This window comes from Streptomyces sp. NPDC090741, from assembly GCF_044769045.1.
GTDB lineage: Bacteria > Actinomycetota > Actinomycetes > Streptomycetales > Streptomycetaceae > Streptomyces.
On the sequence record NZ_JBIVXF010000020.1, the window covers coordinates 1 to 55,427 of the forward strand.

The window sequence follows — 55,427 nt, forward strand, 5'->3', positions numbered from 1 at the left end:
CCGAAGTGGACGGGGTATCAACTTTTGGCGTTGATTTTTGGCACGCTGTTGAGTTCTCAAGGAACGGACGCTTCCTTTGTACTCACCCGCAGTAATACTTACTGGGGCTTTCCTCCGGGCTTTTGTTCTTCGTTCTTGCGTTTCCGACTCTATCAGAGTCGGTTCCGCTTGCTTTCCGGGGTCTTCGCTTCCGCGTTTTCCCTTTCCGGCGATTCCGACTCTATCAGGGCTTTTCCGGCTCCCTGACCACTCACTCGATTTACCCGGAAGGCAATACGAAGAGCAGCACGGATCAAGACCAGCACTGAAGAGGAGGAGTCCCGTCCATCGGTTGTTCGCGAGAAGTTCACGCGGCACGTCCTGGCGGGAGTCACGACAGTACAGGGCCCGTGGTGCCCAAGCAAATCGATTCAGGCGTATGGTCTAGTCCACTACGTCGTCGCGGTCGCGCGTCGTGCCTCCCAGCAGGGGGTGCACATCGGGCAAACCGGGACGTGTCATGACATACCCTTCTGAAAGTACGCCGTCGCAGCACAGGTTGTGACGACGACACGTAGAAGCCCCACCCCTGGGAGGCCCCCCATGACCAGCGTGACGTCCCCACTTGCCGGGCGCGCCATCGGACTCGCGGCAGTGCCCGATCCGGTGTTCTCCGGCGCAATGGTGGGTCCGGGCACCGCTATTGACCCCGTGCGCGAGCCGTCGGAGGCGGTGGCCCCCGTCGAAGGTGTGGTCGTCTCCCTGCACCCGCACGCGTACGTCGTCGTCGACGGCGAAGGGCACGGCGTACTCACCCACCTCGGGATCGACACCGTTCAGCTCAACGGCGAGGGCTTCGAGCTGCTCGTCAACAAGGGCGACACCGTGACCCGTGGTCAGGCCGTGATCCGTTGGAACCCGCAGGCCGTCGAGGACGCCGGCAAGTCGCCGATCTGCCCCGTCGTGGCGCTGGAGGCGACCCCGGACTCCCTGTCCGCGGTCGTCGAGTCCGGAGACGTGAAGGCCGACGACGCCCTGTTCAGCTGGCAGTGACCTCGTCCGCCTGTGCAGGCGAGTCGGACATCCATCGCGGCGGCTGGGCCCGCCGCTCAATCGGAGACGGGTGAAATGGAGACAACGCTGCGAGGCGTCGGCGTGAGCCACGGTGTGGCGATCGGCGAGGTGCGGCACATGGGCACGGCGGTTCTGGAGCCGCCGGCCAAGCAGATCACCGCGGACGAGGCGGAGCGCGAACAGGGGCGCGCCCGCAAGGCCGTGGAGGCTGTGTCCGCCGACCTGATCGCGCGCGGCCAGCTGGCCGGCGGCGAGGCTCAGCACGTGCTGGAGGCCCAGGCGATGATCGCCACGGACCCCGAGCTGATGGCGGACGTCGACCGGCGCATCGCCGTCGGCAGCACGGCCGAGCGCGGCGTGTACGACGCGTTCGCCTCGTACCGCGACCTGCTCGCGGGGGCCGGGGAGTACATGGCCGGCCGAGTGGCCGACCTGGACGACGTACGGAACCGCATCGTGGCGCGGCTGCTGGGCGTGCCGATGCCGGGTGTGCCGGACAGCGACGAGCCGTACGTGCTGATCGCGCGGGACCTGGCCCCCGCCGACACCGCACTGCTCGACCCGGCGCTCGTCCTCGGCTTCGTCACCGAGGAGGGCGGCCCGACCAGCCACAGCGCGATCCTCGCGCGGGCGCTGGGCGTGCCGGCGATCGTGGCGCTGCCGGGTGCCGGTGAGATCGCCGAGGGTACGGTCATCGCCGTCGACGGCAGCACCGGTGACCTGTTCGTCGAGCCCACCGCCGAGAAGCGGGCCGAGCTGGAGGCCGCGGCCGCCGCGCGCAAGGCCGCTCTCGCGTCCTCGTCCGGTCCGGGTGCGACCTCCGACGGTCACAAGGTGCCGCTGCTGGCCAACGTCGGCGGTCCGGCGGACGTGCCTGCGGCCGTGGAGGCCGGGGCCGAGGGTGTGGGCCTGTTCCGCACCGAGTTCCTGTTCCTGGACGACAGCAGGAAGGCGCCGTCCGAGGAGAAGCAGATCGAGTCGTACCGCAAGGTGCTCGAGGCCTTCCCCGAGGGCCGCGTCGTCGTACGTGTCCTGGATGCCGGCGCCGACAAGCCGCTGGACTTCCTGACTCCGGCCGACGAGCCGAACCCGGCGCTGGGCGTGCGCGGTCTGCGGGCGCTGCTGGACCACCCGGACGTGCTGCGTACGCAGCTGACCGCGCTGGCCAAGGCGGCCGAGGGTCTGCCGGTCCACCTCGAGGTCATGGCTCCGATGGTGGCCGACCGGATCGACGCGAAGGCGTTCGCGGACGCGTGCCGCGAGGCCGGGCTGCAGGCGAAGTTCGGCGCGATGGTGGAGATCCCCTCCGCCGCGCTCCGGGCGCGCTCGATCCTCCAGGAGGTCGAGTTCCTGTCGCTGGGCACCAACGACCTGGCGCAGTACGCGTTCGCCGCAGACCGTCAGGTCGGTGCGGTGTCGCGGCTCCAGGACCCGTGGCAGCCGGCGCTGCTGGACCTGATCGCCATGTCGGCGGAGGCCGCCAGGGCGGAGGGCAAGAGCTGCGGTGTCTGTGGTGAGGCCGCTTCCGACCCGCTGCTGGCCTGTGTGCTGACGGGTCTGGGTGTCACCTCTCTCTCGATGGGTGCCGCTTCGATTCCCTACGTGCGGGCGACGCTCGCCAAGTACACGCTGGCCCAGTGCGAGCGTGCCGCGGCCGCGGCGCGTGCGGCGGACAGCGCCGAGGAGGCCCGCGTGGCCGCCCAGGCGGTGCTGTCCGGCGAGTAGCCGAGCAGGGTGGTGTCGATCGAGGGGCCTTCGCCGGTGGCGGGGGCCCCTCGGTCGTGTCCGGTCGCGTCCGGTCGTGTCCCCCTCGGGTCAGTGGTTCGGGGTGGGGTCGTCCACCTCGTAGCCGGGGCAGTATTCGACGCCGGGCTCGGGGGCCACGGGGTCCCCGGTGTCGGCGTCCGTGCAGTAGGCGTTGAACACGGCCGCCGCGGAGAGCGGGACCAGGCGGCCGCGGTCCAGGCGCCAGCCGTGGACCCGGTCCCCGAAGCCCTCGGTGGTGCTGCGCAGCACCAGGCCCCCGGGGCCGCCGAGGGCGAGGCCGGCGGCGAGGACGGTCACGAAGTCGAGTCCTTCGCGGCCCTCGATGCGCGGTGGGCCGTCCCGGTCCGGGGCGACCTCGGCGTGCAGGACGGCGACGAGCTGTTCGTCCTGGGTCGGGACGCTGCAGACGAGGTGGTGGTGTCCGGGCCCGGCGCCGTCGACGAGACGGGTGAGCGCCCCGCTCGCCCGGGTGAAGGAGGCGTGGCCGATGTCCTCGCCGCAGTCGGCGCAGCTGCCGACGCCGGCGAGCAGGGTGGTGGCGTACTCCCAGGTGGCCTGGCGGACGGCCTCGTCGACGAGGAGCGGGACGAGCTCGTCGATGGGCTGGCCGGTGTAGGGCAGTAGGGCCCCGGTGCCGGCCAGTTCGGCCGTGAAGCGCGTACGGGCCCCGGCGGTGTCCGGGTCGATGCCGTGTTCCCTGCAGAACTCGGCGTACTCGTCGGGGTCGAAGAGGGCGACGGTGGTGTGGATGCCTTGGGCCGCGAGGGACCGGAGCAGGCCGTCGACGTGGCGGAGGTAGTCGCTGTAATCGTCGTGGTGGTCGAAGGTGAAGCTGCGGTAGTCGCGCATGGCCGCGAAGTCCCCGGCGTCGGCCAGGAGGCCGACGGTGCTGGGGACTTCGCGGCGCAGCATGCGGCGCCGGGTGGTGCGGCCACCGGTCTGCGGGGCCTTTGCGGCCCTCCCGGTGGTCTGGCCGGTGTCGTGGCGTGTCCGTGGCATGGCTCCCCCTGAGTGGCGCATTCGATTGCTCACTCACGGTAACCGTGACCACTGACAGTGACCTCAGTCGCGCGTGCGGGTACGGGCGAGCTCCTCGTAGAAGTGCAGGAGTTCGAGGTTGTCGACCGAGCCCGGGTTGACCGCCTTCGCCATCGGCGTGCCCTGGAGGAGGCGCTTGACCGGGACCTCGATGCGCTTGCCCGTCAGGGTGTGCGGGATGGCCGGCACCTCGATGACCTCGTCGGGGACGTGGCGCGGGGAGAGCTCCTCGCGGATCGTCGCCTTGATCCGGCCGCGGAGGTCGTCGTCGAGGGTCGCTCCGGGTGCGAGGTGGACGAACAGCGGCATCCAGTAGCCCCCATTGGGCTCCTCCAGACCGATGACCAGGGACTCCTTGATCTCGGGGAGGCGTTCGACGGCCTCGTAGATGTCCGCGGAGCCCATCCGGACGCCCTGCCGGTTGAGGGTGGAGTCGGAGCGGCCGTGGATGACGACGGAGCCGTGGTCGGTGATCGTGATCCAGTCCCCGTGGCGCCAGACGCCGGGGAACATCTCGAAGTAGCTGTCGCGGTAGCGGCTGCCGTCCGGGTCGTTCCAGAAGCGGATCGGCATGGAGGGCATCGGGTTGGTGACGACCAGCTCGCCGACCTCCCCGATCAGCGGCTTGCCGGACGGGTCCCAGGACTGGAGGTCGGTGCCGAGGCAGGCGGCCTGGAGCTCGCCGATGTGGACGGGGAGGGTGGGGACGGCGCCGGCGAAGCAGCTGCAGACGTCGGTGCCGCCGCTGACGGAGGCGATCCAGAGGTCTTCCGCCACCTCGTCGTGCAGCCAGCGGAAGCCGTCGGGCGGCAGCGGGGAGCCCGTGGTCGCCACGCACTTCACGGCGGAGAGGTCGAAGTCCCGGCCGGGGTGGACCTCCGCCTTGCGGCAGGCCATGACGTACGCGGCGGAGGTCCCGTACAGGGTGGCCCCGGTCCGCTCGGCGATCCGCCACTGGGCCCCGGTGTCGGGATAGCCCGGGCTCCCGTCGTACAGGACGACCGTCGTCCCGGTGAGCAGGCCGGAGACGAGGAAGTTCCACATCATCCAGCCGGTGGAGGTGTACCAGAAGAAGCGGTCCTCGGGGCCGAGGTCGCAGTGCAGGCCGAGCTGCTTCAGGTGCTCCAGGAGGATGCCGCCCTGGGACTGCACGATCGCCTTCGGCAGGCCCGTCGTCCCGGAGGAGTAGAGCACCCAGAGCGGGTGGTCGAACGGGACCGGCTCGAAGACGGGCCCGGCGGCGCCGGAGATCAGGTCCGACCAGTCGACGGCGCCTTCGGGGGCCTGGGTGCCCAGCAGCGGGATGTGGACGACGGCACGCAGCGAGGGGAGCTCGGCGCGCAGTTCGGCGACGGTGTCGCGGCGGTCGTGCTCCTTGCCTCCGTAGCGGTAGCCGTCGACGGTGAACAGGACGACCGGCTCGACCTGCTGGAAGCGGTCGAGGACGCTGCGGGCGCCGAAGTCGGGGGCACAGGAGGTCCACACGGCGCCGACGGCGGCCGTGGCGAGGAGCGCGGTGACGGCCTCGGGGATGTTGGGGAGGTAGCCGCTCACCCGGTCGCCGGGGCGTACGCCGAGGGCGCGCAGCTCGGCGGCGAGTGCGCCGACCTGGCGGCGGAGCTCGGCCCAGGTGACGGGGGTGGCCTCGTGGGTCTCGTCCACGTACAGCAGCGCGGCGTCGTCCGCGCGCGCCGGGTCCTCGGCGGCGCGCAGGGCGTGCTCGGCGTAGTTGAGGGTGGCGCCCGGGAACCAGTGCGCGCCCGGCATGGAGCGGTCCGCGAGGACGGACTCGTACGGGGTGGTGAACCGGACGTCGAACCATTCGGCGACGGCCTGCCAGAAGGTGTCGAGCTCGTCGACGGACCAGCTGTGCAGTGCGGGGTAGCCGCCGTCCGCGGGGGCTCCGAACCGCTCTGCGGCCCAGGCCTGGAAGGCGGTGATGCGGGCCGCGGCGATCCGGTCGGGGCCCGGGGACCAGAGGGGTTCCGGCGGGGTGGCTGAGGTCATGGGTCGACTCCCGGTCAAGTCTGCGGCTCGCGCGTCGTGTGCGTGATGTGTGCGTGGCGTGCGTACGGCGCCCCCGCGCGGTGGGTGTGCGCGGCGGCTCACAGGGACCATGCCATGTGATCCACCTCCGCACCAGGGGCCTCTTGGACGAGTGAACGGAAGTTGAACACTGCCCGCTCGCCGGGCGGCCGGTGGCAGGGTGAGCAGCATGAACGGTCGTGATCTGGTGCGTGCGGTGAAGGAAATCGGTACGGCGCGCGGGCGGCGCGCGTGGCGCTCGGCCTTGCGCAACCGGCGCGCGGACGCGGTGGGGCTCCCGCGCCGGGGCGCGGAGCGGGCCCGCGTGCCCGGTCTGCTGACCGGTACGGAACCACGGCCGGGCGGCGGGGTGCTCAAGTTCACGCGCTCGGAGCTGCTGGTACGGGTCACGGCCGGCGGTGCGGTGTTCTGGGGCTGGGACGGGGCCGGGCCGACGCCCTCGTACGCGCTGGTCGGCAGCGGACCGGAGCCCGATCCGCGGGCCGTGCTGGAGCCGGACACCGGCGGCGGCTGGCGGGTGGTGTCGGAGCGGGTGACGGTGGCGGTGTCCCGGCACGGGGCGATCGAGGTCCGCACGCCCGGCGGGACGGTGCTGCGCCGGGAGCTGCCGCCGCGCTGGTGGGAGCCGGCGCAGCCGGTCGCCGGGGAGCCGGTCGAGTCGCGGTGGCTCCAGCGGGCGGAGGTGCCGGCGGACGCGCGGTTCTTCGGGCTGGGCGGGCGGGCCGGCGGTCCGCGGCTGCGCGACGGGGTGTACCGGCTGTGGAACACGGACCCCAAGGGCGGCTTCGGGCCCGGTGACGATCCGCTGTACATCACGATGCCGGTGCAGATGGTGGTCGCGGACGCGGGTACCCACCTGATGTTCCACGACAACTCCTGGGACGGCCGGGTGGCGCTGCGCGAGGGCGAGGAGGGCGCCGGCTCGGGGGCGGACCGGCCGGGGGCGAGCGAGCTGCGCATGGAGGGCGGGCCGCTGCGCTGCTGGGTGCTGGTGGGGACGCCGGCGCGGGTGCTGCAGGGCTGGTCGGGGCTGACCGGCGGGGCCGCCGTACCGCCCGAATGGGCGCTCGGGTACCAGCACGCACGGTGGGGGTTCGGGAGCGCGCAGGAGGTGCGGCGGGTGGTGTCGGGCTACACCGCGCGCGGGCTCCCGCTGTCGGCCGTGCACCTGGACATCGACCACTACGACGAGCACCGTGTCTTCACGGTGGACACGGAGCGGTTCCCCGATCTGCCGGGGCTGGCGCGGGAGCTGGCGGAGCAGGGCGTACGGCTCGTGTCGATCGTCGACCCGGCGGTGAAGGCGGGCGACGCCGTCCACGAGGCGGGCCGTGCGGTGGGGGCGGGCGGGGCCTTCGTACGGGACGCCCGGGGGCAGGAGGTGCGGGGCGAGGTCTGGCCCGGCGAGTGCGCGTACCCGGACTTCACGGATCCGGCGGTGCGCACCTGGTGGGGCGGGCTGTACGCGGAGCGGCTGCAGCAGGGGTTCGCCGGGGTGTGGCACGACATGAACGAGCCGGTGTCCTTCGCCCCCTTCGGGGACATGACGCTGCCCCGTTCGGCGCGGCACGCGATGGACGGCGCGGGCGGGGACCACCGGGCCGCGCACAACGTGTACGCGCTGGGGATGGCGCGGGCGGGCTGGGAGGGGCTGGTCCGGCTGCGGCCCGCGGAGCGGCCGTTCCTGTTCTCCCGGTCGGGGTGGGCGGGGATGCAGAGGTACGGGGGCACCTGGTCCGGGGACGTGGAGACCGGCTGGGAGGGGCTGCGGGCCTCGCTGGCGCTGGTGCTGGGGCTCGGCCTGTGCGGGGTGCCGTACTCGGGCCCGGACGTGGGCGGTTTCGGGGGCTCGCCCTCGCCTGAGCTGTATCTGCGGTGGCTCCAGCTGGGGTCGTACCTGCCGCTGTTCCGGACCCACTCGGCGATCTGGGCCGGGCGGCGGGAGCCCTGGGAGTTCGGGCCGGAGGTGGAGGAGGCGGCGCGGGCCGTGCTGGCGGAGCGGGAGCGGCTGCGGCCGTACTTCCTGACGCTGGCCCAGCTGGCGCGCCGGACGGGGGCCCCGTACGTGCGGCCGCTGTGGTGGGGGGCGCCGGAGGACCGGGCGCTGCGGGACTGCGAGGACGCGTTCCTGCTCGGCGACGCGCTGCTGGTGGCGCCGGTGCTGGAGTGCGGGGCGGACCGGCGGGCGGTCCGGCTGCCGCGGGGGCGCTGGTACGACACCGCGACGGGGACGGCGTACGAGGGCCCCGGGCAGGTCCTGCTGGACGCCCCGCAGGGGCGGATCCCTGTGCTGGTTCGCGCGGGCGCGGTGCTGCCGGTCCGCCGGGCCGGTGACGGCGGGGTGGCGTTGGAGGCGTGGGCTCCGGCCCGGGGGCGCACGGGCGGCGGGGTGGTGATCCGGGACCCGGGGCCGGGGTTCGAGGCGGGCGGGGTCGAGCGGTACGCGGTGCGGTGGGTGGGGGACGCGGTGGTGGTGGAGAACGAGGCCGGCGAGCCGGTGGAGGGGGTGGAGGTACGGGGGCTCGGTCTCGGGCTCGGCGCCGCGCAGGGCGTTCCGGGGCGGCTCTAGGGTCGTTCCAGTGGCGGTGGTGGCCGTGGCGGACTTCGTCCTGCCATCGGGGGCGTGAGCCGCGGTCGCGCGAGCCGCATGGGCGTGAGTGCGGGTGCGAGCCGGCCCGCCCGGCGTCAGCCGGTGTAGCGGCCCGCGAACCAGGCTGCCGTGGCGCGGGTGTGGAGGGGGAAGGCCAGCTCCGTCGGGGTGCGCAGGACGTGCCAGCCCGAGGTCTCGTCCGTCGGGGCCGACGGCGGGAGGGCTGCCGTCGGGCGCGTCGGCAGCAGCCCGAAGAGCAGCAGGTGGCCCGCCGGGGAGCTCATCGCGTCGGCCAGGACGACCTCCGAGGCCGGGGCGTGGATTCCCGTCTCCTCGCGCAGCTCGCGGACGACCGCGTCGCGCCAGTCCTCGCCGAAGTCCATGAAACCGCCGGGCAGGGCGATGCCCCCGAGGGCCGGCTCGATGGTGCGGGTGATCACGACCAGCCCGGTGCCCGTCTCGTCCTCGACCGGGAGCAGCGTGACGGCCACCGGGAGCGGGTTGCGGTACGTGACGGCACCGCACGAGGGGCACGTACGGGGCCAGGCGGTCGTGTCGAACGGCGATCCGCAGGTGGAGCAGTGCGAGTCCCTCTGCTGTGCCGGCATGCGGCGATCGTATGCCAAGGGGTATGGGGGCGCCCGCGGTTGTGCGAGTTCGGCTTCCCGGTCCCTGTCGCCCCGATCCGGCCGTGAGTACCGTGCCCGCATGACTTTCGCTTCGTACGAGGAGTTCTGGCCCTACTACGTCGCCCAGCACTCCCGCGCCGCCACCCGCTGGATCCACCTCACCGGCACGCTGACCGGGCTCGCCCTCACCGCGTACGGCCTGGCGCGGGGCCGGAAGCGGTTTCTCGCCGCGCTGCCCCTGATCGGGTACGGGACGGCCTGGCCGGCCCATTTCCTGATCGAGGGGAACAACCCGGCCACCTTCGGACATCCGGCGTGGTCGTTGCGCGGGGACGCGCAGATGATCCGGATGATGCTGGCCGGCCGCGACGCGGAGCTGGCGGTGATCGCGCAGAAGTGGCTTGCCGAGAACCCGTGCCAGGACTGCCCGCCCGTGACAGACTTCTGACGATCCGTCAGATTGCTGTGACCGGCTGGGGAGGGGTTCCCTTGGGACGTACACGTACACCCGTCGTGAGCGGGTGGTTCACCGAGGACGGACCGGAGGAGGGCGGCGGCTTCCGGCTGCTCGGCACCCGGTGTTCCGCCTGCGCCGCGGTGTTCTTCCCGCGCGAGGACGCGTACTGCCGCAATCCGCACTGCCCCGGCGACGGCCTGCTCGCCGAGGTGCCGCTGTCCCGGCGGGGCCGGGTGTGGTCCTACACCGACGGGCGGTACCGGCCGCCCGCGCCGTACGCGTCCGACCCGGACGCGCCCTGGGAGCCGTACACCCTGGTCGCGGTGGAGCTGGAGGCCGAGGGGATGGTCGTGCTCGGGCAGACGGTCCCCGGGGTCACCGTCGCCGATCTGGCGGTCGGGATGGAGGTCGAGGTGGTCGGCGGCGTGCTGAACGAGGACGCGGACACCGGGACCGTCTGGACCACCTGGCGGTTCAGGCCGGCGGGAGGCGCCGCGTGAGCGCCGACATCGCCGTCCTCGGGGCCGGTATGCACCCCTGGGGCAAGTGGGGCCGCAGCTTCGTCGAGTACGGACGGGCCGCGGCCCGGACCGCGCTCGCCGACGCCGGGCTGGAGTGGGCCGACGTCCAGTCGATCGTCGGCGCCGACACCGTGCGCTCCGGGTACCCCGGCTACGTGGCCGGCGCGACCTTCGCCCAGGCCCTCGGCTGGCAGGGCGCGCGGGTGACCAGCGTGTACGCGGCCTGCGCCTCCGGGGCCCAGGCCATCGGGGCGGCACGGGCGCAGATCCTGGCCGGGCTGGCCGACGTCGTCCTGGTCGTCGGCGCGGACGCGGCGCCCAAGGGGTTCTTCGCCCCGGCCGGCGGGGACCGGCCGGACGATCCGGACTGGCTGCGGTTCCGCGTCCTGGGCGCCACGAACCCGGCGTACTTCGCCCTCTACGCGCGCCGCCGGATGGCCGTGTACGGGGACACGCTCGACGATTTCGCGCAGGTGAAGGTGAAGAACGCCGCGGCCGGCGCCCTGAACCCGCTCGCCCGGTACCGGGGGCCCGTCACGGCCGACGAGGTCGCGGACTCGGCGGTCGTCGCCGATCCGCTGCGGCTGCTCGACATCTGCGCCACCTCGGACGGGGGCGCGGCCCTGGTCCTGAGCAGCATGGACTTCGCGCGCTCGCGCGGGGTCGCCGATCCGGTGCGGATCCGGGCGGTGTCGACGGTGACGCCGACGTACCCCCGTACGGTCCTCGACCTCCCGGACATCGCCACGGACTCGGTGACCGCCGTACGGCCGGCGCCGGGCTCGTTCCGGGCGTCGATCGCGCGGGCCGCGTACGAGGAGGCCGGGCTCGGGCCGGGGGACCTCTCGCTCGCCGAGGTGTACGACCTCTCCACCGCCCTGGAGCTGGAGTGGTACGAGGACATCGGCCTGTGCGCCGAGGGCGAGGGGGCCAAGCTCGTACGGGAGGGCGCGACGGCGCTCGGCGGGCGGGTGCCGGTGAACACCAGCGGCGGACTGGCCTCCTTCGGGGAGGCGGTGCCGGCCCAGGCCATCGCCCAGGTGTGCGAGCTGACCTGGCAGCTGCGCGGCACGGCCGGGGAGCGGCAGGTGCCGGGGGCCCGGGCGGGGATCACCGCGAACCAGGGGCTGTTCGGGCACGGATCGGCCGTCGTCGCGGTGCGGTGAGGGCCCGTGACCGGGGCGGCGACGGAGGCGGCTGCGTGACGCCGGCGGCTACGCCGGGGTGACGGCGGCCGGCCGGGTGCGGACCCTGAACAGGGGCTGTTGTCCGAACGCTTGACGGCCCCCGGAGGCAGGTTCACACTCGCTCCACAGCCTCCCGCCGCGTACGACGCCGCGGCCGAGGCCCCCGTCCCCCCATGAGAGCCGCGGCCCGTACCCCAGTCGGCGGGGGTACGGGCCGCCTCCTGTGCGCCGGGGCCTCAGAGGGCGTCTCGCCCCCTAGCTCCCCGCGGTCAGGCTCCGGCGGCGGGCCCGCGCCAGCGACATCGCGTGTTCCACCACCCCCACCAGCACGTCCTTGACGGACTCCCGGTCCCGGGCGTCGCACAGCAGGACCGGCACCTCGGGATCGAGGTCGAGCGCCTCCCGTACGGTCACCACCGGGTGGCGTTCGGCCCCGTCGAAGCAGTTGACGGCGACGGTGAACGGGATCCCCCGCCGCTCGAAGTAGTCGACGGCGGCGAAGCAGTCGGCGAGGCGGCGGGTGTCGGCGAGGACCACGGCGCCGAGCGCGCCCTGGGCCAGCTCGTCCCACAGGAACCAGAACCGGTCCTGTCCGGGCGTGCCGAACAGGTACAGCACCAGGTCCTCGCGCAGCGTGATGCGACCGAAGTCCATCGCCACGGTGGTGGTGTTCTTGCCCTCCACTCCCCCGGTGTCGTCGATGCCGACGCCCGGCTCGGACAGCAGTTCCTCGGTCCGCAGCGGTCTGATCTCGCTCACCGCACTGACCAGGGTGGTCTTGCCCACCCCGAAGCCGCCCGCGACCAGGATCTTCAGGGTCAGCGGCTCGACCGGTGACACGGCATGCATGGCACCGGTGCGGCTAGAGCGCCCGAAGGCCATCGATCACCTCACGCAGAATGGATTCATCGGGCAGTTCGGCCGGGGGTACCGGCCGGTTCACATGGACCAGTTCCTCATCGGCCAGGTCGCCGATCAGGACGCGTACGACCCCGACCGCGAGGTCGAGTTCGGCCGCGAGTTCGGCGACCGACTGCGGCCGCTCCCGGCACAGTCCGAGGATGTGGGAGTGCTCCGGGGACAGGGTCTGGTCCCAGACCGGATCGTCGGCCGCCGGTTCGGCGACGACGAGCGCGATCAGATCGAGCCGGTGCTGGCCGGCGTGGCTGGTCCGGCCGCGGGTCATGGCGTACGGGCGCACGACGGGGCCGGCCTCGTCGTCGAACCAGTGCGGGTGGGCGGGGTCGTGCGGCCGGCCTGGATCGTTCTCGGCCGGATGGTTCTGGCCTGGATCGCTCATGCCGTCCGCCTCACCCTCCGGCTGGCAGCCCGGAGCGGGGAGCGGTCGCCAGGTGGTCGCCTACCCGCTTGACCATGAGGGTCATCTCGTACGCGACCTGCCCGACGTCGGAGTCGGCGTCGGAGAGCACGGCCAGGCAGCTGCCGTCGCCGGCGGCCATGACGAAGAGGAAGGCCTCGTCCAGCTCGACCACGGTCTGGCGGACGCTGCCGGACTCGAAGTGGCGGCCGACGCCCTTGGCCAGGCTGTGGAAGCCGGAGGCCACGGCGGCCAGGTGCTCGCTGTCCTCGCGGGTCAGGTCCTTCGAGCTGCCCGTGGGCAGGCCGTCGCCGGAGAGGACCACGGCCTTGCGGATGCTGGCGACCCGGTCGACGAGCTCGTCGAGGAGCCAGTTGAGCGGACCGGAGCCGCGGCCCCGGGTGTCGTTGCCGGTCTGCGGTGCGGTCATCGACCGTCCCCCTCGTTCTCGTTTCCGGGACCTGTGGCGGCGGAAGTGCCTGCCCCGGTTCCGGACTGCTGCTGTGCCTGCTGGGTGCGGCCCGCCGTCCAGCCGCGCTGGAGTGCGGACATGCGCGTGCGTACCTCTTCCGCGTCGCGGTGGACCACCTGGTCCGCGGCGGCTTCGGCGGGTGCGGAGGCCTGGGCGTTCCTCAGCTGGGGCGCCAGGTTGGCCTGGCGGACGCGCTTGGGCAGCCCGCCGGGGCCCGGAGCGGCCGGCTCCGGCTGCGCCGAGGTCTTCGGGACCGCGGTGACCGGGCGGGGCTCCACTCGGCGGCCGTGCTCGGCGACCAGCGTCGGCGTGGGCCTGCGGCGCGGCAGCGGCACGGCGCCGGGGGACCGGGTCCCGTCGGGGCGGGCGCCGCGGACCGGATCGGCGCGGTGGCTGTCCAGCCGGACCGGGCCGGTGGGGGCCAGCGGCTCCCGCTCGCGCTCCTGGCCGCCCTTGCGGTCGGTGTGCGCCCGGTCCGCCGGGCGGAGCCCCAGCAGGGCGCTGCGCGGGGTGCCGTTCGGCGGGGTCTCGTCGTCGAGGGTGGCCATGGCGGGGCGGCCGCCGACGCCGGTGAGCCCGGAGATCCCGGTGGTGATCTCGTCCAGGGCGGCCGGGTCGTCGAGGCCGTCCAGTCCGAGCACGCCGAGCGGGGCCTCCAGTTCGACCGGGCCGCGCAGTTCTGGGGCGGCGAGGGAGCGGCCGGCCGGGGCGCGTTCCATGGCGGCCGGGACGGGCCGGGCGGAGCCCTGGCCGTTCTTGGCGCCGAGGCCGGCCCGGCCGCCCTTGCCGTCTCCGAGGCGCAGGCCGGTGCCGTTGGTCTCGGGGGCCTCGGTGAGCAGGGCCGCCGGGAGGAACACCACGGCGGTGGTGCCGCCGTACGGGCTGGGCTGGAGGACGACCTTGACGCCGTGGCGCTGGGCGAGGCGGCTGACGACGAACAGGCCGAGGCGGTCGGTGTCGGAGAGCTCGAACTCGGGGGTCTCGGCGAGGCGGAGGTTCGCGTCGAGCAGCGCTTCCGGGTTCATGCCGAGGCCGCGGTCGTGGATTTCGAGGGTGAAGCCGTTGGCCACGCGTTCGCCGTGTACCTGTACGGCGGTGTGCGGCGGGGAGAACACGGTGGCGTTCTCCAGGAGTTCGGCGACGAGGTGGGTGACGTCGGCGACCGCGGGGCCGGCTATGCCGAGCCGCGGCAGCCTCCGTACCTCGATGCGCTCGTAGTCCTCGACCTCGGCGACGGCGGCCCGTACGACGTCCATGAGCTGGACGGGCTTGCGCCACTGGCGGGAGGGGGCCGCGCCGGAGAGGATCACGAGGCCCTCGGCGTGGCGGCGCATGCGCGTGGTCATGTGGTCGAGGCGGAAGAGGTCGGCGAGCTCCTCGGTGTCCTCGGTGCGCCGCTCCATGGTGTCGAGCAGGGTCAGCTGGCGGTGGAGCAGGACCTGGTTGCGGCGGGCGAGGTTGACGAACACCTCGGAGACGCCCCGGCGGAGCTCGGCCTGCTTGACGGCGGCCTCGACGGCGGCGCGCTGGAGGGTGTTGAGGGCTTGGCCGACCTGGCCGACCTCGTCCTTCTCGTACTCCAGGCGCGGGGCCTCGGTCTCGATGTCCACGTGTTCGCCGGCGGCGAGGCGGCGCATGACGGCGGGCAGCCGGACGCCGGAGACCTCGTGGGCCTCCTTGCGGAGCCGGGACAGGTCGCGGACCAGGTCGCGGCCGATGCGCACGGAGAGGACGACGGAGAAGACGAGGGCGATGAAGCCGAGGACGCCGGCGATGGCCGCCTGGACGAGGACGTCCATGGCGACGGGTTCGACGCGCTTCTGGTAGCGGTCGCCGGCGGCGGTGCCCATGACGGCGAGGTCGTCGAGGACCTTGTTCGCGGCCTCGTCCCACTGGGCGGCGGTGATGCGCGGGTTCTTGCCGGCGCCGCCGGTGATGAACCGCTCCTCGGCGTCGCGCAGCGCTTTGCTCTCGGGGCCGCCCCAGTACTGCTCGAACTGCTCGCGGTCGTCGGCCGGGAGGATCGCGAGGTTGAACTCGTAGAGCAGGGCGCGGTTGGCGGCGAAGTCGGAGACGTGCCGGACGTCCGCGGGGGTGACGTTGCGGGCGGCGAGGGCGGCCGCGACGACGGCGTCCTCGCGGGAGAGCGTCTCGCGGGCGCGGGTGACGCCGACCAGGGCGCGGCCCTGCTTGTCCATCTCCACGTTCTCGAGGGCGTGGAGGTTGAGGAGGAAGTCGTAGCAGGGATCGACGAGGCGGCTGTAGAGCTCCAGCGCCTGGTTCGGGTCCAGGGTGTTCTGGTCGACGGAGCGGCGCAGTGCGCCGATGCCGTGGAAGGCGTCGAGGATGGAGTCGAGGCGCTGGGTGGCCTCCGGGGCGAGCTCGTCGGAGACTTCGGGGTCCTTGGCGTTCTTGCTGATGCGGTCGACGAGTTCGTCGGTGGCGGCGCGGCGCTTGGCGAGTTCGGCGGTGGCGGTGGAGGCGCGGGGGTCGCCGAGGACGACGAGGGTCTGGCGGCGTTCCTTCTGGATGACGCGGACGACGTCCTCGACGGGGTATCCGACCTTGTCGATGACGTAGGCCACGTCGAGGAGTTCGAGGGCCTGGCGGCCGGTGAGCACGGTCGCGAAGCCCCAGAGGGCGGTGAGGGAGACGAGCGGCACAAGGAGCAACGCCACGATCTTCCGGCGGATGGACTTCCCGCGAAAGCGCATGGCCTCCCCAGCCTCCCCCAGCTCAACCCCGTTGTCGGGGGTCGGTGTTCCGTCATTTAAACGGCGTGAGCCTACTACTGCCGGGGAGCGGCTTCGAAGGCGTGTCCGGACGTTTTCGGCCGGGCCTCAAGGCGTAGATCACCAGTTGTCCGACACATCCGGTCAAGAGCGGCCCGTTATGTGGCAGATGACACTTGGTGGGGTGTCAGTTCCCGCAACCGAATGGATGGCTGGAATTCTTCGTTCCGGGATGGGCAGGTGCTGGGGAGAAGTCCGGTGGATACGGGAATCTCTCGGCGGTGTCGAACGTCTAGCTGGTTGAGGGGACGGGGCGGGGGGAGCGTGCGATGGGGATGTACGAGGACGACGGAGCCATGGCGGGCGCGCGGGGGCGGTCGCTGTGGGAGGAGGAGCCGGCCCGGCGGCGCCGGATGCCGGATCCGGTGCGGGATTCGGCGGTGCGGGCGGTGCTGATCGTGGCCGTCACGCTGACCGGGGCGACGGTCGCCTTCTTCCTGATGGTGACCGGCTCCTGGCTGGCCCTCCCGATGGCGCTCTGCGCCATAGCAGGGACGGTCGTGGCCACCTGGGGCGTACTGGACGTGCTGATCACCCGGCAGATGTGGAACCAGCGGTACGGGGTGGTGTCCGAGCCGAGCAGCACGGCCCGGGACCGTCGGCGCGAGCGGCGCCGGGCCCGCCGGGAGGCCCGCCCGGAGGCCCGCCGGGAGGCCCGCCCGGAGCGGGGCGCCGGGACGGGCCGAATACCGCGGGGCGGCGGCGAGGCCCCGGGCCCCCGGCCGGCCGCGTGGCCGCCGCCGGGTGCGGACCGGCGCTACCGGGCGAGCTGAGGCCGGGACCGACGCCCGTGCGGGCCCGCCGGGAGCGCCGGAGCTGTGGTCAGGAAACGGTCGCGGAGCGGCGGAACATGCGGGTCGCCGTGATCTCTCCGTGGATGGTCTCCTCCCCCGGGGACTGCTGGGGCAGGCCCGGGCGCAGGTGCTCCTCGACGCTGATGTACTTCAGGCCCGCCCGCAGGTCCGCGTCGTTGCGCAGCCGGATGACCAGCGGGAACTCGGCGAGGGCGGTGGTGTCGAACAGGCCGGTCGTGTAAAGGAGTTGGACGCCGAGCGCGTCCGAGACGGCCCGCTGGAGTTCCAGCAGGTACGTGGCGTTCGCGCGCCCGATCGGGTTGTCGAGGAAGAGCGTGCCCGCGTGGCGGTGCTTGTCGCGGCCGCGGTCGTTGCTGCGCAGCGCCGCCATCGTGCAGTACAGCGCGATCGCGGCGGTCAGCAGCTGGCCGCCGGAGAACACATCGCCCATCTGGCCCACCGGCACGCGCTCGGCGCGCAGCACCGCGTCCGGCTTCAGGATCTCGACCGAGATGCCCTTGGGCTCCAGGGCCGCCTGCACTCCGCGGAGCAGCAGGGACATGCCGTCGCGGCGGCCCTCGCCGAAGGATGCGCTGCTGTTCTTCTTCACGGCAGTGCGGGTCGCCTCGTCGATGACCTCGCCGAGGCGCTCCGTGAGGGTGGCCTGGTCCGGCTCCTCGAAGCGGATGCGCAGGAACTCCTGGCCCGACCACTCCCCCAGGCCCTCGGGGAGCTGGGAGAGCCGCTGGGCGGAGCGCAGGGTGGCCAGGGCGGACTCCACCAGTCCGCGCAGCCGGTCGACGATGCTGTCGCGGTTGCGTTCCAGCTGGGCCAGCTCGTCGGTGAGGACGCGCAGCCGGGGCGCGAAGGCCGCCGCCCAGGCAGCGGCGTGCTCGGGCAGGGCGGAGGCGGGCAGTTCGCGGATCTGCTGGCGCGCGGGGGTGCGTACCTGCTCGTAGCGGTTGGCGTTGGCGTGGCGGACCAGGATGTCGCTCGCCTCGCGCACCGCCGAGTCGGCGGCCGAGAGGTCGGCCGCGCAGCCGCGCAGGGAGCGGCGGGCCTCGGCGGCGGACTGCCGGGCCTCCTCCAGCGTGCCCGGGTGGGCGGCCGGCTCCTGCTCGTCCTCCTGGTGGGTGTGGTCGCGCAGCAGGTCCCGCAGCATCGCCGCGGTCTCGTCGAAGCCCCCGGCGCCGTCCTCGGCGGTGCGGTGGGCCCGCAGCAGGTCGGCGTGGGCGGCCCGGGCGGTCTCGACGGCCGCGGTGTGCGCGGCGAGCTGGGCGGTGGCGGTGCGCAGGAGGGCCTGGGCCTGCTCGACGTCGCCGGGGATCAGGTCCTCGGGCAGGTCGGTGTGGGCCTCGCCCTCGGTGGGGGCGTGCCGTTCGGCCTCGCCGCGGAGCCGGCCGAGCTGCTCGCTGGCGACCTGCGCGCGGGTCTCCAGCATCTGTACGAGGGACTCGGCGCGGGCGGCGGCGGCCTGTCGGGAGGGCCCGTCGGCGCCGTCGGTGCCTTCGAGGAGCTGGGCGGCACGGGTGCGGACCTTGTTGGTGAGCCGGTCGAGTTCGGCGAGGGCGGCGCTCTCGTCGCTCTCGGCGCGGGCCTGTTCGGCGCGCAGGTCGGCGCCGACGCCGACCTTCTCGTACAGCCGGGAGGCGGCCCGGTAGGCCTCGCGCAGGTCGGGCAGGGGCGCCTTGGCGGTCCCGTCGTCCTCGGGCAGGGCCTCGGGGGCGCCGGCGATCTCGGTGCGCTCGGCGCGCAGCGCGCGGGCGGTGCGGCGGGCGTCGTCGGCGGCGCGCTGGGCGGCTCGGCGGTCCTCGTCCGCGGCTCGGGCCCGGTCCAGGCAGACCTCGGCGCGGGCCTCGGATTCGGCGGCGTCGTCGGCGAGTTCACGGACCTTGGCCTGCCAGCCGGCGCGTTCGCGCAGCCGGAAGGCGAGCCCGGCCAGCGCGTCGGCGGCGCGGCGGGCCCGCTGGGCGGCGTCCTGGCGCTCGTCGCGGACGCGGGCGGCGTCGGCGGCGGCCTCGTCGGCCTCGGCGCGTACGGTACGGGCCTCTGCGAGCTCGGCGTCGGCCTCCTCGGCGAACGCCCGGGCGGCCTCGGCCTGCTGCGCGAGCTCGGCGAGACGGCCGGGCGGGCAGCCGGTGCGCCAGGAGGCGAGGCGGGCGGCGAGTTCGCGGTCCCCGGCGAGGCGGGCGGCCAGGTCGCGGATCTCGCTGTCGCGGGCGGTGGCCCGGGTGCGCAGGGCCTGGCGCTCCTCGTCGGCGGCGTGCTCGTCGTGCATGGCCGGGTTCGGCGGTACGAGGAACACACCGGCGGCCGTGTCCTCGCCGCCGGCGACCGGCGGCACGGGGGCCAGCAGGGCTGCGGCCGTACCGACGGCGACGGTGGAGCGGGGCAGCAGGGCCGCGCCGGAGAGGACCTCGCGGGCCCGGGCGTGGGTGTCGGGGTCGGTGATGACGACGCCGTCGACGAGCTCGGGGCGGGCCGCGAGGACGGCGGCGTGGTCGGCCGGGTCCACGGACTGGGCGAGGTAGCGCCAGCCGGGCAGGGCCGGGATGCCGTGTTCGCCGAGGTACTCGACGGTGGCGAGGACGTCGGGGCCGGGCGGCAGCAGTCCGCCGTCGCCGAGCGCGCCGAGGATGCGGGCGTCGTCGGCGGCGGCGGTGCGCAGCTCGAACAGCTGCCGCTCGGCCGTCCCGACTCCGCGGATGAGCATCTCGCGCAGCTCGTCGGCGTTCCGGTCGAGGTCCGCGGCCGTGAGCCCACCGCCCGCGTCGGCCGCCGCGGCGGAGCCGGGGATGCCGGATCCGGTGGCCGGGCCGGGTGCGGGGTGGCCGGCCGGGGCGCCGGAGCCGGCGGTTCCCGTCGGGCCGGTCGGCGTGCCGGATGCGGCGGGGGTGCCCGTGCGCGGGTGCGGGAGGAAGGTTTCGGGGATCGGCGGGAGGCCCAGGAGCTCCGCGAGGCGGGGGGAGGCGGCCAGGGAGGCGGCCGCCCGGTGCTCGGCGTCGTGCGCGGCCTCGGCCGCGTCGGCGGCGTCCGCCGCACGGGCGGCGGTGAGTTCGGCGCGGGACTCCGCGGCGGCGGCCTCACGGGCGGCGTCGGCGGTGGTGCGGGCGGCCTCGCGGGACTCGTCCCAGGCGGCGACGGCGGTCTTCTCCGCGTCGGAGGCGGCCAGGGCCGCCCGCGCCGGGTCCGCGTCGGGCGCCGAGTCGTCGAGCCAGCCGGCCCGTACGGCCTCGGCCGTCTCCTGCTGGACCTCGGCGAGCCGGGCCCGCAGGTGTTCGGCCTCGCTGCGGGCCCGCTGGGCCGCCGTGGCGGCGGCGGTGGCATCGCGGTGGGCCGCCTCGCCCGCCTCCTGGAGGCCGGCGGACCGCTCCTCCTCCTCGTTGGCGACCCGCTCCCCGTCCTCGGCGGCCGTGTGCAGGGCCCGTACGAGCGCGGCGGCGGCCGTGGCGCGGGCGGCGAGCGCCGGGGCGGCGTCCCGCTCGGCCTCCAGGATCACGGCGGCGACCCGGGTGGAGCGGTCGGCGGCGGCGCGGTGGCGCAGCACGATCTCGGCGGCCTGCCACGCGGAGTGCAGGGTGCGGGCTTCGAGGAGCTCGCGGCGCTGGGCGGCGGCGGCCTTGTCGGCGACGGTCAGCGCCAGCGAGGCGTGCCGGTAGGCGAGTTCGGCGGAGACGGCGGCGCTGCGGGAGCGCGCGGACTCGGCGGAGGTGACCCCGTGGGCCGCTGCGGTGACCCGCTGTGCGAGGTCGGCGGCGCGGCCGCGCTCCTCGGCGGCGCGGGCCGACAGCCGCCGGGCGAGGGTGCGCGTACGGCGCTCGGCGCCCGCGTGGACGTCGCGGAGCCGGGAGCGGGTCTCGGCTCCCTCGACGATCTTGGTCAGGAGGTCCACCGAGCCGGCCGTGAACTCCCGTTCGGCCATCAGCTCGGCGCGGCGGCCGAGCTTGTTGCCGAAGCCGTGGACCAGGTCGGCGAGGCCCTCGGTGTCGCGGGTGTCGGTGACGGCGCGCAGCAGCAGGTCGGTGAAGTCGGAGTCCTTCTTGACCGCGAAGAGGCCGGCGGCCTCGCCCTCGTCGGCGTTCATCTCGCGCTGGTAGCGGAAGAGTTCGGGGTCGAGGCCGAGCTCGGTGAGGTGCTCGTTCCAGCGGTCGTGGATCTCCTCGAAGTACACCTCCAGGTGCGGGTACGCCTTGCCGGCCTCGGTGAGGGCGTCGCGGAAGCCCTTCATCGTGCGGCGCCGGCCCCGGGCGCCGGAGGCGCCTTCGACGGGCGGGCGGACGGCGGTGGCCTCGGCGACGGGGAGGTTGTCCAGGCTCAGGCCCGGGCCGGGGCGGAAGGAGTACCAGGCCTCGGCGAACTTGCGCGGGTCGTTGGAGACCTGGCGGCCGCGCCATTCGCTGACCTTGCCGACGACCACGCACTCGCCGGTCTGGGTGTGCTGCCACTCCAGGGCCACGTGGCCGCAGTCGTCGGCGAGCAGGAACTTGCGCAGGACGCCGGAGCTGGCGCCGCCGAGGGTGTTGCGGTGGCCGGGGAGCATCACCGAGAAGATCAGCTTGAGCAGGACGGACTTGCCGCCGCCGTTCTCCAGGAAGAGCACGCCGGCGGGCGCCGGGCGGCGCGGCGGGCCGGTGGGCTCGTCCGCGAAGAACTCCGCCTGTGCGGGCGCCGGATGGGGCACCGGCTCACCGACTCCCCGCAGGTCGAGCACGGTGTCGGCGTAGCGCGCACCGGCGGGCCCGATGGAGTAGAGGCGGATCCGGGACAGCTCGTACATGGCGGCGGACTCTCGTGAATTCTCGGTACGGAGGGCAGGTCGGGCGGCGGTGCTCGGCGGCGGGACTCAGGCGTGGAAGGGCAGGCCGGCGTCGGCGGCGAGCTCCAGGTCGTCGCCCTCGGGCGGCGGCAGGAGGCTGGCGGAGCCGTCGCTGACGGGGACCACGCCGAGTTCCAGGAGCTCGGCCATGGCCGCGCTGCCCGCCATGTCGCGGACCTGGAGCTGGTAGCGGGGGGTGGTGCGGTACGTACCGCCGGCGTCGTCCCCGGTGCGCTGCAGGAACCCGGAGTCGGTGAGGAACGCGGCGGCCTTGCCGACGATGCCGGTGGTGGAGCCGGCCAGGCGGCGGGCGTCCTTGGTGGCGCCGGTCGCACTGCGGCGGGCGTAGACGCGCCAGGCGGCTTCGAGGCCGGGGGCGTCGGTGGCCGGGTCGGTGTTCTCGCCGAGCTCCTCGGCGCGCTCCTCCAGGCGGCGGCAGGTCTGCCGGACGAAGGCGTCGACCCCGTTGACGGTGACGCGGCCGATGTAGCCGTCGTCGGCGAGGTCCTCGGGGCGGGGGAAGGCCAGGGCCGCGACGGCGAGGTGGGCGAGGCCGTGCAGGAACCGGTCGGCGGAGTCGGCGGTGGCACGGCGGGCGTAGTCGCCCATCCGGACGGCGAAGACGGAGTCCTCGCCGGCGGCGACGGCCATGCCGGCGCGCGGGGACACCTCCAGGACGACGAGGCCGAGGCCGGTGGCGACGGCGTCGGCGAGGCGGCCGAAGGCCGGGTCCTCGCGGTAGCGGCGCAGCAGTTCGGCGTACTCGGCGTCGCGGGCCGGGAGCAGCTTGGGCTGGAGCCCGAAGGCGACGAGCCGGGCCGCGTCCGCGGCGTCGGCCGGGGTGACGGCCGCCGGCGCGGCGGGCCCTCCGAGGGCGGGCGCGACGGGGGCCGACGGCGCGTCGGCCTCGCTCCACGCGGGGTTCTCGGCGTGGTGGTCGCTCACGGGTACTGCCTCTCGTGGTGTGCGGTGGTTACGGCGGCGGGCCGGTTCTCTTCCCAGCCCGCCGCCTTCCCGCTGTGCTGGATCATGCTGTGCGTGGCGGGGGCGGGCCCCCGCGCCCCGGCGCCGGTCCGCGGGCGCGGGCGGACCCGTCGGGCGGGGGTCATGCCGCCTCCGTGCGGTCCGCGGCCATCGCGGCCGCGTCCAGGAGGGCCGTGCCGACGATCAGGTCCGCGCCGCCGAACTCCGGGTCGTCGAGCTGCGTGCCGTCGTCCACGGCGAAGACCAGTCGCTCCTCGCCCTGGCGGTACGCCGTGCCGACGGCCGGGCTCGCCGCGTGGACGGCCAGCAGGGCCACCAGGTACGGCAGGTCCGGGTCGCTGCGCCGGGCCTGCGCCAGCAGCCCCGACAGCCGGCGCGGGGCGTCGTGCGGCAGGTCCAGGAGCTCCATCGCGGCGGCGAGCTGCTCCTCGCTGAACCGGCTGTCGTCCGGCGTCGCGATGAGGTCCGGCTCCGGCATCTCCACGCCGAGGTGTTCGCGCTCCACCGGCGGCGTCAGCAGTATCTCGACCAGGTCGGCGACGCGCACCGAGACCGGGGTCCGCAGCCCGACCGCCGACGCGAAGAAGGCGTCGGTGACCCGGGAGGCCTGCGCCAGCGGCAGCGGCAGCACGGGCGCCACGAGCTGCCCGTACAGGTCGATCCCGGAGCGCGGCGCCGGGGCCGCGAAGGCCTGCCGGTCCTGCTCGGCGCGGAACAGCGGGCCCGCGTCCAGGAGCCTCGACTGGAGCTGGGTGTGGCGGCGGATGCAGTCCTTGACGATGTCGACGAGCTCGGCGGCGCGCCGCTTGTTCTCGGCCGTCTTTGAATCAAACACAGCCTCGGCCTCGTCGCGCGCCCGGCGGATGTTCGTCAGGATCGCGTTCTCGTGCCGGTAGCGGTCGGCGACGTGGTCGAGTGCCTCCTCGATCATGTCCGGCACCGACTGCAGCCAGTCCACCGCCCGCACGTTGCGCCGGGTCGCGTCCAGCGTGCGGCGCAGGGTCTCCGCGTACTGCACCGTGCGGTACCGGGCCTGCTCGGCGGCGAGCTGGGCGTCGGCCAGCCGGCCCCGGCTGATCAGGACCTCCAGCTTCACCTCGGCGGCGATCTGCGCGCTCGTGACGTCCGTGTCGAGGGCGCCGACCAGCACGTTGACGGCCTCGTCCGTCGTACGGAGGTAGACCGCCCCGCCGTAGCCGGGGACCTCTTCGATCAGCTTGAAGTCGTAGTCCCGGCGGACGTACACCCCGTCCGGGCCGAACGTGCCGTAGATCGCGCGGAAGCCCCGGTCGACGCTGCCGACGTTGATCAGGTTCTCCAGCACCCAGCGGGCGACCCGCTCGTGCTCGGCAGCCGGGCGGTGCGGTGCCTGCGCGGCGACGCGCGGCAGCAGCCGAGCCACTATCTGCTCGTGGTCCGCGCCGGTGTCGAAGTCCATGTTGAGCGTGACCAGGTCGATCGCGGAGAGCGCGACCTCGGCCATCGCGTAGATCCCGTATTCGCCGGCGAGATTGGCCTTGCGTACGTCGAGGTCGTGCAGCGGGGCGGTGCAGGCGAGCGCGCGCAGCCGCCGGGCCAGGCCCTCGTCGGCAGCCGGGCCCGGCGCCGGGGACGGAAGGGTCTTCGCCGGGGCAGGGAGAGTCACGGACAAAGACTAGGCGCTGACACGGACAACATCCCAAACGGCATGGTTCGGCCGGATCGGTCCCACGTGCCGAGGAGCGCGCCGCCGTGCGGGCGCTGTTCTACGCTCACCGCATGGCTTCCATGATCACACCTCTGATCGACCTCAACGCCGATCTCGGCGAGGGCTTCGGGCGCTGGACGCTGACCGACGACGAGGCCCTGCTGTCCGTGGTCACCAGCGCCAACGTGGCGTGCGGCTTCCACGCCGGGGACCCGTCCATCATGCGCCGCGTCTGCGAGCTGGCCGCGGAGCGGGGCGTACGGATCGGCGCGCAGGTCTCGTACCGGGACCTGGCGGGCTTCGGGCGGCGCTCGATGGACGTGCCGGCGGGCGAGCTGGCCGACGAGGTGGCGTACCAGATCGGGGCGCTGGAGGTCTTCGCGCGGGCGGCCGGCTCCAAGGTGTCGTACGTGAAACCTCACGGTGCGCTCTACAACCGCACGGTCCACGACGCCGACCAGGCGGGCGCGGTCGTCGCCGGGGTCCGGACCGCGGCCGGGGCGGGTGACCTGCCCGTACTGGGCCTGCCGGGTTCGCTGCTGCTGGCCGCCGCCGAGACGGCGGGGCTCACGGCCGTACCGGAGGCCTTCGCCGACCGGGCCTACACGCCGGCCGGGACGCTGGTGCCGCGCGGCGAGCCGGGGGCGGTGCTGCACGACCCGGACGCCGTGGTCGCCCGGTCGGTCGCGATGGCGACCGAGGGCGCGGTGACGGCCTCCGACGGCTCCCGGGTGGCGCTGGAGGCGCGCTCGCTGTGCCTGCACGGGGACACCCCGGGGGCGGCCGGGCTCGCGCTGCGGGTCCGCGAGGCGCTGGCCGCCGCGGGCGTACGGGTCGAGGCCTTCGCGTGAGGCCCCTGGTGGTGGGCGGCGAGGCGCTGCTGATCGAGCTGGACTCGGCGGCGGAGGTGGCGGCGCTCCACGCGGAGCTGCTCCGGCGGCGGGACGCGGGCGAGCTGGGCGGCGTACGGGACCTCGTACCGGCCGCGCGGACCGTGCTGCTGGACGGTGTCCGCGAGCCGGGCGCGCTGGCGGAGCGGATCGCGCGCTGGAAGGTGCCGCCGCTCGCGGAGACCGAGGGGCCGCTGGTCACCGTCCCGGTGCGGTACGACGGGCCGGACCTGGCGGAGGTGGCCCGGCTGTGGGGGGTCGCGGACGGGGAGGTGGCCGGGGTCGTCGGCGAAACCGTCTTCCGGGTGGCCTTCTGCGGATTCGCGCCCGGCTTCGGCTACCTGACCGGGCTGCCTGAGCGCTTCCACCTGCCCCGGCGGGACACGCCCCGTACGGCCGTCCCGGCGGGCTCGCTGGCCCTCGCCGGCGAATACGCGGGGGTGTACCCGCGCTCCTCCCCCGGCGGCTGGCAGCTGATCGGGACGACGGACGCGGTGCTGTGGGATCCGCAGCGCGAGCCCGCTGCGCTGTTCGCGCCGGGGGTACGGGTGCGGTTCGAGGAGGTGGCGGGGTGAGGGGGGCTGCGCTGGAGGTGCTCCGGGCGGGGGCGCTGACCACGGTCCAGGACCTGGGACGGCCCGGCCACGCGCACCTGGGGGTGCCGAGGTCGGGCGCGCTGGACGCGGGGGCGCACGGTCTGGCCAACCGGCTGCTGGGCAACCCGCCGGACGCGGCCGCCCTGGAGACCACCCTGGACGGGGTCGGCCTGCGGGCGCTGGCCCCCGTGACGGTGGCGGTCACGGGGGCGCCGTGTGCCGTACGGGTGTCAGGTCGCGCGGTGGCCTGGGGAGCACCGGTATGGCTCCGGGCCGGGGCGGAGCTGGAGGTGGGCCGGGCGGAGTCGGGGGTCCGCAGCTACGTCGCGGTGCGGGGAGGGTTCGCCGTACCGCCGGTCCTGGGCAGTCGCTCGACGGACCTGCTGTCGGGGCTGGGGCCGCCCGTCCTGTCGGCCGGGACGCTGCTGCCGGTGGGACCGGCCGGTCCGGATCCGGTCCGCGGGGCGGATGCGCCGGCGGCGCCGGGGATGCCGGCCGAACTGGTGCTGCCGTTGCGGCCGGGACCGCGGGCGGACTGGTTCGAGCCGGCTTCGGTCGCGGCCCTGTGGCGTGCGCGGTTCCGTGTCTCGCCGGCGTCCAACCGCATCGGCCTGCGCACCGAGGCCGGGGCCCGGCTGATCCGGGGCCGCGGCGGTGAACTCCCGAGCGAGGGCATGGTCCTGGGCGCGGTCCAGGTGCCCCCGGACGGCCTGCCGGTGGTCTTCCTGGCCGACCACCCTGTGACGGGCGGCTACCCGGTGGTGGGCGTGGTCCCCGCGGGCCCGGCCCTGGACGCGGCGGCCCAGGCCCGGCCGGGGGTGCCGGTGCGGTTCGTGAGGGCCCGGTGAATCGGTCGAGGGGCTCCGGCCAAGGACCGGGCGGGACCGTCCCCGAGGGTCACACCCCCGTCATCGCACGCCCCCGCGGGGCCCGTGCTGCGCGGCGACGGCGGCCCGGCCCCCTGACGAGGGGGCCGGGCCGAGGCGTCACGGCCCCCTCGTCAGGGGGCCGGGCCGGGGTCTGTCCAAGTGGGGGCGGGCCGGGGCTACACGGCCGACTCCGGAGTGATCCGGCTGCGCACCGCCGACTGGACGTCCTCTTCCTCGGCGGGGTCGGCCGCCAGGCGGCGCAGGCGGGGCGCGACCCGGGCGTCCGCCGTCTCCGCGTGGCGGGCCGCCACCTCGCGGGTGGTCTCCTCGCAGTCCCAGAGGCATTCCACGGCGAAGCCGGCCGCGAAGGACGGGTCCGTGCTGGCCAGGGCGCGCGCCGCGCGCCCGCGCAGGTGGGACGAGGCCGTCTCGCGGTAGATGTGGCGCAGCACCGGTGCCGCGCAGCCGATGGACAGCCGGCCTGCCCCGTCGACCAGGGCGAACAGTCGCTCGGCGTCCGGTCCGGAGCCGCGGACCGTCGAGCGCAGGGCGCCCAGTACGAGTCCGGTGTCCTCCACTCCGCCCCGGGCCGCCAGCAGCGCGGCCGCGGCCGCGCCCAGTGCGTCGGGGCGGTGGATCCACTGCCGGGCCCGGTCGACGGCGGCGGGGCCGCACATGCGCTCGTAGGCGGCCACGGCGGGCTCGTCCCCGGCGGCTTCGATGAGGTCCAGTACGGCCGGGTTCTCCGGCTCGGCCAGGACCAGGTGGTGCAGGGCGGTGGCCCGGGCGGCCTCGCCGCCCGCGCCGGCGGCGGCCGCGAGGATCGCGGAGCGGTCCTCGGGCGCCGCGACGGCGGCGAGGCAGCGGGCGGCGGGTACGTGCAGCGGGGTGCCGCGGCGCAAGCCGTCGGCGGCCCAGTCGAAGACGGCCTGGACGCCCCAGCCGGGCCGGGGCCCGTTCGGGGTGAGCTGGCGCTGCCAGCGGTCGAAGGAGCCCTGCTGCCGGGCCGCGCGCAGGCGGTCGCCGTACTCGGGTGACTCTTCCCACAGACACCAGGGCCGGGGCTCGTAGGCGTCGCGGACGGCGGCGGCCAGCCGCGCCTCGCCCTCGGCGTCGGCCGGGAATCTGGCGAGCACGGGCGCGGCGAGGCCGCGCAGCCCCTCGTCGTCGTCGCGCAGGGCGAGCTCGTCGAGGGCCCAGGCCCAGTTGGCGCCCGAGGCGGCGTAGCGGCGCAGCAGCATGAGCGCGTCGTCGCGGCCGTACGAGGCCAGGTGGCCCAGGACGGACAGGGCGAGGCCCGTCCGGTGGTCCGCGTCGTCGACGAGGTCGTCGGCGCTGAAGAGGTGGCTCTCGATCGCGCCGAGGGGGCCGTCGAGATCCAGGTACAGGCGCGCGTAGTACAGCGAGCGGTTCTCGACCTGCCAGTCCTGGCGCGGGTCGCTGACCACGCACTGGTTGAGGGCCGCGAGGGCCTCCGCCCGGGGCGCCGCGAGGGCGTGCAGCGTACCGTCGCCGCGGCCCCGCTGGAGGAGCCCGAGCAGCGTGCCGCTTGGCGCTATGACTGGTTCGAACATGGGAATGGCCTCAAATCAAGCTGGGGACGCAACCGGGAATCGGGATTCACAGGGCCGCGTAACAGCATGTGAGGACGTCCGCCGTCATGTTCCGCTCGATGTAGACCATTGCCTTCTCACTCTCGTCGGTGCTCCGCGACCACGTCGGCCGGGTTTGCGCAGGGGATGGGCCCGGACACCCTTCGTGTCCTGCCCGCTCCTGCCCGTCCGCCGCGTTCGCGAATCGAATCCGTCGCCATGATGACCCAGCCGGTTTGTGCGCCGCGACCACATTTACGGCCGCCGTGACCATTCCGTGAGGTGGCGGACCGGTCAGACCCTGCCAGGTCACGGGCAAAAACGGACTACTCGGCTCCGAAGAGTTCCAGCAGGTCGGCCTTGGCGAACATGCGGGCGGTGTCCACGGCGGAGGGAGTTCCGGCCGTCGGGTCGGCGCCTCCGGCGAGCAGCGCGCGGATGACGGTCTCCTCACCCTTGAAGACGGCGCCGGCGAGCGGGGTCTGGCCGCGGTCGTTGGCGCGGTCGGCCTCGGCGCCGCGGGCGAGCAGGGCCGTGACGGCGGCGGCGTGGCCGTGGTAGGCGGCCAGCATGACGAGGGTGTCGCCGCGGTCATTGGTGAGGTTGGCCGGGACTCCGGCGTCCAGGTACGCGGTGAGCGTCTCGGTCTCGCCCTGCCGGGCGAGGTCGAAGATCTTGGTGGCCAGCTCGATGACGTCCTCGTCGGGAGCGCCCTGGGAGCCGCCCTGGGTGGGCTCGTGCTCGCTCATCTGTCGTACCGCCTTCCACTCGCTGTTGACGTGAGATTCCCCGCGCCGGACGGGCAGGGGGCCGTACGGCACTGCGACCGTACGGGTGAATCGCCAGAGTAGCGCCCGGACCTGCACATACGGGGCCCCGGCCGAGGCAAGGATCCCCCTCGCGGCGGACGCGCCAGCCGGACTGCGCCGGGCAAGTGAAAAAAGACGGGATTCACCCGTATGCACCTTTTATCGCATTGATACTTCCTGTGAGCCTGGAACAGCTGATGGTGACCGTCCCCTCCCACCAGGAGAACCTCTCATGATCCTGTCCATCTCAGGCGTCGTCCTGCTCGGCATCATCGCCTTCCTCTTCTTCAAGAAGGACGGGATGAAGCTGTCGCACGCGTTCGTCTGCGCGCTGTTCGGCTTCTTCCTCGCCGGTTCCGCCATCGCCCCGAGCATCACGGCGAGCACGGCGAGCCTCGCGAGCCTCCTCGGCGGGATCAAGCTCTAGGGGGTGTCCGGCGGATCAGGGCCGGGCCAGGCCATGATCCGCCGGACACCCCATGGCCCCCCACCGCACCGTCCCGCACCGCACCCGACTCCAGGAGACGACCGTGGCCCGGCGCCCACTCCCCCGCATCCTCAGCAACGGCACCACGTCGCTGGCACGGGGCCGCGACCTTGCTCGCACGGCCGCCGACTGCGTCACGGACGTCCTCCATCCGCTCCTCGTCATCGGGCGCGGCCTGCGCGCCCTGGCCGCGGCCGGGCGGCGCAAGTGGGCCCAGACCCCCAAGGACAAGCGTGGTCCCGCGCTGTTCCTGGGCGCCGCCTGCGTCCTCGTGGTCGCGCTCGTCCCGTACGGCCCGCCGCTCGGCCTGATCACCCTGATGGCGGCCGCGGCCTGGCAGGGGCGCGGCCGGACCCCGGTGAAGACCGGTCCCAGCGAGGCCGAGACCGAACGGCTCGGCTCCCTCTACGAGGCGCTCGTGCCGTACTTCTCCATTCCCGAGGACCCGAACCCGCTCTTCGCCCACGGCGGGGAGTGGGACAAGGCCTTCAGCGGCTACGCCTTCGACGGGGCGGGCCGCGTCACCCGGCTCCGGATCCGCTACCCCGCCTACTTCACCGACGGCGAGGCCGCCTCGCGGGCCCGGATCGAGACCCTGCTGCACGCCAAGTCCGGGCGCGGCCGGGAGTACCTCTTCGACTGGGACGAGGAGGGCAATCAGGTCGACCTGACCGTGCTCGCGCCGCTGCCGACGGGCATCGCCGCGCAGCCGTTCGTCACCTCGCCCGGCGAGACCGTCCTCGGCTTCACCGACGCCACCGCCGTGCAGCGCACCCTTCCGGTCCTGGAGGACGACGAGCCGCGCGACGTGCCGCCGGTGATCTGGCGCACCGGCCCCCGCTCCACCGAGCCGCACCTGCTGGCCGTCGGCCGGCCGGGCAGCGGCACCTCCTCCCTGCTGCGCTCGATCGCCCTCCAGGCCCTCCACCACGGGGGCGACGTGCTGATCGTGGAGGGCGGCGGCAGCGGGGAATTCTCCTGCCTGTCCGGCCGTACGGGCGTCCTGGCCGTGGAATGCGGTCCGGCCGGGGCGCTGGCCACGCTGGAATGGGCCGCGCGCGAGACCGAGCGGCGGCTCATCGCCACGCACCGGGCCCGCGAGGCCGGCCGGCCTGCGCCCGAGGACACCCGGCGGCCGCTGTGGATCCTGCTGGACCGGCCCAGCGTGCTCGCGCACCTCGCGACCGCCGAGGGGAGCCCCGACCCGCTCTCCCGGCTCCAGGTACCGCTGCGGCACGGGCGCGCCGCACACGTCACGGTCGTGGTGGCCGAGCAGTTCGACCACCTGGAGCTGCTGAACGACGCCGTCTGGCAGCACACCCGGGCCCGGATCGTGCTCGGCCCGGCCGCGACCCAGCAGATCACCGACGTACTGGGGCTGCCGCCGCACACCACGCCGACGGCGCAGGTGCCGCCGGGGCGCGGGTACGCGCGGCTCGGCTCGGGTCCCGTGCACCGGTTGCAGGTGCCCGCCACGCCGGACCCGTACGACGACGCCACGCACCCGGGACACCGCCAGGCGGTGCTGGAGCTGCTGCCGGGGCGCCAGCTGCCGGGCCCGGGCGGGCCGGGTCGGGTGACACTGGCGAAGCCGCTGCACATCGTCCAGCCGCCGGCCCGGGCGCAGGGCCCGTCGATCGACGCGGCGGAGGCCGGGGAGGTCCCGGCCGAGGCCCCGCCGGCCCGCGGCCCCTGGCCGGTGGGCCCCTGACCCTCTTGGGCGACCGACCCTCGTTCCGACCGACCCTCCTACCCGACCGCCCCTCCTACCCGACCGCCCCTCTTACGCGACGAACGTGCGCGGGGGTTCCGCGCTGCTGCCCGCCGCGCCCGTGCCGACCAGGCGGGCGGCCGCCGCGAGGCGGACCGCGGCCTCCTCGGCCACCGGCCCGCCGACGGTGAACGGCAGCCGGACGTAGCCCTCGAAGGCCCCGTCGACGCCGAACCGCGGCCCCGAGGGGACCCGTACGCCGACCCGCTCCCCCACCTCGGCCAGCCGGGAGCCGGACAGCCCGCCCGCGCGGGCCCACAGGGTCAGCCCGCCCCGCGGCACCTCGAACTCCCAGTCCGGCAGCTCCCGGCGCACCGCGGCGACCAGCGCGTCCCGGTTGTCCCGGGCCTGGTCGCGGCGGATCTGCACGGCCTGCGCCCAGCCGCCGGTCCGCATCAGCCAGTTCACCGCGAGCTGCTCCAGCACGGGCGTTCCGAGGTCGGCGTACGCGCGGGCCGCGACGAGGCTGCGGATCACATCGGGCGCCGCGCGGACCCAGCCGATCCGCATGCCGGCCCAGAAGGCCTTGCTGGCCGAGCCGACGGTGATCACGGAGGAGCCGGCCGGGTCGAAGGAGCAGACCGGACGCGGCATCTCCAGCGCCGGGTCGAGCTGGAGCTCGGCCATGGTCTCGTCGACGACGAGTACGGTGCCGGCCGAGCGGGCCGCCTCCACCATGGCGCGCCGCTGCTCGTCCGAGGCCAGCGCCCCGGTCGGATTGTGGAAGTCGGCGACGACGTACGCGAGGCGCGGCGCGGCGTCGCGCAGCACCTGCCGCCACACCGTCATGTCCCAGCCGGCCAGCCCGTCGGCCATCGCGACGGGTACGAGCCGCACCCCGGCAGCGCGCATGAGCTGGAGGATGTTGGCGTAGGAGGGGGATTCGACGGCGATCCGCTCCCCGCGCCCGGCGAAGAGGCTGCAGATGGCGTCGATGGCTCCCATCGCCCCCGTGGTGACCATGATCTGCTCGGGCATGGTGGGGATGCCGCGCTCGGTGTAGCGGTCGGCGAGCATCCGCCGCAGCGCGGGCAGCCCGGCGGGGTAGTCCCCGTGGGTGTGCGCGTACGGCGGGAGCTCCTCCAGCGCGCCCTGTACGGCCTTGGTGAGCCAGGGCTCGGGGGCCGGGAGCGCGGCGCAGCCGAGGTCGATCATCGAGCCGAGGGATTCGGGCGGCAGCGGCTCCAGGCCGCGGGCGGGCAGCGGGTTCCCGGCCGGTACGGAGGTCCAGCTGCCGGCGCCGCGGCGGGACTCCAGGAAGCCCTCCCCGCGCAGGGCCTCGTAGGCGGCGGCGACGGTGGTGCGGGAGAGGGAGAGGGAGACGGCCAGCTCGCGCTCGGCGGGCAGCCGGGCGGCGACCGGGACGCGGCCTTCGAGGACGAGCAGCCGGATGCCGTCGGCCAGGGTCCGGTACGCGGGGAGCTTGCGCGCGCCGGGGACACCGGGGCGCGCCTGCTGGGAGGTGATGAGACGGGCGAGCTGTGCGGCACCCACCGCCGAAGTCCACTCTGCCATGCTGTCCGGTCCACCTTCGTTGAATTGGCCCCACCCGGGCCCCGGGCGCGGCCGGTATTGGATTGCTTCCGCCCCCACAGCCTGTCATGCCTGGGTCCACCGGGACCAGGGCGCCGCGGCGTTCACCCTGTGGCCACCGTGCGGCCATCCGGCCGCTCACTCCCGACGGGGCACACGGTGCATACTGCGACGGGTGACGCACGTACGCCTTCGCCATCCGTATCTGGACCACCCGGCTCCGATCCCCTTCGCGCACCGGGGAGGTGCCGCGGACGGGCTGGAGAACACCGCCGCCGCCTTCCGGCGGGCCGCCGACGCGGGATACCGGTACTTCGAGACCGATGTGCACGCCACCGCCGACGGGAAGCTCGTCGCCTTCCACGACTCCACCCTCGACCGGGTCACCGACGGGCAGGGCCGGATCGCGGAGCTGACCTGGAGCAAGGTCCGCCAGGCGCGGGTGGCGGGCACCGAGCCGCTGCCGCTGTTCGAGGAGCTCCTCGAAGAGTTCCCCGAGGCCCGCTGGAACGTCGACATCAAGTCCGAGTCGGCCCTGCACCCGCTGGTCAACCTGATCGCACGGGCGGGCGTCTGGGACCGGGTGTGCGTGGGCTCGTTCTCGGAGAGCCGGGTGGCCCGCGCCCAGAAGATCGCCGGCCCTCGGCTGGCGACCTCGTACGGGGTGCGCGGGGTGATCGGCCTGCGGCTGCGCTCGTACGCGATCCCGGCGGCGCTGCGGGTCGGGGCGGTGGCGGCACAGGTTCCGGAGGTCCAGGCGGGCATCCGCGTGGTCGACCGACGGTTCGTACGCACCGCGCACGAGCGGGGACTCCAGGTGCACGTGTGGACCGTGAACGAACCGGAACGCATGGAGGCGCTGCTCGACCTGGGAGTCGATGGCATCATGACCGACCAGATCGACATCTTGCGCACGGTGCTGGACCGGCGCGGGGCCTGGGCCTGAGCGCCCGTACGGCCACCGTGCCCGGTGGGGCGGCCGCAGCGGTACGGGGACCAGCGAGGGGGCACTCATGAGTGCGCAGGCCACAGAGGAAGCGGAACCGGGCGCGGAGGACGGCAGAGCCGCCGTCGCCACTGCGGCGGCCCGCAAGCGCGAGCAGCACGGCTGGTACTTCTACGACTTCGCCTGCTCGGTCTACTCGTCGACCGTGCTGACGGTGTTCATAGGCCCGTACCTCACGACGATGGCCGAGGCCGCCCAGGACGCGCAGGGATACGTCCACCCCCTGGGGATCCCGGTCCGGTCGGGCTCGTTCTTCGCGTACGCCGTCTCGATGTCGGTGATCGTCGCAGTGCTGGCCATGCCGCTGGTGGGCGCGGCCGCGGACCGTACGGGCCGCAAGAAGCCGCTGCTCGCGGCAGCGGCGTACACCGGCGCGGCGGCGACCACCGCGATGTTCCTGCTGGGCGGCGACCGCTACCTGCTGGGCGGTGTCCTGCTGATCGTGGCGAACGCCGCGATGTCGGTGTCGATGGTGCTCTACAACTCCTACCTGCCGCAGATCGCGGAGCCGGCGGAGCGGGACACCGTCTCCTCGCGCGGCTGGGCGTTCGGCTACACGGCGGGTGCGTTCGTCCTCATCCTGAACCTGGTCCTGTTCCAGTCGCACGAGTCCTTCGGGATCTCCAAGGACGCGGCGGTACGCATCTGCCTGGCCTCGGCGGGCCTGTGGTGGGGCGCGTTCGCGATCATCCCGCTGCGCCGGCTGCGAGACCGGGCGGTGGTCCGGCCCGCCGGCCACGCGGCCGCCGGGTCGGGGTGGAAGCAGCTCGTCGCCACGCTGAAGGACATGCGGCGGCACCCGCTGACGCTGTCGTTCCTGCTGGCGTACCTGGTCTACAACGACGGGATCCAGACCGTGATCTCGCAGGCGTCCGTCTACGGCAAGCAGGAGCTGAGGCTGGAGGACTCGACGCTGATCACGGCCGTGCTGCTGGTGCAGATCCTCGCGGTGGCCGGCGCGATGGCGATGGGCCGGCTGGCCGTGTCGTACGGCGCGAAGAGGACCATCCTCGGGTCACTGGTGGCCTGGACCGTGACCCTGGCCGCCGGTTACTTCCTGCCGGCGGGTGCGCCGGTGTGGTTCTTCGCACTGGCGTCGATGATCGGACTGGTGCTGGGCGGCAGCCAGGCACTGTCGCGCTCGCTCTTCTCGCACCTGGTGCCGGCGGGCAAGGAGGCCGAATACTTCTCGGCGTACGAGATGAGCGACCGCGGGGTGAGCTGGATCGGGCCGCTGGTGTTCGGCCTGACGTACCAGGTCACCGGCAGCTACCGGGACGCGATCATCTCGTTGGTGGTCTTCTTCGCACTGGGTTTCGTGCTGCTGGCGCGAGTGCCGGTGCGGCGCGCGGTGGAGGCGGCGGGGAATCCTGTTCCCGAGCGGATCTGAGTGGACACGACCCGGATCTTCATACGAATTCCGAACGGATTTCGACGTTGAAGCGAAGGGCCGGTAGTGTACGCCTTTGCCCTGCCAGCCGGACCGTTACTGCGCGCTAAAGAACTGAAGACGTTGGGTGACATCTGCTGCCAGATGTGACAAAACGGGCACTGGTGGGTACAACAAGGGGCGGCACGACGGGCGACGCATCACCCGGAGCGGGAATCTATACCGCCGACCGGACGTTGACCGGATGACGACGACAGCGACACCTGTCCTGTGGGCGACAAGCCCGGGAGGCACGATTCATGAGTGAGCGAGCTCTCCGCGGTACGCGGCTCGTGGTTACCAGCTACGAGACGGACCGCGGCATCGATCTGGCCCCGCGCCAGGCGGTGGAGTACGCATGCCAGAACGGACATCGATTTGAGATGCCGTTCTCGGTTGAGGCAGAGATTCCGCCGGAGTGGGAGTGCAAGGCGTGCGGCGCCATGGCACTCCTGGTTGACGGGGACGGGCCCGAAGAGAAGAAGGGCAAGCCTGCGCGAACGCACTGGGACATGCTCATGGAGCGGCGCACCCGCGAGGAACTGGAGGAAGTGCTGGCCGAGAGGCTGGCGGTCCTGCGTTCCGGCGCCATGAACATTGCCGTGCATCCGCGGGACAGCCGCAAGTCCGCCTGACAGCCGGACGTGTAGCAGAACGAAGCCGAGGGCCCCCGCCACGAACTGTGGCGGGGGCCCTCGGCTTCGTTGCGTCCCCGCTCGCTCAGGGCGCCAGCGGCGGCCGGTACCCGGCGTCGGGCCCCGGCCGCTGCGGCTGCTGCTGCCCGTCCTCGCGGATGACCTCGCCCTGGACGACCTTGCCGTCGGGGTAGTGGATGCGGGCCTGCTGGAAGGCGTCACCGAAGCTGCCCGCCGGGGCCGCGGCCATCTGGCGCTCCAGGGAGCCGGCCACGCGACGGCCGATCCAGGCCCGGACGGGCGGGACCAGGAGCAGCAGGCCGGCCACGTCGGACAGCAGGCCCGGCAGGATCAGGAGCAGGCCGGCCAGCATCGTGAGGCCGTTGCCGCTGCCCCTGCCCGGCTGCTGTTTCGTCGCCTGGGGCGGGGGCTGCTGCCCCTGCTGGGCCTGCTGGAAGGTGTTAGCCAGGTTCTTGAAGGCCCGCCGCCCGGCCCGCTTGATGACCACGACACCGAGAACGATCCCGCCCGCGAGCAGCGCGGCGACGGTCAGCCCGCCGGCCGCGCCGGCGACCAGGCTCAGCAGCCAGATCTCCAGGATCAGCCAGGCGGCGACCGCAAGCGGAAGGAAGGTGCGGGCACGCGAGCGCCGCCGGGGGGCCGTCGAGAGGGGAACGCCGGTCGTCATGCCACCCAGTGTGCCTGGGCCGGCGTAAAAGCGGCCTCAGCCGGAGGTACCGGACATCCCCTAAGGGGCGTCCGGGCCCTTGGTCGGGCCCTTGGTCAGGCCTTTGGGCTTGTCCTGGCCGGTCAGCTTCGCCGCGTGGCCCTTGAGCCCCCACTGGGTGACCCGCCACAGGGCCTCCACCACGATGTCCTTGCTCATCTTGCTGTCGCCGAACTCACGCTCGACGAAGGTGATGGGCACTTCGACGACACGGAATCCCTGGTGGACGGCGCGGCGGGCCAGGTCGACCTGGAAGCAGTAGCCCGCGGAGGCCACCTCCTCCAGGCCCAGCCCCTCCAGGGTCTCGCGGCGGAACGCGCGGTAGCCGCCCGTCACGTCGCGGATCGGGACGTCCAGCATCAGCCGGGAGTACACCGAGCCGCCGCGCGAGAGGATCTCGCGGCTCTTGGGCCAGTTGACCACCCGGCCGCCCGGCACCCAGCGCGAACCCAGGACCAGGTCGGCCCCGGCCAGCGCGGTGAGCAGCCTGGGCAGCTCCTCCGGCTGGTGGGAGCCGTCGGCGTCCATCTCGACGAGCACGCCGTAGTCGCGCTCCAGGCCCCAGGCGAAGCCCGCCAGGTAGGCGGCGCCGAGGCCTTCCTTGCCCTTGCGGTGCAGGACGTGCACGTGGTCGTCGGCGGCCGCCAGCTCGTCGGCGAGCTTGCCGGTGCCGTCGGGGCTGTTGTCGTCCGCGACCAGGATGTGCGCCTCGGGCACCGCTGCGCGCACACGGCCGACGATCGGCCCGATGTTCTCCGCCTCGTTGAAGGTCGGAATGATCACCAAGGCCGTGCCGAGCGGTCCGTGCCCTCGCTGTCCGCCGTCGCTCACTGAGTCCGCCTTCGTGTTCTTGTCCGTCCTGTCACAGAGGATGACTTTAGAACAGTGGTCGGGGCCCGCGGTCCTTCGGGCCGGTCCGGCTCCCGCTGGCTGCGGGTCGCCGTGACCGTTGTCTACTGGACCGCGGGCCCCGACCGGGGCCACCTTCCCCCGAGCTCTTGGGGAGCAGGGGGGACCCCCTTCCCGGCGAAACCTTCCCTCGCCCCCGAGGCGCGGGCGCGCTGAGCAGACGGATCCGCCCGGTACGGACGTCCGGTGGTGGACCCGGCCGAACCTATCCGGGTCCGAGCGCCCGTACCGAACCGAGGCCGACCGGATCACCCCTGTGGCCGTACGAATACCTCCCGCCCGCCGACGACGGTGGCGAGGCACACCGGCAGAGCGCCGCCGGGGGTGAGGTCGGGCAGCCCGGGGGTCCCCGAACGGGGGTCCGTGGACCAGCGCGCGACCCGGTCGTCGGGGGCTTGGACCACCAGTTCGGCGGTCTCCCACAGCGCGTAGTCGGCGGGGGCGCCGGGCACGAGCACACCGGCTCCGTCGCGGCCGAGGGCCCGCCAGCCGCCCCGGGTGTGGGCGGTGAAGGCGGCCCGTACGGAGATCCGGTGCTCGGGGGTCCGGTGGAAGGCGGCCGCCCGGACGGTGCCCCAGGGGTCGAACGGGGTCACGGGCGCGTCGGAGCCGAAGGCGAGCGGCACACCGGCCTTGAGCAGGGCGGCGAAGGGGTTGAGCGTACGGGCGCGCTCCGCGCCCAGCCGGTCGGCGTACATGCCGTCCTCACCGCCCCAGGCCGCGTCGAAGGCGGGCTGTACGGAGGCGGTGAGGCCGAGGTCCGCGAAGGCGGCGATGGTCTCGGGGGTCATCATCTCGGCGTGCTCGACGCGGTGCCGCGCGGCGCGGACACGGGCGAGGCCGACCTTCTCTGCGGCGGCGCGCATACCCTCGACGACCGCGGTGAGGGCGGCGTCGCCGATGGCGTGGAAGCCGGCCTGGAGCCCCGCCTCGGTGCACGCGGCGACGTGCTCGGCGACTTCGGCGGCGTCGAGGTAGCCGGTGCCGGTGTGGCCCGCGTCGGCGTACGGGGCGTGCAGGCAGGCGGTGTGGGAGCCGAGGGCGCCGTCCACGAAGAGGTCGCCCGCGGCGCCGATGGCGCCGAGCGCCTTGGCCTGTTCGAGGTCCCGGTCCGCCCAGTAGCCGAAGACGCGGGGTCCGGGCCGTTCGCGGGCGAGGTTGAGGAGGTCCGCGAAGTCCTCGGCGGAGGAGATGTCGGGGCCGCCGCACTCGTGGACGGAGCCGATGCCGAGGGAGGCGGCCCGGTCGAGGGCGGCCCGCTGGGCCTCGGCGCGCTGGGCGGGGGTGACGGCGGCGAGCGCGGCCCGGCGGACGGCGTGGTGGTCGTCGCGGGTCAGCGGCTCGTCACCGCGGCCGGAGACGGCCGGTACGAGATCCAGCAGGGCGGTGGTGACGACGGCGGAGTGCACGTCGATGCGGCTGAGGTAGAGCGGGCGTCCGCCGGCGGCCTCGTCGAGCTCCGCGCGGTGGGGCGCGCGGCGCTCGGGCCACCGGGAGGCGTCCCAGCCGTGGCCGAGGAGCACCCGGTCGGCGGGGCGGCGCTCGGCGTACGCGCGGACGAGGCGCAGGGCGTCGGCGAGGGAGGCGGCGCCGGTGAGGTCCAGTCCGGTGAGGGCGAGGCCGGCGGAGGTGGTGTGGACGTGCGCGTCGGTGAAGGCGGGTGTGACGAGCGCCCCGCCGAGGTCGACGACCTCGTCGACGCCTTGCGCGAAGGCGTCGGCGGCGCCTTCGGAGCCCACCCAGGCGATGTGTCCCCGCTCGACGACCATCGCGGTGGCGAAGGGGTCGGCGGGGCTGTGTACCTCGCCCCCGCGGAGGAGGACGGTCCGTTCGGATGCGGGGGCTCCGGCGGCGTCGGCGGAACTGGCGGTGCGGTCGGTCATGACCTTAGTTTCGCGGGTCCGCGGCCCCGCCTCGACCGCGCCCCCGGGGGCGCGGCGGAAAAGGCGTCACACCCGGGGCGGGCGGGCCTCGTACGGGGTGGAGAGGACCACCGTGGTGCGGGTCGAGACATGGGCCAGGGCGCGCAGGCGGCCCAGGAGGTCCTCCAGCTCCAGCGGGGTCGCGACCCGGACCTTGAGGATGTAGTTCTCGTCGCCGGCGACGCTGTGGCAGGCCTCGATCTCCGGTACTCCGGCCAGCCGGTCGGCGATGTCGTCCGGGGCGCTCGGGTCGAAGGGCTTCACCGAGATGAAGGCCGTCAGGGGCAGGCCCACGGCTTCGGGGTCGACGACGGCCGCGTATCCGCGGATCACTCCGCGCTGTTCCAGACGGCGTACTCGCTGGTGGACCGCCGACGTGGACAGTCCCGTGGCCTTGCCCAGATCCGTGTAGCTCATCCGCCCGTCCCGCACGAGCAGATCAACGATCTGGCGGTCCAGCTCCTCCATTGCGCTCATAGCCGCTCAACCTAAGGCCCAAGGGCGCTCCAGGCACAGTGCTGTCCGGCCACAAGTGGCACCTGCGGCGGGCATGTGACCAAGGCCACAAGGGTATGCAGGCGTACGCCGGGATGTTGTGGTTACTCGTGCCGCGCGGCGGGAAGTGCTTGCTGTGGCCGAGGCCGTAGATCCTGCCCGCCCGGCCCACCCAAGGGGGAGTACATCCATGCTGAACACCAAGCGCGCCGGTCGCACCGAACCGGAGCCCCTGGAATTCGTCGACGCCGAGGACGGTGAGTACCTCGAAGACGCCGACGGGTTCGACGGCTTCGAGATCCACCACGCGATCTGCCCGGACTGCGGCCAGTCGATCGCCCTCGTCGCGGACGAGGAGTACCTGCCGGAGCATGCGCTCTGCCCGAGCCCGTGGAACCCGTTCGGGCTCACGGTGTGCGCGGGCACGGGGCGCCCGGCCTCCGACGCGCTGCCGACGGTGGGCATGGGCCAGGGCGAGCCCCAGGAGCTGGAGGTCGTGCTGCTGGACCTGCCGCAGGGTCTGGACTGGCGGACGCAGCCGTTCTCGCACGTCGGCGGTCCCGGTTCGCGTCCCGTGCGGGTGCCGGCGCCGACGCCGCTGCCGCAGATGCGGCAGCACGCGCAGGCCGCCTGACGGCCTTCCGGGCCGCGTGCGCCGGATCGAGCCGTTCGAGCCGTTCGAGCCGTTCGAGCCGGACCCGGCCGGAGCTACCAGTACGTGCCCTGCACCATGGCCCGGAGGCTGGCGTGGTGCAGGATCAGGCCGTCCGGATCCGCGGGGATCTCGACCTCGCCGAAGTGCGCCTGCCGGTAGGCGATGCGCAGCATGACGATCCCGTGCCGCAGGGCCGCGTACAGGGTGTGGAACTCCATGTCCCGCGGATTGTGCCCGGTGAGTTCGGCGTACCGGCGCTCGATGTCCTCGCGGCGCAGGAAGTCCGGCAGGCCCCTCTGGCCGAAGCCGACGGTCAGGTCCTGGAAGAAGCGGTGGAGGTACACGGTCCAGCCGAGGTCGACCTCGCGCGGGGCGTACGCGGCCATCTCCCAGTCCAGGACGGCCACGGGCTCGAACCCGTCGGCCCGGTAGACGACGTTGCCGATGCGGGCGTCGCCCCAGTTGAGGACCGCGGGGCCCTCGTCCGCGGGCCACAGCTCCTCCAGGCGTTCGAAGGCCCGCTCCAGCAGCGGGGACGGCGCGAGTGCGTCGACCACCCAGGCGTAGTAGGCGCGTTGGGCGTCGACGTGTCGGCGCAGCGGGCTGCCGGCGCCCTCGGGGAGGAGGAACTCGGCCTCCTTGGCGGGGAACTGGTCGTGCAGCCTGGCCAGCAGCGAGATGCTCGCCTCCTGGAGTGCGGCGCGTTCGCGGTCGTCGGCGGCGTGCAGCCAGTTTCCCTCGTACGTGTAGGGCATGACGTCGGGCGGGACCCGGCCCTCGGCGCGGGCCATGACGAAGAAGGGCGCGCCGAGCGGCGCCGGGTCCTGTTCCAGCCACAGCACGCGCGGGACGGGCAGGTCGGTGTGGGCGGCGACCAGGCTCATCACGCGGTGCTGGCGGGGCATGTCGTACGTGGGGAACACCGTGTAGGCGGCCGGGTCGGCGGCGAGCCGCAGGGCACAGGCGCGGACCGGGGTGCCGGGGTGCTCTATGTCGAAGAGCAGGGTCTCGCTGGACATGCCGTTGGACGCGGGTACCGCGACGTTGGTGACCTCCGCGCCGGGGAGCCTGCCGTCCAGCCAGGCTGCGAGGCGCCGGCCGAGTTCCCCGGGCTCGCGGGTGGAGGTGCGCGGACGTGGTGCGGTGGCCATGTGAGCCCCTTCCCTACTGGGCGACGGAGGAGTAGTCGGCGAAGCCGCTCGGGTCGTGGCGGCCGAAGCTGCCGTGCTCGAAGATGCCGAAGCCGGTGCGCCCGTCGAGGGTGAAGCGGGCGGAGTGGTCGGTGACGCCGAAGGCGGCCATGGGGTGGGCGGTGGGGTCGGAGAGGTCGTAGACGCGGCGGTCGGTCCAGCCGCGGCCCTGCCAGGTGCCGTGCTGCCAGTCGGCGGCGGGCGGGTAGCCGGCGCCCACGGCGAGCGGGGAGGAGTTCAGGATCTCGACGCCGAGTTCGAGGGGTTTGCGGGCCGGGTCGGCGAGGTGGACGACGGCGCTCTCGGGGTGGCGGGTGCCGGGGCGGTAGCGGATCTCGGTCTGGGGCCAGCCGAGTTGCACGTCGTGGCGGCCGCTGTCCTCGGGGAAGACCTGGACGGCCTCGTTGAGGGTGCGGTGGCCGTCGGCGTCCTCCTGGGCGATGACCATGAGGAAGCGGTCCTCGAAGCGGACGGGGATCCAGAGCCAGTGGAAGCCCTCGGGCCGGTGCTCCTCGGCGGCGCGTCCGCCGTCCTCGCCGGGGATGGGGCGCACGCCCCAGCTGCGGTCGCGGGTGCCGGTCCACTCGCCGGGCGTGAGGGCGTACTCCTCGCCCTTGGCCCGGATGGTGCCGGTTACCTGGCCGGCCTGGACGAAGCGGCGGCCTTCGAGCATGAGGCGGTCGCCGCGCCGCTGGACGTGGTGGGGCTCCCAGACGGCGGGGAACTCGGCGGTCCAGGTGATGTCGTACGAGAGCCCGTCGGGGTCGGCGGGGTCGGCCTCGCACCGGAGGGTGATCCGCTTCAGGGGTTCGTCGACGGTGATCCGCAGCGGGCCGACGGAGAGGTTCATGCGGTCGTCGGAGAGGGCGTCGGAGGCGCGTACGGCGAGGAGTTCGCCGCCGGTGCGGAGGGTGGCGTAGGCGTCGATGACCCCGGCGTTGGGGTAGACGCCGAGGCCGAGGATGAGGACGGCGCGGCCGGCGTGGTCGAAGACGTGGAAGATGCAGCGGTCGTAGGCGTTCCGGTCGCCGGTGACGAGGTGCTTCATCGACAACGGGGCCTGGTGGACGGGGTATTCGTCGAGCGGTACGGGTCGGTCCGCGGGCATGGCAAGCCTCCTGGGGCAGCGGGCTCAGGCGGATATGACGGTACGTCAGATACGGGGTTCGGGGCCAGAGTTCTGTCACTCCCTGACAGCCCGGCACGTCTGGCCACTCGGAAGGGGGCCGGGGCACCTCGGAACGCGGGGCGGGGGGTGGGGGCGGGACGGGGACGGGGACGGGAACATCTCGAACGGATACCCGGAGGGCGGGGGCGGTTACCCGCGCGCCGGGTGGCGCGTTGGCCGGGCATGACCACGCTCGAAGCCCCTGAGGCAAGAACGGGACGGCGGCGGCGTCCGGCGCCGCCCGGCTACGAAGAATCGGTTCCGCGCCATGAAGAATCGGTTCAGCAACGGCAGCCGGACCCGCCGATCTACGATGCGCTGCTGGCCCGCTGGGCCGCCGACGGACGCACCCTGCCGGGCCGCCGCGATCCGGAGTGGTCCCGGGTCGCCACTTCCCCGATCTGGCCGTCCGGCCCGGCCTGATCCGAAGGGCACGGCCTGCGGCGGCGGCCGGCGGGGAGCGGCCGGGGGTGACCCGGCGCACTCCCTGTGCGCTCCCCGTGCTGCCTCGCCCGGGCGGGGGCCGGGCTGCACCCTGGGCCCATGACGGACCCGAAGCGGCTCCTGGCCGAATACCGGCGCGACGGCTTTGTCGTCGTACCCCCGATGACCCCGCACGAGATCTGGGGGCCCCTGACCGAGGAACTGCCCGCCGTACTCGCCGAGGAGGGACCGCAGCGGTTCTTCGAGGAGGACGGCACGACCGTGCGCGCCGTCTACGGGCTCCACCGCAGGGGCGGTCCCTGGCAGGCACTGGCCGAGGCGTCGCCGCTGACCGCGCTGGCCCGGCTGCTCCTCGGCGAGGACATGTACGTGTACCAGTGGAAGGTCAATCCGAAGGCGGCCCGGCGCGGCGACCGCTGGCAGTGGCACCGGGACTTCGACTTCTGGCAGGCCGCCGACGGGATGCGGCGCCCGGTTGCGCTGACCGCCGCCGTGTTCCTCGACGAGGTCACCGGGGAGAACGGGCCGCTGCGCCTGATACCGGGCACGCACACCGACCGGCCGGGGGCGGCCGCGCCGGCCGGGAACACCGGGCCCGCGCAAGGCGGAGAGGTCGACTGGGCCTGGATCACGTCGAGCCGGAACGCCTACGCGCTCGCGGACCCCTCGACCGAGGAGCTCGCCCGCACCCGGGGTGTGCACGAGGCCACCGGCCCGGCCGGCACGGTGGTCCTCTTCCACGGCAACCTGGTGCACAGCTCGGGCCCGAACCGCTCCACGCGCGCCCGTACCCTCGCCCTGATCAGCTACAACGCGGTGTCCAACGCCCCGCCGGCCGACCACCCCGCCGCACGCCAGGACCTCTTCGTCAACCACGACGCGAAGCCACTGCCCGTCGGGGACGACCTGGACTAGTCCGACCACCGGCCCGACCACCGGCCCGACCGGTGGCCCGGCCGGGCCGGGGCCGGGCGTGCCCCGAGGGGCAGGTCGGCCATCAGCGGGACTCGGGGCCCGCCAGGTGGCGGGCGATGACCATGCGCTGGATCTGGTTGGTGCCCTCGACGATCTGGAGGACCTTCGCCTCGCGCATCAGGCGCTCCACCGGGAAGTCCGCGGTGTAGCCGTAGCCGCCGAGGACCTGGACCGCATCCGTCGTGACGGCCATGGCGGCGTCCGTGCAGAACAGCTTCGCCATCGCCGCCTGGCGGGAGAACGGCTTGCCCGCGTCGCGCAGCCGCGCCGCCGCCAGGTACAGCGCCCGGCCGGCCTCGATCTTGGTCGCCATGTCGGCGAGCATGAAGCGCAGGCCCTGGAAGTCCGCGATGGGGTGCCCGAACTGCTTGCGGTCCAGGGCGTACGTGAGGGCCTCGTCCAGGGCGGCCTGCGCGACGCCGATGGCGCAGGCGGCGATGCCCAGGCGGCCCGCGTCCAGGGCCGCCAGCGCGATGGTGAAGCCCTGGCCCTCCTCGCCGATGCGGCGGGTGTCGGGAACGCGGACCCCGTCGAAGTGCAGCTGGGCGGTGGGCGAGCCCTTCATGCCCATCTTCTTCTCGGGGACGGCGGCCGTCAGGCCCTCCGCGTCGCCGGGCACCAGGAAGGCGGTGATGCCCTTGGGGCCCTCGCCGCCTGTGCGGGCGAGGACGGTGTAGAAGTCGGCGACCCCGCCGTGTGTGATCCAGGCCTTGGTGCCGGTGATGACCCAGCCGTCGCCGTCGCGTACGGCCTTGGTGGTCAGCGAGGCGGCGTCGGATCCGGACGCGGGCTCGGAGAGGCAGTACGCGCCGAGCAGGCCGCCGCCGAGCATGGCGGGCAGATGGGCCTTCTGCTGCTCCTCGGTGCCGTATCCGGCCAGGCCGTGGCAGGACAGGGAGTGCACGCTGACGCCGAGCCCGACCGTCAGGCGGGCCGCGGCGAGCTCCTCCAGGACCTGGAGGTAGACCTCGTACGGCTGCTCGCCGCCGCCGTACTCACCGGCGTACGGGAGACCGAGCAGGCCGGCCTCGGACAGGAGGGTGAAGATCGCGCGCGGGAACTTCCCGGCGTCCTCCTCGTCGGCGGCCACGGGGCGGATCTCCCGCTGGGCGATCTCTCGCACGAGCGCGAGCAGATCCCGGGACTCCTCGGTGGGCAGCTGACGGTCCACCGGCTGCGGGGCGCGGTCTGTCATGGCGGCGCTCTCCTCCCTCGTCGGGCACGGCGGCGGCACGTGAGGTGTGGGACGGGCCGCCGGGTCTCGGTGCTTCTCACAGCCGATACTGCCCTCCCGGATCACGGAAGCGGCAGATCAGTGGCTGCGGGCGGCTTGAGTATGCCCGATCAGGGACTTCCCGTCACTGGGGCAAGATCACCGGTCGACTCGAACGCGTCTTCGGGCAGGGTCGGCGGCGGACACTCCGGGACGAACTCCCCGATCACCGTCAGCGTCGCGCGCAGCTGGCGGACGAGGAGGGCCCCGAGCCGGTCCCGGTCGGGCTGCCGTGGGCCGGATTCCGCATCGCCGTCCACCCCGGCGTCCGCCTCCGCGTCGGCATCGGCGTCCGAGGCCAGGGCGCCGATCCACTCCAACGTGGTCCCCTCGACCCCGGACAGCCAGCCCACCAGCGCGAGCCGGGCGAGCGGCGGGACGGCACGGCGCCCGTACGCGCCTTCGGCGATGGTGGCCACCAGCTCCTCGCGCACCGCGTCGCGGATCGCGAGCACCTCGGCGTCGGAGCCCACTCCCCCGGTGACGATGGTGCGGTAGGCCGCCTGGTGGTGCTCGGCGTAGTAGAGGTAGCCGTCGATGGTGCGGCGCACCCGCTCGGCGTTGGGCAGGTCCGGTTCGCCGGCGGCGCGGGCGACGAGCTCGGCCACCGAGTCCTCGACGATGGCGAGGTAGTAGCCGCGCTTGCTCTTGAAGTAGTAGTAGATCAGCCCCTTGGCGACACCCGCCTGTTTGGCGATGTCGTCCATGGAGAGTGCGTCGTACGAGGTATCGGCGAACAACTTGCGCCCGGTCGCTATGAGTTCGGCCCTGCGGACCTGCGAACGCTCACTCGCGCCCCGCTGTTGACTATTATTCAAATTCGGCCCTAGCCTCGAACTGCCACAGGATGCCCGCAGTATGGCAGACCTGTCTCATGCACTTCCCCTGCGCACCGGACGACGTACGGGAGGCACTTCCATGAGCACGAACAGAGGCGTGAACAGCGGCGCGGACCGCGACCCGGACGGCATCGGCGGGCGCGAAGGGCGGGTCCACTGGCGGAAGTCGGCCGCGGTCGCGGTGCCCGCGGTCCTCGCGGTCGGGGCGATGGCCGTGGTCATGGCCCAGGGCGCGCTCGCCGCGTCGTTCGCCGTCTCGGGAACCGCCTTCCAGGTCTCCTCCTCGAAGCTGAGCAGCAAGGGCCTGGCCTCGTACGTGCAGACGGACCGATCCGTCGACGGCAAGGGGCACCCGGTCGCGCTGCTCGGCATCGGCGAGGCCACGCTCACCGACATCTGCCAGTCCGCCGAGGTGGACACCCCGCTCGGCACGGTGGTCTTCAAGCTGACCGCGGGCGGTCCGGCCGGGGAGGTCACCGCGAGCGAACTCGTCATCGACGGCGAGGACCTCGACGGCGACGCGACCTTCGGCACGGCGCAGATCGGCCGGGACGCCTCGACCCTCGACCAGGTGGCGGGGGTCAAGGGGGAGCCGGGGAAGTTCGGCCTCCAGGCCGGGGACATCGAGGTCGTCGGGGTGAAATCGCACGCCTGGTCCGCGACCGGCGGGAACTTCCGTCTCAAGGGCATGCGGGTGAGCGTCGGCCTGGACGGCAAGAAGTGCTTCTGAGCCGCCTTCGGCTGACGCCCCCGTTGAGACGGCAGCGGCAGCGGCTGCGCGCCTGGCGCCGGACCCGGCCGTTCTGGGGCGGGCTGCTGGTCATCCTGGGCGGGGCCGAGCTGCTGCTGGTCCCGCTCTCCCCGCTGACCGTGCTGGTGAGCCTGGGCCTCGGCGGGATCGCGGCGATCGGGATCGGCGGCGCACTCGTCGTGGCGGGCCTGTTCCTGTGGTTCCTGCCGCGGGCCCGGGCGTACGCCTCCGTCCACGCCCTGCTGCTGTCGGTGCTGTCGTTCCTGGCGACCAACCTGGGCGGGTTCCTGGTCGGCATGCTGCTCGGGATCGCCGGGAGCGCGCTGGCCTTCGGGTGGACGCCGCTCCCGGGGGACACCGCGGACGAAGCCGCCGACGAGGAGGCGTCGTACGGGCGCAGGCCGGGCGGTCCCGGTCCGCGGGCGCTCGCCGCCGTACTGCCGGCGCTGCTGACGGCCGCGCTGGCGGCGGGGGCCCCGCCGGCCAGGGCGGCGGCCCCGCCCCACGGGCCGCCGACGGCCCCCCGGACGCCCCCGACGGTCACCACCTCGCTCTTCGCCCCGCAGGGCCTCGCCTTCGCGGGCGTCACCGAGGTCGCGACGGCCGACGGGCCGCTGAGGGTGCTGGTGCTGAAGATGCGCGCGGCCTCGCTGGCCGACTACCGGCTGCGCACCCGCGACGGCCGCGAGGAGTACGGGCTCGCCGCCGCGTCCCTTGAGCTGCGGGGCAACGTGACCTTGTACCTGACGAAGTTCAGCGGCTGCATCGAAGGGCTGCTGTGCGTCACGTTCAGCCCGGACGGACTGCCCGCTCCCCCGGTGATCCCGCCGTTCGTCTTCATGACCCGGGTCAGCGCGGAGCAGGCTCTGGTCACCTCGGACCTGATCGTCACGGACGGACTGCGGCTGGAGGCCTCGTAGGCCTCGTAGGCGCAGGCCCCGAACGTCAGAGCCAGCCGACCTGCGTGACGAACATGGCGATGACGACCACCAGCGTCCAGCCGAGCACGTGCTCCAGCCACTTGGAGTGGTCCTTGGGGCCACCGGTCCGGACGAGGTTCCGGGCGCGGGCGGTGAGGGAGGCGCTGTATGCGGTCATGCCGTCCAATGTGACAGCGTATGCGGCTTTCGCGGTAGAGACGATCGTCACGCGTGGCACCCGTCACGCCGCCCCGAACGCGTGCCACCGGGCCCCGGCCGGATCGCGGTCGGGGCCCGGTGCGTACCAGGTGCGTACCCGGTGCCTACGCGGGTCAGGTCGCGCGGTTGCGGCCCGCCATGCCCGCCATGGCCAGGGCGAGCAGCAGCGCGACGCCGCCAGTGATGACGTTGCTGACCACGGAGCGGGTCGTGCTGACGTCACCGGCGATGACCCAGGGAGCCACGATCGTCCAGGCTCCGATGGCGACCGCCGTCCAGGCCATCGCGTGGGTGCGTTCGTAAGCGGAGCCGAGTCCGCCCATGCACAGGCAGTACGCGACGCCGGCGATCAGGTTGTTGATCGCCAGCGAGCTGAGTCCGCTGAACCCGGCGATCCAGGGCGAGGCCGCCAGGTACAGGCCCGTGATGAGGGCCAGTGCCTCCACGGCCTGCGCGGCGGGGGTGCTGGTGACCCGCTCGAACCGGGAGCGCATCTCGGCGAGGTCGGGGTGGTGTTCGATGCTGTGGGTGGTCATGGCGGGCCGCCTCCTGTAGAAGCCTTACGTGCCCTTTACGCCTTTATGTTCCGCTTATCCGCGCTCGCGGTCAACGGGAACTTCCGGCACCCCGATCACAGCACTCCCGCCGCCCGGAGGGCGGCGATCTGGGTGAGGCTCGGGCGGGCCGGGGCGTACAGATAGCAGATGCCCCCGGAGCCGGACGCAACCTTTCCAGCGGAATTGTGGCGCTTCGTCCGCAGCCAGACGTTCTCCCACTCCCGGCGCCCGTACACCCGGCGGACGGCCGTGTTGTCGGGCGAGTTCGGGTCGTTGGCGACCACGTCCCCGGCGGCGGTGAAGCCGACGACGGTCATCAGGTGGCCCGCGGTGCCGTAGCCCGCGCCGGTGAGCTCCTCCGTACGGAAGGACTGCGAGGTGATCACCGGGATGCCCGCCCCGACCAGGGTCTCCAGCTCGGCGAGGGAGCGGAGCCGGGTGACGACCCCGGCGAGATCGGTGTACGTGGCGGCGTACGCGGCGTTGAAGGGCCAGTTGCCGCAGCCCTTGTACGCGCTGTCGTACGTGGACCGGGCCGCGTGGCAGACCTGCGGGTCGGGGTAGCGGGAATCGACCCAGGCCAGGTCCCCGGCGGCGGGCTTGCGGCCCCAGTACTCGATGATCATCTGGGAGGAGGTGGGGCTGCACCAGGCCTCGCCGCCGTTGTCGTACTGGGGGTAGTGGCCCTTGTGGACCTCCTGCGAATAGCGGGGGACCTTCAGCTCGTGGGCCTTGCCCGAGGAGGCCGAGGCGGGGACGGTGAACCGGTCCGGGACGTCGGAGACCATGGCCCCGGCCAGCCACACCGTCGGGCCCTGGGCGGCGCCGGGCCTGCGGTGGAGGGTCAGGCGCAGCTGCCAGTCCGCGATCCGTACGCCGCTCGCCCGCGCGGGGGCGTCGACGGCCACGGTGTCGGTCCACACGGTGGTGCTGCCGTCGGTCTGGCCGTCCACGGAGGTGCGGCGGATGTCGCCGTCGCCGGAGGCCCAGCGGCCCATCACGTACCAGGGGGTGGCGGCGCCGCTGCTGCCGTACGTGGCGCGCAGTTCCACCTGGATCCAGGTGCCCGCCGGGGTGTGGGCGTTCCAGGAGGCGATGGCCTCGGTGCCGGGCACGCCGGAGCGGTGCACCGGGGAGGTCCAGACCGCGTACTCCCAGGTGGCCTTCTTCGCGGTGTGCGGGTCCGTGTACCCGGTGCGGCCGGCCGGGGTGTCGATCACCAGGCCGGGGCGGGCGCCGGCGAGGGCGGTGGTGCCGTGGTGGGTGCCGGCCAGCCAGTGCGCGTACGAGTACCAGAACCGGTTGTCCACGGTCTTGGCCACGGCCGCGGCCGCCCCGTCCGCTCCCCCTTCCGCTTCCCCTTCCGCTTCCGCCTCGGCCAGGCCATTGCCGGCGCCCGTGCCGGCAGGGGGCGTCGGGCCGGCGGCCGAGGCCCGGCCGCCCGCGACGGTGGCCGCCGCGGCCGCGGCGAGCGCGACGGCCAGCAGGGCACGGCGTGGTGTGGGTGCGGTCATCGGCGTGGCCCCCAAGGGTCGGTGCGGCTGGGTCGGCTCCCCCACCCTTCCAGTTCCCGCCCGCCGGGCGGCGAAGCCACGGCCCCGTGTCGGGGTGACGCGGGACCGGGGCGGGGTAACGCGGGACCGGGGCGGGCCGGGGCCCTACGCTGGCCGGGTGGAGCCTCACCAGTCACTTCAGTCACTCGCGCGTGAACTCGTCGCCCTGCCCCCGTCGCTGGGCCCGGTCCGGCTGATCGCCGTCGACGGGCACGCCGGGTCCGGGAAGAGCACCTTCGCCGGGCGGCTCGCCGAGGCGCTGGGCGGGGCGCCGGTGCTGCACCTGGACGACGTGGCCACCCACGAGGAGCTGTTCGAGTGGCCGGAGCGGCTGCGGGCGCAGGTGCTGGAGCCGCTCGCGGCCGGCCGGCCGGCCCACTGGGCCCCGTACGACTGGGTGGAGCGCCGGTTCGGCCCCGAGCGGGTGCTGGAGCCGGTTCCGGTTCTGCTGATCGAGGGGGTCGGGGCCGGGCGGCGGGCGCTGCGACCGTATCTGGCGCGGCTGCTGTGGATGGAGACCCCGCGCGCGCAGTCCTGGGGGCGCGGGCGAAATCGGGACGGGCGTGAACTTTCCGACTTCTGGGACGGATGGGAGCGCGCGGAGCGCGCGCACTTCGCGGACGATCCTTCGCGCCCCTTCGCGGACACTCTGGTACGCCAGAGCGGTACGGGGTACGAGTGGACTTCCGAGGCGGATGCGACCGCCGGAAGGGCCTCTTCCATTACGGAAGGTGACGAATTCCCCCGGGCCTGAGCAGCTCGGGACAACCGCTCGAGCGGGCCTGCACCGACTTGCTTGACCTGGGCCCCGCACCGGCCTTACGTTCTGAATGCGCGGTCCTTCCAGGCCGCAGCGGACGCGAAGCCCCCGATCGTTCCCCCGTGATCGGGGGCTTCGTTCTGCCCCGGGCCGGCTTCCCACCGGCGCCGCGCGGGCCGGGTCTCCCCGAAATCTTCACCCTGAGTCACCTCGTGCGCCCCTGGTGCGTCTGCGACCGGTGCCCGCCGCACCCTACGTATGGTGCTTGGCCGCAGGTACGATGCATCCCTGATTTCATCGGCGCAGTGGACAACTCGCGGGCGCGACGCGGGGGTTGCTGTGCACCACGGGGGCAGGCTTGTGGGGGATGTGATGGATTTCGGCACGCCGGGCACGCACGCCCCGGCCGAACTCGCCTGGCTGCGCGGAGTGGACGCCTGCACCATGGGCGCCTATCCGCAGGCCGAGGAGGAGTTCCGGGCGGCCGTACGACTGGATCCCTCGATGGCCGACGCATGGCTCGGCCTGCACGCGCTCCGGGTGGACACCACGAACGCCTTATTGCGCATGTACGCCCACCGCGACCGCTTCGGCGAGCAGCGGGCCCGCCACCGGCGGACGATCAACTCCTGGTACTGGCTGGGCTGGTGGGTGCAGCCGGTGCTGGAGAGCCGGCGGGACCTCCTGCTGGCCCACGCCTCGCACTGGCTGGACGGCCGGCACGTCCCCGAGCTGGACCAGGCACTGGCCGCGCTGCCGCCGGTGGACACCGATACGCAGGTGCGGTTCCTGCACGCCTGCCGGTCCTACCTGGTCAAGGACTGGGAGCAGCTGGTGCGGCACACCGAGCCGCTGGTGGACGATCCGCTGCTGGGGATCGAGGCGGGCCTGTTCGGCGGGATGGCCCGGGTCCGCCTGGAGATGTACGGGCAGGCCGAGCCGATGCTGTCGGCGGCGCTGATGCGCTGCCGCAGCGAGCAGCCGCAGCGCAAGGAGCTGCGGTACTGGCTGGCGCGGGCGCACGAGGGGACCGGGCGCAGCGCGGCGGCGCTGCCGCTGTACCGGGCGGTGCACCGGGTGGACCCGGCGTTCATGGACACGGCGGCCCGGCTGACGGCGATCGAGGACAGCGACTACGTCGACGGGGCCGACGGATACGCCGGATACGCCGCGTCCGGCTACGAGGGGTACGCGGGCCACGATCTCTCGCCGGTCGGCGGGGACTTCGCGGCGGTGGCCCTCGGCGGCGGCCCCGTCCAGGACATCGCGGCGGACGGGCAGGCGGAGCCGGACCCGCTGATCGCGCCGGAGCCGGACCCGCGGTTCGGGGCTCCGGGCGGCCCGGGCACGGGCCGGGTGGAGGGCGTACGCCGCAAGGTGGCGGTCCCGCCGCAGGCCGAGCCCGGGGGGCTGCCGGCCGGACCGGCCGATCCGGCACTGCTCGCCGAGGCGCTGGCGGAGCTGGAGCGGATGGTGGGCCTGGAGCCGGTGAAGCGGCAGGTGAAGGCGCTCTCCGCGCAGCTGCACATGGCCCGGCTGCGGGCCGGGCAGGGGCTGCCGGTGCAGCCTCCGAAGCGGCATTTCGTCTTCTCCGGGCCTTCGGGCACGGGCAAGACGACGGTGGCGCGGATCCTGGGCCGGGTGTTCTACGCGCTCGGGCTGCTGGGCGGGGACCATCTGGTGGAGGCCCAGCGGGCGGACCTGGTGGGCGAGTTCCTCGGACAGACCGCCGTGAAGGCGAACGAGCTGATCGATTCCGCGATCGGCGGGGTGCTGTTCGTGGACGAGGCGTACAGCCTCTCCAACACCGGGTACAGCAAGGGCGACGCGTACGGGGACGAGGCGCTCCAGGTGCTGCTGAAGCGGGCGGAGGACAACCGGGACCACCTGGTGGTGATCCTGGCCGGCTATCCGGCCGGGATGGACCGGCTGCTGGCCGCCAACCCGGGGCTCTCCTCGCGGTTCACGACCCGGGTGGACTTCCCCAGCTACCGGCCGCTGGAACTGACCGCGATCGGCGGGGTGCTGGCGGACGCGAACGGGGACTGCTGGGACGAGGAGGCCCTGGAGGAGCTGCGCAGCATCAGCGGGCACGTGGTGGAGCAGGGCTGGATCGACGAGCTGGGCAACGGCCGCTTCCTGCGCACCCTGTACGAGAAGAGCTGCGCGTACCGGGACCTGCGGCTGGCGGGCTTCCCCGGCGAGCCCTCCCGGGAGGACCTGGCGACGCTGCGGCTGCCCGACCTGATGCAGGCGTACGGGGAGGTCCTGTCGGGGCGCGGCCCGCAGGACCGCGACCGGCCGGAGCCGCCGCCGCTGTAGCGGGGGCGGCTCGGCCCCCGCCACGGCAGCGGCGCCTCACACCGCGGTCTCTCACACCCCGGCGGCGCTGGTCTGCCGGGGGCCCGGGCGGCGGGCCGGGACGCGGTGCGCGGGGTCGCGTACCTCGCCGACCAGCATCTCCAGGACGTCCTCCAGGGCGACCAGCCCCAGCACCCGGCCGGCCGGGTCGGCGACCTGGGCCAGATGGGTGGCGTCCCGGCGCATGACGCTGAGCGCGTCGTCCAGCGGGAGGGTGGCGGACAGGGTGGTCATCCGCCGCCAGATCCGCTGGGGCACGGCCCGCTCCCGATCCTCCAGGTCCAGTACGTCCTTGACGTGGACGTAGCCCATGAAGGCGCCGTTCTCGGAGCGGACCGGGAAGCGGGAGTAGCCGGTGCGGACCGTCAGCTGCTCGATCTGCCGCGGGGTCGCCGAGGGGCCGACCGTGACGAGCCGGTCCCGGGCGAGCAGGACGTCGGTGACCGGGCGGCTGCCCAGTTCCAGGGCGTCCTCCAGGCGCTCCTGCTCGCCCGGCTCCAGGAGCCCGGCCTGCCGGGAGTCCTCGACGAGCCGGCCGAGCTGGGCGCTGGTGTAGACGGCTTCGACCTCGTCCTTGGGCTCCACCTTGAAGAGGCGCAGGACCAGGTGCGCGCAGGAGCCGAGCGCGGAGGTGACGGGGCCGCACAGCCGGGCGAAGGCCACCAGGCCCGGGCTGAACCAGAGGGCGGTCTTCTCCGGCGCGGCCATGGCGAGGTTCTTGGGCACCATCTCGCCGATGACCAGGTGCAGGAAGACGACGGCGGCGAGCGCCACCGCGTAGCCCAGCGGGTGGATCACGCCCTGCGGGACGTGCGCCGCGTGGAAGAGCGGCTCCAGCAGGCGGGCCATCGTCGGCTCGGCGACCGCGCCGAGGGTCAGGGAGCAGACGGTGATGCCGAACTGGGCCGCCGCCATCATCCGCGGCAGGTTCTCCAGCCCGTACAGCACCTGGCGGGCCCGCTTGGACTCCTTGGCCAGCGGCTCGATCTGGCTGCGCCGTACGGAGACGAGCGCGAACTCGGCGCCGACGAAGAAACCGTTGGCCAGGACCAGGAGCAGGGCGAAGAGCAGCTGGAGGGCGTTCATCGGCCGGCGCCTTCCAGCTGGGCCGACTGGGCCGGCTGCGGCGACCGCGCGTCCGGGGAGGCCTGCCGGCCGGGCCCGGTGCGTACGGAGCCGGCGTCGATCAGGACGGTGGCGCGGGCGGCCTCGGGGCCGGTCCCGTACCCGGCGGCGGGGACGGTGCCCAGCCGGACCAGCCTGACGCGTTCGGCGCGGTTGCGGCCGACCTGGCGGACGGACAGCTTCCAGCCGGGCAGTTCGGCGCGGTCCCCGGGGGCGGGGATCCGGCCCAGCAGGTCCGCGACGAGGCCGGCGACGGTCTCGTACGGGCCTTCGGGCACCTCCAGGCCTATCCGGCGCAGGGTCTGCACCCGGCAGCTGCCGTCGGCCTCCCAGGAGGGGCGGCCGTCCTCGGCGGGCACTGCGGCCAGTTCGGGGTTCTCGTCCTCGGCGAGGTCGTGCTCGTCGCGGACCTCGCCGACGAGCTCCTCCACGATGTCCTCCAGGGTGACCACCCCGGCGGTGCCGCCGTACTCGTCGACGACGACGGCCATCGGCTGCTCGCTGCGCAACCGTTCCAGCAGCGGCTGCACCGGCAGGGAGCCGGGCACCAGCAGCGGGGCGACACAGATCCGGCTCACGGTGGTGCGGGCGCGCTCGGACTCGGGCACGGCGAGGGCGTCCTTGAGGTGGACGACCCCGGTGACCTCGTCGATGCGCTCCCGGTAGACCGGGAACCGGGACAGCCCGGTGGCACGGGTCAGGTTCAGCACGTCGGCCGCGGTGGCCGTGTGCTGGAGGGCGCTGACCTTCACCCGGGGGGTCATGACGTGCTGGGCCGTGAGCTCGCCCAGCGAGAGGGTCCGTACGAAGAGGTCG

The 55,427-nt window shown here is 73.8% G+C and carries 50 protein-coding genes (1 of these 50 running past the window's edge); 23 read left to right on the plus strand and 27 right to left on the minus strand.

Annotation, left to right across the window (positions count from 1 at the left end; all coding sequences use genetic code 11):
- From ACIQU4_RS36685 to ptsP, 3 genes are all read left to right on the plus strand, one after another.
- Positions 1-246, plus strand: a 246-nt coding sequence (locus ACIQU4_RS36685; protein WP_403740443.1) for a hypothetical protein, incomplete at its 5' end; no start/stop codon positions are given.
- Positions 247-582: 336 nt separating this feature from the next.
- Positions 583-1,032 carry a PTS glucose transporter subunit IIA gene (locus ACIQU4_RS36690; protein ID WP_403740446.1) on the plus strand — a complete coding sequence of 150 codons (450 nt, stop codon included), beginning with the start codon at positions 583-585 and terminating at the stop codon, positions 1,030-1,032.
- Between the two features lie 75 nt (positions 1,033-1,107).
- Positions 1,108-2,778, plus strand: a complete 1,671-nt coding sequence (gene ptsP, locus ACIQU4_RS36695; protein ID WP_403740449.1) for a phosphoenolpyruvate--protein phosphotransferase — start codon at positions 1,108-1,110, stop codon at positions 2,776-2,778.
- A gap of 90 nt (positions 2,779-2,868) precedes the next feature.
- On the opposite strand, the gene ACIQU4_RS36700 is transcribed toward ptsP, so the two are convergent.
- Both ACIQU4_RS36700 and ACIQU4_RS36705 read right to left on the minus strand, forming a co-directional pair.
- A complete protein-coding gene (locus tag ACIQU4_RS36700; RefSeq protein ID WP_403740452.1) occupies positions 2,869-3,819 on the minus strand; it encodes a hypothetical protein in 951 nt (316 codons plus the stop codon).
- A gap of 63 nt (positions 3,820-3,882) precedes the next feature.
- Positions 3,883-5,865 (minus strand): acetoacetate--CoA ligase, encoded by a 1,983-nt coding sequence (locus ACIQU4_RS36705; protein WP_403740455.1) that lies wholly within the window; start codon positions 5,863-5,865, stop codon positions 3,883-3,885.
- Between the two features lie 208 nt (positions 5,866-6,073).
- Between ACIQU4_RS36705 and ACIQU4_RS36710 the strand changes: the two genes are divergently transcribed.
- The gene (locus ACIQU4_RS36710) at positions 6,074-8,473 is read left to right on the plus strand and encodes a glycoside hydrolase family 31 protein (RefSeq protein ID WP_403740458.1); all 2,400 of its coding nucleotides are present in this window, start codon (positions 6,074-6,076) and stop codon (positions 8,471-8,473) included.
- Between the two features lie 116 nt (positions 8,474-8,589).
- Here ACIQU4_RS36710 and ACIQU4_RS36715 read toward each other — a convergent pair whose 3' ends face one another.
- Positions 8,590-9,102 carry an NUDIX domain-containing protein gene (locus ACIQU4_RS36715; protein WP_403740461.1) on the minus strand — a complete coding sequence of 171 codons (513 nt, stop codon included), beginning with the start codon at positions 9,100-9,102 and terminating at the stop codon, positions 8,590-8,592.
- Positions 9,103-9,202: 100 nt separating this feature from the next.
- Here ACIQU4_RS36715 and ACIQU4_RS36720 point away from each other — a divergent pair, with 100 nt between their 5' ends.
- Genes ACIQU4_RS36720 through ACIQU4_RS36730 form a run of 3 tightly spaced genes read left to right on the plus strand, consistent with a single transcriptional unit; the run spans position 9,203 to position 11,267 of the window.
- The gene (locus ACIQU4_RS36720; protein ID WP_403740463.1) at positions 9,203-9,571 is read left to right on the plus strand and encodes an Mpo1-like protein; all 369 of its coding nucleotides are present in this window, start codon (positions 9,203-9,205) and stop codon (positions 9,569-9,571) included.
- Positions 9,572-9,612: 41 nt separating this feature from the next.
- On the plus strand, positions 9,613-10,080 hold the full coding sequence (locus ACIQU4_RS36725; protein WP_403740466.1) for a Zn-ribbon domain-containing OB-fold protein: 468 nt from the start codon (positions 9,613-9,615) through the stop codon (positions 10,078-10,080).
- Positions 10,077-11,267: a lipid-transfer protein gene (locus ACIQU4_RS36730; RefSeq protein WP_403740468.1), complete on the plus strand. Its 1,191-nt coding sequence runs from the start codon at positions 10,077-10,079 to the stop codon at positions 11,265-11,267. The genes ACIQU4_RS36725 and ACIQU4_RS36730 overlap by 4 nt, the downstream gene beginning before the upstream one ends.
- A gap of 276 nt (positions 11,268-11,543) precedes the next feature.
- Here ACIQU4_RS36730 and ACIQU4_RS36735 read toward each other — a convergent pair whose 3' ends face one another.
- Genes ACIQU4_RS36735 through ACIQU4_RS36750 form a run of 4 tightly spaced genes read right to left on the minus strand, consistent with a single transcriptional unit; the run spans position 11,544 to position 15,792 of the window.
- The gene (locus ACIQU4_RS36735; protein WP_403740470.1) at positions 11,544-12,170 is read right to left on the minus strand and encodes a GTP-binding protein; all 627 of its coding nucleotides are present in this window, start codon (positions 12,168-12,170) and stop codon (positions 11,544-11,546) included.
- Positions 12,151-12,588 carry a DUF742 domain-containing protein gene (locus ACIQU4_RS36740; RefSeq protein WP_403740473.1) on the minus strand — a complete coding sequence of 146 codons (438 nt, stop codon included), beginning with the start codon at positions 12,586-12,588 and terminating at the stop codon, positions 12,151-12,153. The genes ACIQU4_RS36735 and ACIQU4_RS36740 overlap by 20 nt, the downstream gene beginning before the upstream one ends.
- 10 nt (positions 12,589-12,598) lie before the next feature.
- Positions 12,599-13,036: a roadblock/LC7 domain-containing protein gene (locus ACIQU4_RS36745; RefSeq protein ID WP_030871925.1), complete on the minus strand. Its 438-nt coding sequence runs from the start codon at positions 13,034-13,036 to the stop codon at positions 12,599-12,601.
- On the minus strand, positions 13,033-15,792 hold the full coding sequence (locus tag ACIQU4_RS36750; RefSeq protein ID WP_403740476.1) for a nitrate- and nitrite sensing domain-containing protein: 2,760 nt from the start codon (positions 15,790-15,792) through the stop codon (positions 13,033-13,035). The genes ACIQU4_RS36745 and ACIQU4_RS36750 overlap by 4 nt, the downstream gene beginning before the upstream one ends.
- 347 nt (positions 15,793-16,139) lie before the next feature.
- Between ACIQU4_RS36750 and ACIQU4_RS36755 the strand changes: the two genes are divergently transcribed.
- Positions 16,140-16,643, plus strand: a complete 504-nt coding sequence (locus ACIQU4_RS36755) for a hypothetical protein (protein WP_403740479.1) — start codon at positions 16,140-16,142, stop codon at positions 16,641-16,643.
- Between the two features lie 49 nt (positions 16,644-16,692).
- On the opposite strand, the gene ACIQU4_RS36760 is transcribed toward ACIQU4_RS36755, so the two are convergent.
- The 4 genes from ACIQU4_RS36760 to ACIQU4_RS36775 form a co-directional block, all read right to left on the minus strand.
- Entirely contained in the window at positions 16,693-21,441 is a 4,749-nt protein-coding gene (locus tag ACIQU4_RS36760; RefSeq protein WP_403740481.1) for a hypothetical protein, read from the minus strand.
- 66 nt (positions 21,442-21,507) lie between these two features.
- The gene (locus ACIQU4_RS36765; protein WP_403740484.1) at positions 21,508-22,425 is read right to left on the minus strand and encodes a hypothetical protein; all 918 of its coding nucleotides are present in this window, start codon (positions 22,423-22,425) and stop codon (positions 21,508-21,510) included.
- Positions 22,422-22,589 carry a hypothetical protein gene (locus ACIQU4_RS36770; protein WP_403740487.1) on the minus strand — a complete coding sequence of 56 codons (168 nt, stop codon included), beginning with the start codon at positions 22,587-22,589 and terminating at the stop codon, positions 22,422-22,424. Before ACIQU4_RS36770 ends, ACIQU4_RS36765 begins: the two co-directional genes overlap by 4 nt.
- Complete coding sequence (locus ACIQU4_RS36775; protein WP_403740490.1) at positions 22,586-24,109, minus strand: hypothetical protein; 1,524 nt, start codon at positions 24,107-24,109, stop codon at positions 22,586-22,588. The genes ACIQU4_RS36770 and ACIQU4_RS36775 overlap by 4 nt, the downstream gene beginning before the upstream one ends.
- A 122-nt stretch (positions 24,110-24,231) precedes the next feature.
- Between ACIQU4_RS36775 and ACIQU4_RS36780 the strand changes: the two genes are divergently transcribed.
- From ACIQU4_RS36780 to ACIQU4_RS36790, 3 genes are read left to right on the plus strand one after another with little or no spacing between them, the layout of a single operon-like run.
- The gene (locus ACIQU4_RS36780) at positions 24,232-25,002 is read left to right on the plus strand and encodes a LamB/YcsF family protein (RefSeq protein WP_403740832.1); all 771 of its coding nucleotides are present in this window, start codon (positions 24,232-24,234) and stop codon (positions 25,000-25,002) included.
- A complete protein-coding gene (locus tag ACIQU4_RS36785) occupies positions 24,999-25,616 on the plus strand; it encodes an allophanate hydrolase subunit 1 (RefSeq protein ID WP_403740492.1) in 618 nt (205 codons plus the stop codon). The genes ACIQU4_RS36780 and ACIQU4_RS36785 overlap by 4 nt, the downstream gene beginning before the upstream one ends.
- Positions 25,613-26,485, plus strand: coding sequence for a biotin-dependent carboxyltransferase family protein (locus tag ACIQU4_RS36790; RefSeq protein WP_403740494.1), 873 nt, complete (start codon positions 25,613-25,615; stop codon positions 26,483-26,485). The genes ACIQU4_RS36785 and ACIQU4_RS36790 overlap by 4 nt, the downstream gene beginning before the upstream one ends.
- Positions 26,486-26,682: 197 nt before the next feature.
- On the opposite strand, the gene ACIQU4_RS36795 is transcribed toward ACIQU4_RS36790, so the two are convergent.
- Both ACIQU4_RS36795 and ACIQU4_RS36800 read right to left on the minus strand, forming a co-directional pair.
- On the minus strand, positions 26,683-28,080 hold the full coding sequence (locus tag ACIQU4_RS36795; RefSeq protein WP_403740497.1) for a HEAT repeat domain-containing protein: 1,398 nt from the start codon (positions 28,078-28,080) through the stop codon (positions 26,683-26,685).
- 344 nt (positions 28,081-28,424) lie between these two features.
- Positions 28,425-28,847, minus strand: a complete 423-nt coding sequence (locus ACIQU4_RS36800; protein WP_403740500.1) for an ankyrin repeat domain-containing protein — start codon at positions 28,845-28,847, stop codon at positions 28,425-28,427.
- A gap of 292 nt (positions 28,848-29,139) precedes the next feature.
- On the opposite strand from ACIQU4_RS36800, the gene ACIQU4_RS36805 reads away from it, so the two are divergent.
- Both ACIQU4_RS36805 and ACIQU4_RS36810 read left to right on the plus strand, forming a co-directional pair.
- Positions 29,140-29,334 (plus strand): hypothetical protein, encoded by a 195-nt coding sequence (locus ACIQU4_RS36805; protein WP_030162614.1) that lies wholly within the window; start codon positions 29,140-29,142, stop codon positions 29,332-29,334.
- A 103-nt stretch (positions 29,335-29,437) separates the two neighbouring features.
- Positions 29,438-31,105 (plus strand): hypothetical protein, encoded by a 1,668-nt coding sequence (locus ACIQU4_RS36810; protein WP_403740834.1) that lies wholly within the window; start codon positions 29,438-29,440, stop codon positions 31,103-31,105.
- 72 nt (positions 31,106-31,177) lie between these two features.
- On the opposite strand, the gene ACIQU4_RS36815 is transcribed toward ACIQU4_RS36810, so the two are convergent.
- Positions 31,178-32,680, minus strand: coding sequence for a PLP-dependent aminotransferase family protein (locus ACIQU4_RS36815; protein WP_403740503.1), 1,503 nt, complete (start codon positions 32,678-32,680; stop codon positions 31,178-31,180).
- 193 nt (positions 32,681-32,873) lie between these two features.
- On the opposite strand from ACIQU4_RS36815, the gene ACIQU4_RS36820 reads away from it, so the two are divergent.
- The 3 genes from ACIQU4_RS36820 (at position 32,874) to ACIQU4_RS36830 (ending at position 35,768) form a co-directional block, all read left to right on the plus strand.
- A complete protein-coding gene (locus tag ACIQU4_RS36820) occupies positions 32,874-33,644 on the plus strand; it encodes a glycerophosphodiester phosphodiesterase family protein (RefSeq protein WP_403740506.1) in 771 nt (256 codons plus the stop codon).
- 67 nt (positions 33,645-33,711) lie between these two features.
- Positions 33,712-35,094, plus strand: a complete 1,383-nt coding sequence (locus ACIQU4_RS36825) for an MFS transporter (RefSeq protein ID WP_403740508.1) — start codon at positions 33,712-33,714, stop codon at positions 35,092-35,094.
- Positions 35,095-35,393: 299 nt separating this feature from the next.
- On the plus strand, positions 35,394-35,768 hold the full coding sequence (locus ACIQU4_RS36830) for an RNA polymerase-binding protein RbpA (RefSeq protein ID WP_007262928.1): 375 nt from the start codon (positions 35,394-35,396) through the stop codon (positions 35,766-35,768).
- 85 nt (positions 35,769-35,853) lie between these two features.
- Here the strand turns inward: ACIQU4_RS36830 and fxsA are convergent, their stop codons facing one another.
- From fxsA to ACIQU4_RS36850, 4 genes are all read right to left on the minus strand, one after another.
- Positions 35,854-36,456 carry an FxsA family membrane protein gene (gene fxsA / locus ACIQU4_RS36835; protein ID WP_403740511.1) on the minus strand — a complete coding sequence of 201 codons (603 nt, stop codon included), beginning with the start codon at positions 36,454-36,456 and terminating at the stop codon, positions 35,854-35,856.
- A 60-nt stretch (positions 36,457-36,516) separates the two neighbouring features.
- Positions 36,517-37,326 carry a polyprenol monophosphomannose synthase gene (locus ACIQU4_RS36840; RefSeq protein ID WP_403740514.1) on the minus strand — a complete coding sequence of 270 codons (810 nt, stop codon included), beginning with the start codon at positions 37,324-37,326 and terminating at the stop codon, positions 36,517-36,519.
- Between the two features lie 326 nt (positions 37,327-37,652).
- Positions 37,653-39,287, minus strand: coding sequence for an amidohydrolase (locus tag ACIQU4_RS36845; protein WP_403740516.1), 1,635 nt, complete (start codon positions 39,285-39,287; stop codon positions 37,653-37,655).
- 66 nt (positions 39,288-39,353) lie between these two features.
- Positions 39,354-39,794: an Lrp/AsnC family transcriptional regulator gene (locus tag ACIQU4_RS36850; RefSeq protein ID WP_030011705.1), complete on the minus strand. Its 441-nt coding sequence runs from the start codon at positions 39,792-39,794 to the stop codon at positions 39,354-39,356.
- A 217-nt stretch (positions 39,795-40,011) separates the two neighbouring features.
- Here ACIQU4_RS36850 and ACIQU4_RS36855 point away from each other — a divergent pair, with 217 nt between their 5' ends.
- Entirely contained in the window at positions 40,012-40,455 is a 444-nt protein-coding gene (locus tag ACIQU4_RS36855) for a hypothetical protein (RefSeq protein ID WP_403740519.1), read from the plus strand.
- Between the two features lie 74 nt (positions 40,456-40,529).
- On the opposite strand, the gene ACIQU4_RS36860 is transcribed toward ACIQU4_RS36855, so the two are convergent.
- Positions 40,530-41,627: a phosphotransferase family protein gene (locus ACIQU4_RS36860; RefSeq protein ID WP_403740522.1), complete on the minus strand. Its 1,098-nt coding sequence runs from the start codon at positions 41,625-41,627 to the stop codon at positions 40,530-40,532.
- Between the two features lie 13 nt (positions 41,628-41,640).
- The gene (locus ACIQU4_RS36865) at positions 41,641-42,774 is read right to left on the minus strand and encodes a hypothetical protein (protein ID WP_403740524.1); all 1,134 of its coding nucleotides are present in this window, start codon (positions 42,772-42,774) and stop codon (positions 41,641-41,643) included.
- 243 nt (positions 42,775-43,017) lie between these two features.
- On the opposite strand from ACIQU4_RS36865, the gene ACIQU4_RS36870 reads away from it, so the two are divergent.
- Entirely contained in the window at positions 43,018-43,257 is a 240-nt protein-coding gene (locus ACIQU4_RS36870) for a hypothetical protein (protein WP_403740527.1), read from the plus strand.
- A 120-nt stretch (positions 43,258-43,377) separates the two neighbouring features.
- On the plus strand, positions 43,378-44,193 hold the full coding sequence (locus ACIQU4_RS36875) for a phytanoyl-CoA dioxygenase family protein (protein ID WP_403740529.1): 816 nt from the start codon (positions 43,378-43,380) through the stop codon (positions 44,191-44,193).
- 82 nt (positions 44,194-44,275) lie between these two features.
- Here ACIQU4_RS36875 and ACIQU4_RS36880 read toward each other — a convergent pair whose 3' ends face one another.
- Both ACIQU4_RS36880 and ACIQU4_RS36885 read right to left on the minus strand, forming a co-directional pair.
- On the minus strand, positions 44,276-45,448 hold the full coding sequence (locus tag ACIQU4_RS36880; protein ID WP_403740531.1) for an acyl-CoA dehydrogenase family protein: 1,173 nt from the start codon (positions 45,446-45,448) through the stop codon (positions 44,276-44,278).
- Positions 45,449-45,597: 149 nt separating this feature from the next.
- Positions 45,598-46,344 carry a TetR/AcrR family transcriptional regulator gene (locus ACIQU4_RS36885; protein ID WP_403740534.1) on the minus strand — a complete coding sequence of 249 codons (747 nt, stop codon included), beginning with the start codon at positions 46,342-46,344 and terminating at the stop codon, positions 45,598-45,600.
- Positions 46,345-46,444: 100 nt separating this feature from the next.
- Between ACIQU4_RS36885 and ACIQU4_RS36890 the strand changes: the two genes are divergently transcribed.
- Both ACIQU4_RS36890 and ACIQU4_RS36895 read left to right on the plus strand, forming a co-directional pair.
- A complete protein-coding gene (locus ACIQU4_RS36890) occupies positions 46,445-47,095 on the plus strand; it encodes a DUF6230 family protein (RefSeq protein ID WP_403740537.1) in 651 nt (216 codons plus the stop codon).
- Positions 47,096-47,118: 23 nt separating this feature from the next.
- The gene (locus tag ACIQU4_RS36895) at positions 47,119-48,036 is read left to right on the plus strand and encodes a DUF6114 domain-containing protein (RefSeq protein WP_403740541.1); all 918 of its coding nucleotides are present in this window, start codon (positions 47,119-47,121) and stop codon (positions 48,034-48,036) included.
- A 25-nt stretch (positions 48,037-48,061) separates the two neighbouring features.
- On the opposite strand, the gene ACIQU4_RS36900 is transcribed toward ACIQU4_RS36895, so the two are convergent.
- The 3 genes from ACIQU4_RS36900 to ACIQU4_RS36910 form a co-directional block, all read right to left on the minus strand.
- On the minus strand, positions 48,062-48,214 hold the full coding sequence (locus tag ACIQU4_RS36900) for an SCO1431 family membrane protein (RefSeq protein WP_134074592.1): 153 nt from the start codon (positions 48,212-48,214) through the stop codon (positions 48,062-48,064).
- Between the two features lie 154 nt (positions 48,215-48,368).
- Positions 48,369-48,791 carry an SPW repeat protein gene (locus ACIQU4_RS36905; protein ID WP_403740544.1) on the minus strand — a complete coding sequence of 141 codons (423 nt, stop codon included), beginning with the start codon at positions 48,789-48,791 and terminating at the stop codon, positions 48,369-48,371.
- 95 nt (positions 48,792-48,886) lie between these two features.
- A complete protein-coding gene (locus ACIQU4_RS36910; RefSeq protein WP_403740546.1) occupies positions 48,887-50,326 on the minus strand; it encodes a peptidase C39 family protein in 1,440 nt (479 codons plus the stop codon).
- A 157-nt stretch (positions 50,327-50,483) separates the two neighbouring features.
- Between ACIQU4_RS36910 and ACIQU4_RS36915 the strand changes: the two genes are divergently transcribed.
- Both ACIQU4_RS36915 and ACIQU4_RS36920 read left to right on the plus strand, forming a co-directional pair.
- Positions 50,484-51,119 (plus strand): uridine kinase, encoded by a 636-nt coding sequence (locus tag ACIQU4_RS36915; RefSeq protein WP_403740549.1) that lies wholly within the window; start codon positions 50,484-50,486, stop codon positions 51,117-51,119.
- Between the two features lie 378 nt (positions 51,120-51,497).
- Complete coding sequence (locus ACIQU4_RS36920) at positions 51,498-53,447, plus strand: AAA family ATPase (protein WP_403740551.1); 1,950 nt, start codon at positions 51,498-51,500, stop codon at positions 53,445-53,447.
- 51 nt (positions 53,448-53,498) lie between these two features.
- Here the strand turns inward: ACIQU4_RS36920 and ACIQU4_RS36925 are convergent, their stop codons facing one another.
- On the minus strand, positions 53,499-54,572 hold the full coding sequence (locus tag ACIQU4_RS36925; protein WP_403740554.1) for a hemolysin family protein: 1,074 nt from the start codon (positions 54,570-54,572) through the stop codon (positions 53,499-53,501).
- On the minus strand, positions 54,569-55,427 hold the 3' portion of the coding sequence (locus ACIQU4_RS36930) for a hemolysin family protein (protein ID WP_403740557.1). 611 nt of this gene lie beyond the right edge of the window; the window shows 859 of its 1,470 coding nt (coding positions 612-1,470); its start codon lies off the right edge, out of view; it ends in the stop codon at positions 54,569-54,571. The genes ACIQU4_RS36925 and ACIQU4_RS36930 overlap by 4 nt, the downstream gene beginning before the upstream one ends.

Bases quoted from the DNA above. Each gene is read 5' to 3' on its own strand.
- ACIQU4_RS36875 (WP_403740529.1), top strand. From the start codon at position 43,378: ATGACGGACCCGAAGCGGCTCCTGGCCGAATACCGGCGCGACGGCTTT.
- ACIQU4_RS36705 (WP_403740455.1), bottom strand. From the start codon at position 5,865: ATGACCTCAGCCACCCCGCCGGAACCCCTCTGGTCCCCGGGCCCCGAC.
- ACIQU4_RS36880 (WP_403740531.1), bottom strand. From the start codon at position 45,448: ATGACAGACCGCGCCCCGCAGCCGGTGGACCGTCAGCTGCCCACCGAG.
- ACIQU4_RS36740 (WP_403740473.1), bottom strand. From the start codon at position 12,588: ATGAGCGATCCAGGCCAGAACCATCCGGCCGAGAACGATCCAGGCCGG.
- ACIQU4_RS36745 (WP_030871925.1), bottom strand. From the start codon at position 13,036: ATGACCGCACCGCAGACCGGCAACGACACCCGGGGCCGCGGCTCCGGT.
- ACIQU4_RS36865 (WP_403740524.1), bottom strand. From the start codon at position 42,774: ATGCCCGCGGACCGACCCGTACCGCTCGACGAATACCCCGTCCACCAG.
- ACIQU4_RS36925 (WP_403740554.1), bottom strand. From the start codon at position 54,572: ATGAACGCCCTCCAGCTGCTCTTCGCCCTGCTCCTGGTCCTGGCCAAC.
- ACIQU4_RS36805 (WP_030162614.1), top strand. From the start codon at position 29,140: ATGATCCTGTCCATCTCAGGCGTCGTCCTGCTCGGCATCATCGCCTTC.
- ACIQU4_RS36770 (WP_403740487.1), bottom strand. From the start codon at position 22,589: ATGACCCCCGCCCGACGGGTCCGCCCGCGCCCGCGGACCGGCGCCGGG.
- ACIQU4_RS36750 (WP_403740476.1), bottom strand. From the start codon at position 15,792: ATGCGCTTTCGCGGGAAGTCCATCCGCCGGAAGATCGTGGCGTTGCTC.
- ACIQU4_RS36845 (WP_403740516.1), bottom strand. From the start codon at position 39,287: ATGACCGACCGCACCGCCAGTTCCGCCGACGCCGCCGGAGCCCCCGCA.
- ACIQU4_RS36900 (WP_134074592.1), bottom strand. From the start codon at position 48,214: ATGACCGCATACAGCGCCTCCCTCACCGCCCGCGCCCGGAACCTCGTC.
- ACIQU4_RS36920 (WP_403740551.1), top strand. From the start codon at position 51,498: ATGGATTTCGGCACGCCGGGCACGCACGCCCCGGCCGAACTCGCCTGG.
- ACIQU4_RS36690 (WP_403740446.1), top strand. From the start codon at position 583: ATGACCAGCGTGACGTCCCCACTTGCCGGGCGCGCCATCGGACTCGCG.
- ACIQU4_RS36735 (WP_403740470.1), bottom strand. From the start codon at position 12,170: ATGGCCTTCGGGCGCTCTAGCCGCACCGGTGCCATGCATGCCGTGTCA.
- ACIQU4_RS36755 (WP_403740479.1), top strand. From the start codon at position 16,140: ATGGGGATGTACGAGGACGACGGAGCCATGGCGGGCGCGCGGGGGCGG.
- ACIQU4_RS36760 (WP_403740481.1), bottom strand. From the start codon at position 21,441: ATGTACGAGCTGTCCCGGATCCGCCTCTACTCCATCGGGCCCGCCGGT.
- ACIQU4_RS36720 (WP_403740463.1), top strand. From the start codon at position 9,203: ATGACTTTCGCTTCGTACGAGGAGTTCTGGCCCTACTACGTCGCCCAG.
- ACIQU4_RS36795 (WP_403740497.1), bottom strand. From the start codon at position 28,080: ATGTTCGAACCAGTCATAGCGCCAAGCGGCACGCTGCTCGGGCTCCTC.
- ACIQU4_RS36890 (WP_403740537.1), top strand. From the start codon at position 46,445: ATGAGCACGAACAGAGGCGTGAACAGCGGCGCGGACCGCGACCCGGAC.
- ACIQU4_RS36700 (WP_403740452.1), bottom strand. From the start codon at position 3,819: ATGCCACGGACACGCCACGACACCGGCCAGACCACCGGGAGGGCCGCA.
- ACIQU4_RS36910 (WP_403740546.1), bottom strand. From the start codon at position 50,326: ATGACCGCACCCACACCACGCCGTGCCCTGCTGGCCGTCGCGCTCGCC.
- ACIQU4_RS36860 (WP_403740522.1), bottom strand. From the start codon at position 41,627: ATGGCCACCGCACCACGTCCGCGCACCTCCACCCGCGAGCCCGGGGAA.
- ACIQU4_RS36830 (WP_007262928.1), top strand. From the start codon at position 35,394: ATGAGTGAGCGAGCTCTCCGCGGTACGCGGCTCGTGGTTACCAGCTAC.
- ACIQU4_RS36850 (WP_030011705.1), bottom strand. From the start codon at position 39,794: ATGGAGGAGCTGGACCGCCAGATCGTTGATCTGCTCGTGCGGGACGGG.
- ptsP (WP_403740449.1), top strand. From the start codon at position 1,108: ATGGAGACAACGCTGCGAGGCGTCGGCGTGAGCCACGGTGTGGCGATC.
- fxsA (WP_403740511.1), bottom strand. From the start codon at position 36,456: ATGACGACCGGCGTTCCCCTCTCGACGGCCCCCCGGCGGCGCTCGCGT.
- ACIQU4_RS36825 (WP_403740508.1), top strand. From the start codon at position 33,712: ATGAGTGCGCAGGCCACAGAGGAAGCGGAACCGGGCGCGGAGGACGGC.
- ACIQU4_RS36710 (WP_403740458.1), top strand. From the start codon at position 6,074: ATGAACGGTCGTGATCTGGTGCGTGCGGTGAAGGAAATCGGTACGGCG.
- ACIQU4_RS36715 (WP_403740461.1), bottom strand. From the start codon at position 9,102: ATGCCGGCACAGCAGAGGGACTCGCACTGCTCCACCTGCGGATCGCCG.
- ACIQU4_RS36815 (WP_403740503.1), bottom strand. From the start codon at position 32,680: ATGGCAGAGTGGACTTCGGCGGTGGGTGCCGCACAGCTCGCCCGTCTC.
- ACIQU4_RS36800 (WP_403740500.1), bottom strand. From the start codon at position 28,847: ATGAGCGAGCACGAGCCCACCCAGGGCGGCTCCCAGGGCGCTCCCGAC.
- ACIQU4_RS36870 (WP_403740527.1), top strand. From the start codon at position 43,018: ATGACCACGCTCGAAGCCCCTGAGGCAAGAACGGGACGGCGGCGGCGT.
- ACIQU4_RS36905 (WP_403740544.1), bottom strand. From the start codon at position 48,791: ATGACCACCCACAGCATCGAACACCACCCCGACCTCGCCGAGATGCGC.
- ACIQU4_RS36780 (WP_403740832.1), top strand. From the start codon at position 24,232: ATGATCACACCTCTGATCGACCTCAACGCCGATCTCGGCGAGGGCTTC.
- ACIQU4_RS36855 (WP_403740519.1), top strand. From the start codon at position 40,012: ATGCTGAACACCAAGCGCGCCGGTCGCACCGAACCGGAGCCCCTGGAA.